Annotated in this window: 53 protein-coding genes and 2 tRNA genes; 31 read left to right on the plus strand and 24 right to left on the minus strand. The window is 35.3% G+C overall.

All coding sequences use genetic code 11. From position 1 onward, the window contains the following. The 7 genes from IKS50_RS05170 to IKS50_RS05200 all read left to right on the plus strand — a co-directional run. A partial coding sequence (locus IKS50_RS05170) for a 2-oxoacid:acceptor oxidoreductase family protein (RefSeq protein ID WP_292846447.1) occupies positions 1-289 on the plus strand: 289 nt, incomplete at its 5' end. Between the two features lie 12 nt (positions 290-301). After that, complete coding sequence (gene porD / locus IKS50_RS05175) at positions 302-544, plus strand: pyruvate synthase subunit PorD (RefSeq protein ID WP_292846450.1); 243 nt, start codon at positions 302-304, stop codon at positions 542-544. 14 nt (positions 545-558) lie between these two features. After that, positions 559-1,707, plus strand: coding sequence for a pyruvate synthase subunit PorA (gene porA, locus IKS50_RS05180; protein WP_292846453.1), 1,149 nt, complete (start codon positions 559-561; stop codon positions 1,705-1,707). Positions 1,708-1,709: 2 nt separating this feature from the next. Beyond that, the gene (porB, locus tag IKS50_RS05185) at positions 1,710-2,579 is read left to right on the plus strand and encodes a pyruvate synthase subunit PorB (protein WP_394357525.1); all 870 of its coding nucleotides are present in this window, start codon (positions 1,710-1,712) and stop codon (positions 2,577-2,579) included. A gap of 9 nt (positions 2,580-2,588) precedes the next feature. Next, positions 2,589-3,089, plus strand: a complete 501-nt coding sequence (locus IKS50_RS05190; RefSeq protein WP_292846456.1) for a 4Fe-4S dicluster domain-containing protein — start codon at positions 2,589-2,591, stop codon at positions 3,087-3,089. 7 nt (positions 3,090-3,096) lie between these two features. Next, a complete protein-coding gene (locus IKS50_RS05195; RefSeq protein ID WP_292846459.1) occupies positions 3,097-3,336 on the plus strand; it encodes a 4Fe-4S binding protein in 240 nt (79 codons plus the stop codon). A 50-nt stretch (positions 3,337-3,386) separates the two neighbouring features. After that, the gene (locus IKS50_RS05200; protein WP_292846462.1) at positions 3,387-4,229 is read left to right on the plus strand and encodes a fumarate hydratase; all 843 of its coding nucleotides are present in this window, start codon (positions 3,387-3,389) and stop codon (positions 4,227-4,229) included. Positions 4,230-4,254: 25 nt separating this feature from the next. On the opposite strand, the gene IKS50_RS05205 is transcribed toward IKS50_RS05200, so the two are convergent. The 3 genes from IKS50_RS05205 to hmdC form a co-directional block, all read right to left on the minus strand. After that, positions 4,255-5,139 (minus strand): PhoU domain-containing protein, encoded by an 885-nt coding sequence (locus tag IKS50_RS05205; protein ID WP_292846465.1) that lies wholly within the window; start codon positions 5,137-5,139, stop codon positions 4,255-4,257. Positions 5,140-5,147: 8 nt separating this feature from the next. Further along, on the minus strand, positions 5,148-6,017 hold the full coding sequence (locus IKS50_RS05210; RefSeq protein WP_292846468.1) for a hypothetical protein: 870 nt from the start codon (positions 6,015-6,017) through the stop codon (positions 5,148-5,150). Between the two features lie 157 nt (positions 6,018-6,174). Then, positions 6,175-7,671, minus strand: a complete 1,497-nt coding sequence (gene hmdC, locus IKS50_RS05215; protein ID WP_292846471.1) for a 5,10-methenyltetrahydromethanopterin hydrogenase cofactor biosynthesis protein HmdC — start codon at positions 7,669-7,671, stop codon at positions 6,175-6,177. Between the two features lie 440 nt (positions 7,672-8,111). On the opposite strand from hmdC, the gene hmd reads away from it, so the two are divergent. From hmd to IKS50_RS05250, 7 genes are all read left to right on the plus strand, one after another. Next, on the plus strand, positions 8,112-9,125 hold the full coding sequence (gene hmd / locus IKS50_RS05220) for a 5,10-methenyltetrahydromethanopterin hydrogenase (RefSeq protein ID WP_292846596.1): 1,014 nt from the start codon (positions 8,112-8,114) through the stop codon (positions 9,123-9,125). 122 nt (positions 9,126-9,247) lie between these two features. Next, entirely contained in the window at positions 9,248-10,246 is a 999-nt protein-coding gene (gene hmdB, locus IKS50_RS05225; RefSeq protein WP_292846599.1) for a 5,10-methenyltetrahydromethanopterin hydrogenase cofactor biosynthesis protein HmdB, read from the plus strand. A 20-nt stretch (positions 10,247-10,266) separates the two neighbouring features. Further along, complete coding sequence (locus IKS50_RS05230) at positions 10,267-10,746, plus strand: DUF3236 domain-containing protein (RefSeq protein ID WP_292846474.1); 480 nt, start codon at positions 10,267-10,269, stop codon at positions 10,744-10,746. A gap of 3 nt (positions 10,747-10,749) precedes the next feature. After that, the gene (locus IKS50_RS05235; RefSeq protein WP_292846477.1) at positions 10,750-11,541 is read left to right on the plus strand and encodes an SAM-dependent methyltransferase HcgC family protein; all 792 of its coding nucleotides are present in this window, start codon (positions 10,750-10,752) and stop codon (positions 11,539-11,541) included. Continuing rightward, entirely contained in the window at positions 11,531-12,226 is a 696-nt protein-coding gene (locus IKS50_RS05240; RefSeq protein WP_292846480.1) for a Nif3-like dinuclear metal center hexameric protein, read from the plus strand. Before IKS50_RS05235 ends, IKS50_RS05240 begins: the two co-directional genes overlap by 11 nt. Before the next feature lie 19 nt (positions 12,227-12,245). After that, positions 12,246-12,899, plus strand: coding sequence for a hypothetical protein (locus IKS50_RS05245; protein ID WP_292846483.1), 654 nt, complete (start codon positions 12,246-12,248; stop codon positions 12,897-12,899). Further along, positions 12,892-13,452, plus strand: a complete 561-nt coding sequence (locus IKS50_RS05250) for a UPF0254 family protein (protein WP_292846486.1) — start codon at positions 12,892-12,894, stop codon at positions 13,450-13,452. Before IKS50_RS05245 ends, IKS50_RS05250 begins: the two co-directional genes overlap by 8 nt. 6 nt (positions 13,453-13,458) lie before the next feature. On the opposite strand, the gene IKS50_RS05255 is transcribed toward IKS50_RS05250, so the two are convergent. The 3 genes from IKS50_RS05255 to IKS50_RS05265 form a co-directional block, all read right to left on the minus strand. Further along, positions 13,459-13,531: transfer RNA gene (locus IKS50_RS05255), tRNA-Thr, on the minus strand. Positions 13,532-13,560: 29 nt separating this feature from the next. Beyond that, positions 13,561-13,643, minus strand: a tRNA-Leu gene (locus IKS50_RS05260). Positions 13,644-13,710: 67 nt separating this feature from the next. Beyond that, entirely contained in the window at positions 13,711-14,133 is a 423-nt protein-coding gene (locus IKS50_RS05265; protein ID WP_292846489.1) for a hypothetical protein, read from the minus strand. A gap of 72 nt (positions 14,134-14,205) precedes the next feature. Between IKS50_RS05265 and IKS50_RS05270 the strand changes: the two genes are divergently transcribed. The 7 genes from IKS50_RS05270 to IKS50_RS05300 all read left to right on the plus strand — a co-directional run bounded on the left by IKS50_RS05270 (position 14,206) and on the right by IKS50_RS05300 (position 19,384). Next, on the plus strand, positions 14,206-14,373 hold the full coding sequence (locus IKS50_RS05270) for a 4Fe-4S binding protein (protein WP_292846492.1): 168 nt from the start codon (positions 14,206-14,208) through the stop codon (positions 14,371-14,373). A gap of 8 nt (positions 14,374-14,381) precedes the next feature. Further along, positions 14,382-15,158: a TrmB family transcriptional regulator sugar-binding domain-containing protein gene (locus IKS50_RS05275; RefSeq protein WP_292846495.1), complete on the plus strand. Its 777-nt coding sequence runs from the start codon at positions 14,382-14,384 to the stop codon at positions 15,156-15,158. 10 nt (positions 15,159-15,168) lie between these two features. Then, entirely contained in the window at positions 15,169-16,449 is a 1,281-nt protein-coding gene (locus tag IKS50_RS05280) for an oligosaccharide repeat unit polymerase family protein (protein WP_292846499.1), read from the plus strand. 261 nt (positions 16,450-16,710) lie between these two features. Further along, positions 16,711-17,343: a cobalt transporter CbiM gene (cbiM, locus tag IKS50_RS05285; protein WP_292846502.1), complete on the plus strand. Its 633-nt coding sequence runs from the start codon at positions 16,711-16,713 to the stop codon at positions 17,341-17,343. Position 17,344: 1 nt separating this feature from the next. Further along, positions 17,345-17,641 (plus strand): PDGLE domain-containing protein, encoded by a 297-nt coding sequence (locus IKS50_RS05290; protein ID WP_394357526.1) that lies wholly within the window; start codon positions 17,345-17,347, stop codon positions 17,639-17,641. 63 nt (positions 17,642-17,704) lie between these two features. Further along, positions 17,705-18,535: a cobalt ECF transporter T component CbiQ gene (gene cbiQ / locus IKS50_RS05295; protein WP_292846508.1), complete on the plus strand. Its 831-nt coding sequence runs from the start codon at positions 17,705-17,707 to the stop codon at positions 18,533-18,535. A gap of 9 nt (positions 18,536-18,544) precedes the next feature. After that, a complete protein-coding gene (locus IKS50_RS05300) occupies positions 18,545-19,384 on the plus strand; it encodes an ATP-binding cassette domain-containing protein (RefSeq protein WP_292846511.1) in 840 nt (279 codons plus the stop codon). Here IKS50_RS05300 and IKS50_RS05305 read toward each other — a convergent pair. The 4 genes from IKS50_RS05305 to feoB (IKS50_RS05320) form a co-directional block, all read right to left on the minus strand. Next, positions 19,381-19,578 (minus strand): hypothetical protein, encoded by a 198-nt coding sequence (locus IKS50_RS05305; RefSeq protein ID WP_292846514.1) that lies wholly within the window; start codon positions 19,576-19,578, stop codon positions 19,381-19,383. The genes IKS50_RS05300 and IKS50_RS05305 overlap by 4 nt on opposite strands. A gap of 49 nt (positions 19,579-19,627) precedes the next feature. After that, on the minus strand, positions 19,628-19,855 hold the full coding sequence (locus tag IKS50_RS05310) for a FeoA family protein (RefSeq protein WP_292846517.1): 228 nt from the start codon (positions 19,853-19,855) through the stop codon (positions 19,628-19,630). Between the two features lie 141 nt (positions 19,856-19,996). Further along, positions 19,997-22,015: a ferrous iron transport protein B gene (gene feoB / locus IKS50_RS05315; protein ID WP_292846520.1), complete on the minus strand. Its 2,019-nt coding sequence runs from the start codon at positions 22,013-22,015 to the stop codon at positions 19,997-19,999. 240 nt (positions 22,016-22,255) lie between these two features. Continuing rightward, complete coding sequence (feoB, locus tag IKS50_RS05320; protein WP_292846525.1) at positions 22,256-24,271, minus strand: ferrous iron transport protein B; 2,016 nt, start codon at positions 24,269-24,271, stop codon at positions 22,256-22,258. Between the two features lie 175 nt (positions 24,272-24,446). Between feoB (IKS50_RS05320) and IKS50_RS05325 the strand changes: the two genes are divergently transcribed. After that, on the plus strand, positions 24,447-25,454 hold the full coding sequence (locus IKS50_RS05325) for a lipopolysaccharide assembly protein LapB (protein WP_292846528.1): 1,008 nt from the start codon (positions 24,447-24,449) through the stop codon (positions 25,452-25,454). Here IKS50_RS05325 and IKS50_RS05330 read toward each other — a convergent pair. Then, on the minus strand, positions 25,451-25,948 hold the full coding sequence (locus IKS50_RS05330; protein ID WP_292846531.1) for a hypothetical protein: 498 nt from the start codon (positions 25,946-25,948) through the stop codon (positions 25,451-25,453). The two genes, IKS50_RS05325 and IKS50_RS05330, sit on opposite strands and share 4 nt — an antisense overlap. Before the next feature lie 62 nt (positions 25,949-26,010). On the opposite strand from IKS50_RS05330, the gene IKS50_RS05335 reads away from it, so the two are divergent. Together IKS50_RS05335 and IKS50_RS05340 are read left to right on the plus strand one after the other, a co-directional pair. Next, a complete protein-coding gene (locus IKS50_RS05335) occupies positions 26,011-26,472 on the plus strand; it encodes a MarR family winged helix-turn-helix transcriptional regulator (RefSeq protein WP_292846534.1) in 462 nt (153 codons plus the stop codon). 109 nt (positions 26,473-26,581) lie between these two features. Next, positions 26,582-27,832 (plus strand): tripartite tricarboxylate transporter permease, encoded by a 1,251-nt coding sequence (locus IKS50_RS05340; protein ID WP_292846537.1) that lies wholly within the window; start codon positions 26,582-26,584, stop codon positions 27,830-27,832. Between the two features lie 56 nt (positions 27,833-27,888). On the opposite strand, the gene IKS50_RS05345 is transcribed toward IKS50_RS05340, so the two are convergent. Continuing rightward, complete coding sequence (locus tag IKS50_RS05345) at positions 27,889-28,662, minus strand: SAM-dependent methyltransferase (RefSeq protein ID WP_292846540.1); 774 nt, start codon at positions 28,660-28,662, stop codon at positions 27,889-27,891. Between the two features lie 233 nt (positions 28,663-28,895). Here IKS50_RS05345 and IKS50_RS05350 point away from each other — a divergent pair, with 233 nt between their 5' ends. Continuing rightward, a complete protein-coding gene (locus IKS50_RS05350) occupies positions 28,896-30,320 on the plus strand; it encodes a CpaF family protein (protein WP_292846543.1) in 1,425 nt (474 codons plus the stop codon). A 5-nt stretch (positions 30,321-30,325) separates the two neighbouring features. Then, positions 30,326-31,231 carry a type II secretion system F family protein gene (locus tag IKS50_RS05355; RefSeq protein ID WP_292846546.1) on the plus strand — a complete coding sequence of 302 codons (906 nt, stop codon included), beginning with the start codon at positions 30,326-30,328 and terminating at the stop codon, positions 31,229-31,231. Positions 31,232-31,242: 11 nt separating this feature from the next. Here the strand turns inward: IKS50_RS05355 and IKS50_RS05360 are convergent, their stop codons facing one another. From IKS50_RS05360 to IKS50_RS05385, 6 genes are all read right to left on the minus strand, one after another. After that, positions 31,243-31,962 carry a DUF4012 domain-containing protein gene (locus IKS50_RS05360; protein WP_292846549.1) on the minus strand — a complete coding sequence of 240 codons (720 nt, stop codon included), beginning with the start codon at positions 31,960-31,962 and terminating at the stop codon, positions 31,243-31,245. A 603-nt stretch (positions 31,963-32,565) separates the two neighbouring features. Further along, positions 32,566-32,835 carry an elongation factor 1-beta gene (locus IKS50_RS05365; RefSeq protein ID WP_292846552.1) on the minus strand — a complete coding sequence of 90 codons (270 nt, stop codon included), beginning with the start codon at positions 32,833-32,835 and terminating at the stop codon, positions 32,566-32,568. A gap of 20 nt (positions 32,836-32,855) precedes the next feature. Then, entirely contained in the window at positions 32,856-33,017 is a 162-nt protein-coding gene (locus IKS50_RS05370; protein ID WP_292602964.1) for a zinc finger domain-containing protein, read from the minus strand. Position 33,018: 1 nt separating this feature from the next. After that, complete coding sequence (locus tag IKS50_RS05375) at positions 33,019-33,675, minus strand: delta 1-pyrroline-5-carboxylate synthetase (RefSeq protein WP_292846602.1); 657 nt, start codon at positions 33,673-33,675, stop codon at positions 33,019-33,021. Between the two features lie 57 nt (positions 33,676-33,732). Next, a complete protein-coding gene (gene pth2 / locus IKS50_RS05380; RefSeq protein WP_292846555.1) occupies positions 33,733-34,071 on the minus strand; it encodes an aminoacyl-tRNA hydrolase in 339 nt (112 codons plus the stop codon). Between the two features lie 193 nt (positions 34,072-34,264). After that, entirely contained in the window at positions 34,265-34,822 is a 558-nt protein-coding gene (locus IKS50_RS05385; protein ID WP_292846558.1) for a hypothetical protein, read from the minus strand. A gap of 177 nt (positions 34,823-34,999) precedes the next feature. Here IKS50_RS05385 and IKS50_RS05390 point away from each other — a divergent pair, with 177 nt between their 5' ends. Next, positions 35,000-36,778, plus strand: a complete 1,779-nt coding sequence (locus tag IKS50_RS05390; protein ID WP_292846561.1) for a ribosome biogenesis/translation initiation ATPase RLI — start codon at positions 35,000-35,002, stop codon at positions 36,776-36,778. 868 nt (positions 36,779-37,646) lie between these two features. Here the strand turns inward: IKS50_RS05390 and IKS50_RS05395 are convergent. Genes IKS50_RS05395 through radB form a run of 4 tightly spaced genes read right to left on the minus strand, consistent with a single transcriptional unit; the run spans position 37,647 to position 40,690 of the window. Next, a complete protein-coding gene (locus IKS50_RS05395; RefSeq protein WP_292846564.1) occupies positions 37,647-38,024 on the minus strand; it encodes a putative zinc-binding protein in 378 nt (125 codons plus the stop codon). Next, positions 38,021-38,740, minus strand: a complete 720-nt coding sequence (locus tag IKS50_RS05400; protein WP_292846567.1) for a 4Fe-4S binding protein — start codon at positions 38,738-38,740, stop codon at positions 38,021-38,023. Before IKS50_RS05400 ends, IKS50_RS05395 begins: the two co-directional genes overlap by 4 nt. A 10-nt stretch (positions 38,741-38,750) precedes the next feature. Beyond that, positions 38,751-39,926, minus strand: coding sequence for a pyridoxal phosphate-dependent aminotransferase (locus IKS50_RS05405; RefSeq protein WP_292846570.1), 1,176 nt, complete (start codon positions 39,924-39,926; stop codon positions 38,751-38,753). Between the two features lie 59 nt (positions 39,927-39,985). Continuing rightward, positions 39,986-40,690, minus strand: coding sequence for a DNA repair and recombination protein RadB (radB, locus tag IKS50_RS05410; protein ID WP_292846573.1), 705 nt, complete (start codon positions 40,688-40,690; stop codon positions 39,986-39,988). Positions 40,691-40,907: 217 nt separating this feature from the next. Here radB and IKS50_RS05415 point away from each other — a divergent pair, with 217 nt between their 5' ends. Beyond that, positions 40,908-41,843, plus strand: a complete 936-nt coding sequence (locus IKS50_RS05415; protein ID WP_292846576.1) for a hypothetical protein — start codon at positions 40,908-40,910, stop codon at positions 41,841-41,843. 4 nt (positions 41,844-41,847) lie between these two features. Here IKS50_RS05415 and IKS50_RS05420 read toward each other — a convergent pair whose 3' ends face one another. Next, the gene (locus tag IKS50_RS05420; protein WP_292846579.1) at positions 41,848-42,429 is read right to left on the minus strand and encodes an L-threonylcarbamoyladenylate synthase; all 582 of its coding nucleotides are present in this window, start codon (positions 42,427-42,429) and stop codon (positions 41,848-41,850) included. Between the two features lie 36 nt (positions 42,430-42,465). On the opposite strand from IKS50_RS05420, the gene pgsA reads away from it, so the two are divergent. Genes pgsA through IKS50_RS05435 form a run of 3 tightly spaced genes read left to right on the plus strand, consistent with a single transcriptional unit; the run spans position 42,466 to position 43,525 of the window. After that, positions 42,466-43,032: an archaetidylinositol phosphate synthase gene (pgsA, locus tag IKS50_RS05425; protein ID WP_292846582.1), complete on the plus strand. Its 567-nt coding sequence runs from the start codon at positions 42,466-42,468 to the stop codon at positions 43,030-43,032. Beyond that, on the plus strand, positions 43,029-43,271 hold the full coding sequence (locus IKS50_RS05430) for a DUF357 domain-containing protein (RefSeq protein WP_292846585.1): 243 nt from the start codon (positions 43,029-43,031) through the stop codon (positions 43,269-43,271). Before pgsA ends, IKS50_RS05430 begins: the two co-directional genes overlap by 4 nt. A gap of 11 nt (positions 43,272-43,282) precedes the next feature. After that, complete coding sequence (locus IKS50_RS05435; RefSeq protein WP_292846588.1) at positions 43,283-43,525, plus strand: DUF3781 domain-containing protein; 243 nt, start codon at positions 43,283-43,285, stop codon at positions 43,523-43,525. A 171-nt stretch (positions 43,526-43,696) separates the two neighbouring features. On the opposite strand, the gene IKS50_RS05440 is transcribed toward IKS50_RS05435, so the two are convergent. Next, positions 43,697-46,145, minus strand: a 2,449-nt coding sequence (locus IKS50_RS05440) for a DUF11 domain-containing protein (RefSeq protein ID WP_292846591.1), incomplete at its 5' end; no start/stop codon positions are given.

The following is a 46,145-nucleotide window of genomic DNA, read 5'->3' on the forward strand; positions in this document are numbered from 1 at the left end:
AAATGTAGTAGACGTGTTTTCAGGAATTAAGGACAATACTGAAGTAATTATTAACACTGAAACTTTTGAAGGTAGTGGAGAACATACAGTTCACAAAATCGATGCAACAGGCATTGCACTCGATATGTTAGGACGCAATATTGTCAACACTATTATCTTAGGATACTTTGCTAAAAAGACAAATGTAGTAAGTATTGATTCACTTCTTGAAGTTATTAAGGAAACTTTCCCTGGAAAAGTCGGAGAGTTAAATGCTGAAGCTACTAAAAAAGCTTACGATATAGGATAGATGGTGAGAATAATGGTAAGTATAGGATGTGTAATTAAAACACCGGGAAATACTAAAAATAATAAAACTGGAAGCTGGAGAACTTTCAAACCTATTTTAGATAAAGAATCATGTATCGATTGTGATAATTGTATTTTATTCTGTCCAGATTCCTGTATAAACAAACAACATGATATTGATTACGATTACTGTAAAGGATGCGGAATTTGTGCAAACGAATGTCCTTCAGATTCAATCGAAATGGTGAAAGAATAAGGAGAGGATGATAAATGGTAAAAGAAGTAATGACCTCAAACAAAGCAGTTGCAGAAGCTGTAAGATTAGCTAAACCACAAGTTATTCCTGTTTACCCAATTACTCCGCAAACTACAATTTCAGAATACTTAGCACAATATGTTGCTGATGAAAAAATTGATGCTAAATATGTTAAAGTAGAATCAGAACACAGTGCAATAAGTGCAGCTGTCGGAGCAAGTGGTGCTGGAGTAAGAGTATTTACAGCAACATCTTCACAAGGATTAATGTTAATGCACGAAATTTTATATGCCGCAGCAGGTATGAGAACACCATTCGTTTTAGCTGATGCAAACAGGGCAATTTCAGCTCCATTAAACATTTGGAATGACCAACAAGATTCCATTGCACAAAAAGATGCAGGATGGTTACAAATTTATGTTGAAAATGCACAAGAAGCATTGGATACAACATTAATGGCATACAAAGTTTCAGAAAATCCTGAAGTATTACTTCCATCAATGGTATGTTTAGATGGATTTATTTTAACTCACACAGTTGAACCTGTTGAAATTCCAGATCAAGAAAGTGTAGACAAGTTTTTACCTCCATATGTTCCAGAACATGCGTATCTTGATCCGAAAGACCCAATGTCTATCGGTAACTTTGCTGACCCTAACTATTACATGGAAGCAAGATACGCTATGGATGTTGCAATGAAAAAATCCCTTGACGTAATCCAAAATACCTGTGATGAATTTGCAGAAATATTTGGAAGGCAATACGGTCTTGTTGAAGGATACAAAACAGACGATGCTGAAATCATTTATGTTGCTATGGGATCACTTTGTAGTAGTATAAGAGTTATCGTAGACCAATTAAGAGACAAAGGCGAAAAAGTCGGTTTGCTTAAAATCAGATCATACAGACCGTTCCCTGTTGATGCCATTAACGAAGTTGTAAAAGACTGTGCTAAACTAGCTGTTGTTGATAAAAACTTCGCAATTGGAATGAGCGGAGCATTATATGCTGATATGAAACTTAAAATCGACAAAGAAATGTATGGATTCATTACTGGTTTAGGTGGAAGAGATATTACTCCTGAATCATTAATTGAAATTTATGAAAAAACCAAAAATGGTCCTGAAAAAGATGTCACATGGATTGGACTTAAGGAGGAATAAAAATGGTGGACATTCCTGATAAAAATTTATTAGCACCAGGACACAGAGGTTGTGCTGGTTGTGGAGCATCTATCGCAGTTAAATTAGCTTTAAATGCACTAGGTGAAAATACCGTGGCCATTTCTGCTACCGGTTGTCTTGAAGTTATGACTACCCCATATCCGGAAACTGCATGGGAAATTCCATTCATTCACGTCGCATTTGAAAACTCAGGTGCAGTCGCATCTGGTGTGGAAAGTGCACTTAGAATTCAAGGAAAAGATGACGTTAATGTAGTTGCTTTCGGTGGTGACGGAGGAACTGTAGATATCGGTTTACAATCCTTATCCGGAGCTATGGAAAGAGGCCATAACATGACTTACATCTGTTATGATAACGAAGCATACATGAACACCGGTATTCAAAGAAGTGGGGCAACCCCATATGGTGCAAGCACTACAACTTCACCAAGCGGAAGTGCAAGTTTCGGAGAAGACAGACCTAAGAAAAACATGCCGATGATTATGGCCGCACATGGAATACCTTACGTTGCAACAGCTTCAATAGCATATCCTGAAGATTATGTTAACAAAGTCAAAAAAGCTGCAGAAACTAAAGGCCCTGCATATATCCACTTACAACAACCATGTACTACTGGTTGGGGATATCCTTCTGAAAAAACAATTGAAATGGGTAGATTAGCTGTAGAAACTGGATCTTGGATTTTATATGAAATCGTGGACGGCAAATTTGAAATTACTTACAGGCCTGAAGAAAGAAAACCTGTAAAAGATTATTTAGCTCCACAAAAAAGATTCAGACACTTAAATGAAGAACTCATTGAAAAAATCCAAAAATATGTTGACGCAGAGTGTAAAGAACTAGGTTTATAAGGTGATACAATGGAAAGTATTGTTGTAAATAGCAATTTATGTGACGGATGTCTCAACTGTTCAAACATGTGTGCATCAATCCATAATGCTAGCAGAATAAAAATAATAGAATATGATTCTTCCTTTTATTCCATTGTATGCCAACATTGTGAAAGTGCACCATGTATAAAAATCTGTCCAACCGATGCAATAACTGACGAAGGAGTCAATGCAGAAAAATGTATCGGATGCGGATTGTGTGTTATGGTTTGCCCATTTGGTGCAATGACTTTCCAATCAAAAGTTGCTGAAAAATGTGACCTCTGTGCTGACAGAGAAGAAGGACCTGCATGTATCAAAGCATGTACCAAAAGAGCTATTAGTGTTGCTGATCCTGAAAAAATTAGAGCCAAAAATCAAGAAAAATACTTGGCTAAAATGGCGGGATTATATGAGCCTGATAGCGGAAAAAGTAGCTTTGTCCATGTGATTACAAGTCAAGCAAGAGCAAGACTTGTTTTAGATGAATAATAAAATTATGTTTAAATCAGGAAATTGTGCAGAATGTACAACCTGTGGAAGTTGTCAACAAACACCAAATGTTGACACTCCAACTTTATTTTGTATGCATTGCCAACCATCAGAAGCGCCATGTTTATTAATTTGCAGTGAAAATGCCGTTGAAGTATTAGGCGGAGCCATCACAATCAACAGTGAAAAATGCAACCAATGCGGGGATTGTGTTGAAGTCTGCCCCATAAACGTGATAAAAATATAAATATTTTTAAAATCAAAAATAACATTAATTAATTTTACAAGGTTTTTATTTTGATTACTAAAGATACTATTAAAGATGCGGTTTATGAACTCTACAAAGAGGCGGTTATCGTTCTTGGTGATGATGTAAAAAAATCACTTGAAAATGCTCTTGAAATTGAAGAACATGAACTTGCAATATTGAATATTGAAGCTATTTTAAAAAATATTGAACTTGCTGAAGAAAAAGGAATTCCGATGTGTCAGGATACAGGATTGCCAGTCGTTTTCGTTAAATTAGGCAATGTTGAGGTTGAAGATTTGCGTGAAGGAATCGAAGAAGGAATAAAGAAAGCAACAACTGATGTCCCAATCAGACCGAATATCGTAGATCCAATCACTCGTGAAAACACTAACATTAATGTTGGGGAATACATCCCTCCAATTGATATTGAATTAATTGATGAAGATTATTTAGAGATAACTATTTTGCCAAAAGGATTTGGTTCAGAAAACAATAATGCTTTAAAAATGGCTCTCCCTGCTGATGGAATTGAGGGAATAAAAGAGTTTGTTGTTGAATCAGTTCTTAAAGCAAAAGGAAAACCCTGCCCTCCAACAGTTGTGGGTGTTGGAATTGGAGGAACCTCCGATTTATGTTTGAAACTTGGTAAAAAAGCCTTGCTTGGAAAAGTTGGCGAAAGAAACCCTGATCCGGTATTGGCCAAACTCGAAGAAGAAATTCTTGAAGAAATCAATGCTTCAGGAATCGGACCAATGGGACTCGGCGGCAAAACTACAACATTAGATGTGAAAATCCTAAAAGCCCATACCCATACTGCAGGACTTCCAGTCGGCGTTTGTATTCAATGTTGGGCCAACAGACATGCCACAACAAGAATATACGATGAATAGGAGCAACCTCCTTAAAATACATTTTTTATCTGAAAGACCTTGGAGTGGTTGGTCTTGGAATATTGTCATGGAACTCAACAGCAACATCCATCATTTCAACAGAAATGTCTCCAATTCTTTTAAATGCTTTAATAAGTCTGAACAAGTAAATAAAATAGTTTGAACGCTCTTTCTCATCAAATGAACTTTCTGCCATTTGAGTTGCAATTAAATTTATAGCTTTAGACTGCATGATGTGAATTGTTTCTTCCAGTTCCATTAAATCATCTTTTAACTCTGTTTTTCCTTCAATGAAGGCAGTCATAGCTAAACGAATCATTGCCTGAGCGGTTTTATACATTTTTTTCAATTTCTTTAAAACGTTATCGTCCACTTCATAAACATCATTAATTACAAATTTTGCAATATGGCCGCAGTAATCTCCGATACGTTCCAAATCATAAGCTATTTCATTGTAAAGTATGGATTTTGAAATCTCAGAATGTTTATTGATGCTAACAATTGTTTCAACAGAAGTTCTGATTTTCTCAACCATATTGTTAGTAGCATAATCCATTTCTAAAGCCTTATTGGCTTTAACTTCATCATATTCTAAAACGGCATCAAAAGATAATTCAAGTTGTGAGTGAACATGTTTCGCCATATTTGCCAACATGTCATTAATTAAAACATTGCCAGTGCTGTTTTTAGTGGTTACATAATCCCCTATAGATTCCATTACCTCTTCATAACTTTTTAAGTCAATCATATAAGCTCGTTTAACGGTTCCATCTTTTACAAGAGGTTGTAAAAGTTGAGTAACATATCTCCGGGTGATTCCTAATTTTTCAGCTATTTCATCTTGAGTTGATGGATTTTCATATAAAATAACGTCCAATACATCTTTTAATGTTTTATCTCGTTTACTCATTTAACTCACTATTTTTTATAATCATCTAACAAATCATTAGATTCAAAATGGATTTTGCCAGTGGATTCATTTATTCCGGATTTATGTTTCTCGTCAACAAGTGTGTCATTAAAGTTAACTTGAGGCTCGAATTTTGATTGATTGATGCGCTTTTTATTTTCACGGATGCTTTTCATTTTTTCCTCATAATTAAAAGCATTGTCTTTTTTTGGAGGATTATCCTTTTTATCCTTTTCCTTATTAGAGTTTTCTTCAGAACTTTCACGTTTAATTCTTGAAAATTCATCCTGATACTCTCTAGCAGACTTTAAAATATGGTATATTACAAATAAAATCAATATTAATGCAATGACAGCTATTGGAAAGTCAAAATATGCAAATACGACATCATACATATTTGTTATTGCATTGTCCATATCTACAAAACCCCTAGCTAAAAATATTAAACCTACAAATCCTATAATGGCTCCATGAGATTTTTTAATAATATCCGGTTTTAGTATAAGCGGATAGACACTTATAACCAACATTGCAATTCCTAAAATCCTGTATAGGCTGTTGTTTGCAAATTCCTGTAATGACAAATATGCAGTAAGGAATGTTTGAGGCAAATATCCCCATCCGGACAATAAAGCGAGAATTAATAATAATTGAATCAAAGCAATGACTATAAGTGGAAATATATATGCGATTTCCCATTCAAAATCTGTACTGAATGTTGCGGAAGAAACAGGTTTTTCCAAAGCTTCCGAAAGCATATTATAAAGCATTGATGAAATTACTGAACCTATAACTGTACCTGCAACTCCTAAAATAGAAGTTAGAACAGCAACAAATGCTGAAATAAATCCCACTAGTATAATCTTTTTATAGTTCACAATTTCACCTTACAAATCAATTTAAAAAAACAAAAATAATAACATAAATATTATTTAATTTAATGTTATTATACTTTAAGTACTTTATGTAAAATATTTTTTACATTATTGAACTGCAGGCGGTTAAATAAAAAAAGATTCCCATTAAATAATGGGATTATACAATTGTTAAGGCATTTGGCACTTTTCTTAGAACATTTTCTTTGACTGGAATCATTGTTGATGATGCAATAGAAAAGTCTGCTTGATTGGCTGCTGTTTTATCGTCAAGTTCACCGATGATTGTTACATCCAGACAATTTTGTAGGTTTTCTACCGTATTATCCAATACCCATTTATCGACATCAGAAATAATAATCTCGTCAGCCTGTTTAGATAATTTTTCGGCAAGAACCCAAGAGATGAACCTTCCACCATGCAATGCAATAGTATTGCCTTCAGCCAAATTAACAATTTCGTCTAAAGTATGCTTTAATTGAATATTTTGATACATTCTAGAATTTACAAGAGTTGCCCAATGAGCATCACCGATATGATAATCTCCAATTTTATGAGGATAAATATTTTCAGGACCTGCTATTTTTACTGCGGTAGCAATTGCAAGCAAATCATGTTTTTGAGCAGGTAAACCCCTATTTGGGAATTCCTCATTGATGATTTGAAGTATTCTTGGAAGTCCGAATTTTCCTCTCCTTGCAGTTCCAGGTTCATATCCGCACATATATCCATGATGATTTTTAGGAAAACCAGTGATTACCATATTTAAACCAGATCTAAGCCCCGCTCTAACTTCATGCTCATATGCTCCATTGGTCGCCACTACTTTTCCGGGAGATAAAATCCTGGCAGCAGCAATAGTTTTCGCATAAGCTTCGGTTGCATTTTCACATCTGTTAAATGGTCCTCCTTCAACTACTATAACATCTGCACCAATTTCTATTGATTTTTCAAAACCAATGATGACCTCATCATAACCATCACCTACAAACATGATTGACTCCAAACCTTTACCATATTTTTTAGCAAGGTTTGCGATGTCAATAGCTTCTTTTAGAGGAGCCGCGTGGCCGTCTCCAGTTTGTTCTGAAGTTACATTGACCGCAACAGATGAGGATAGCTTAACCCATCCTTCCTTATCGTCTTTTTGTTCTAATTCCTTATCGATTAATCTTTCATGGATTCTTCCGCGTGGACATTCTGTAAATGCAGGCCCCTTATTATAACATTCCCCACCGCATCCGGAAATGTTTTTAGGAAGCCTCATCGCACCATTTTCTCCAAAATGATCAAGGTCTAAGGGCACATCAACTATCTCATGAACTTTTTGCATTACTTCAAGACCGGTCATTCCAAATTTTTCACCAATGTCTGAAAATGCATATGCGCAAATGTGAATTGGTGCTCCAATAAAATCAGATAAACGGCAATTACCCAACAAATCCATTAGTTCTAAATCGGATGCGCATGTTCCTGAAACTACTTCGGTTAAATCGCATCCTAATGGAAATCTTTTAAACTGCATTCCTAATTTCATTGTTTCTTCAAGTGAAAGTTCAGATATTGCATCCACCACTTCACCCACATCTTTATTCATTTTTGAAATTTCAATTGCTGCGTCATCATCATGAACTGCTTTTTTTATTAAATCATACATGAATTTTACCTCAGAGTTATAGTAATCAATATACTTTCAGTAGCATATCTAATAAAAAACTTTCTATTTTTTGATTTTTTGAATTTTGATTAAAATCTATTATATTAAAAAATAAAAAGTAATACTAACTTATTATATATAATGAAAAAGTATTACCAGTATTACTAATAATAAGAAAATAATAGAAAAAATAATACTGAATAAAGACATTACATAAAGATTTAAATATAATAAAAATTTAAATAAATATATTACTGCATGTATTAAAAATTATAATTTTTATCATACTATTAAAGATTAACATGTAGTAAAAACTTTTCATTTTGCTAAAAAAGTGAAAAGTAAAATTAAAATATATATGTTTTAAAGGAGACAAAAAAATGGTACTTTCTAAATTAAAAGAGAAATTTGGAAGCCATGAAAGCAAAGGAGACAAAAAAATGAAAGTAGCAATTTTAGGTGCAGGATGTTACAGAACACACGCTGCAAGTGGAATTACCAACTTCTCAAGAGCTTGTGAAGTTGCAGAAGCAACCGGAAAAGAAAACATTTCTATGACCCACTCAACTATTGAAATGGGTGCAGAATTATTAGAATTAGCTGGAGTAGATGAAGTAGTTGTATCCGACCCAATATTTGACGGCGACTTTGTTGTAGTAGATGACTTCGACTACGCAGAAGTAATTGCAGCTCACAAAGCAGGAACTCCAGAAGAAGTAATGCCTGCAATCAGAGCAAAAGTAAATGAATTAGCTGAAACCGTACCAAAACCATCTAAAGGTGCAATTCACTTTACTCACCCAGAAGACTTAGGTATGAAATGTATTAACGATGATTCCGAAGCTGTTGCTGATGCTGACTGGGTTATGACCTGGTTACCAGAAGGAGGTATGCAACCTGACATCATCAAAAACTTCGCTGAAGATATTAAAGACGGTGCAATCGTAACTCACGCATGTACTATTCCAACTCCTGGATTAAACAAAATCTTCGAAGATTTAGGTAAAAATGTGAACGTAGCTTCCTACCACCCGGGTGCTGTACCTGAAATGAAAGGACAAGTTTACATTGCAGAAGGTTTCGCTGACCAAGCTTCCATCGACACCTTAATGGACTTAGGTCAAAAAGCAAGAGGATCTGCTTTCACCTTACCTGCAAACATGGTCGGTCCTGTATGTGACATGTGTTCCGCAGTAACCGCAATTACCTACGCAGGTATCTTAGCTTACAGAGACACTGTTACCCAAATTTTAGGCGCTCCTGCTGGATTTGCTCAAATGATGGCAAACGAAGCTTTAACTAACGTAACCGCATTAATGCAAGATGAAGGTATCGACAAAATGGACGATGCTTTAAACCCAGCTGCATTATTAGGTACTGCTGACTCAATGAACTTCGGTTCCTTAGCAGAAATCGTACCTACAGTACTCGATTACTTAGGAAAACAAGAATAAACACGATAAGTTAAATTGTTGGTTAATTCCAACAATTTTAACTTATTTTTTAATCGTTGAGAGAATTAGCTATTAAAAAATAAGTTAATCTAATTTTAAAAAAAATGAGAGATAGATGTTATATGATTGATGAGATTTTAAATAAAGCAAAACAAGGAAAAGAATTAAGTGATGATGAATTTTTAGAATTGTTAAATATCGAGGATGATGAAGATTTAGAAAAATTATTCGAGATAGCGTGCGATATTAGAGATAATCAATCAAAAGTAATTAAATTAACATCTACAGTGCATCTTACAAACAAATGTCAAATTCAACCTAGATGTGAATATTGTGGATTTGCAGAAGAAACTTCTGAAAAAGGATATTATAATGCCTTTTATAAATCTAATGATGAGATATTAACTGCAGTGAAATCCATTCAAAAAGCACATATCCCTCGTGTAAGTTGCTCCGGAGGATATGGATACAAAGGAAAACAAGCGGTAAATGCATGTAGAATTGTAAAAGAAAACTCAGATTTGGAAATTCTAGTGAATGTTGGTGGAGACCTAACTGAAAAATCCGTGCAGGATTTAGCTAACTTGGGTGCTGACACTATTTGCTGCAATTTGGAAACCATCAATGAAGATGTGTTCTATCAAAGAAAGCCTGGAGACTCCCTGGACCAAAGAATATTGACCTGCAAAAGGGTAAGCGATGCTGGAGTGGGATTATCATCAGGATTGCTTTTGGGACTTGGTGAAAGCAAGGAAGATAGAATCAAACATTTACGTTACCTATCTAATTTTGAAACATTGGAAGAAATTCCAATTATGGGCTTTAATCCATATGAAGGCACTCCAATGGCAGATTGGCCTGCATTCCCACTGAAAGAACAGTTAAAAATGGTTGCAATTACAAGAATAATGTATCCGGAAATTACAATCACCATGCCGACACCAACTGTTGGTCCTGAAAATGTGGAATTTTCACTTAAAGCAGGTGCAAATAATCTAGCCACTGTTATTGCTGATAATTATCCTCATGAAGTGAAAGGCGTAGGTTCTCCGGAATATGGTAATTACACAGAAGTAGTTAATGTTATTGAAAAATTAGATTTAATACCTCAAACTATTTAATCTCTTTTAGATATGATACTATGGCATTTGAAAAAATGATTAAAAATGCATTTGAAGAATCTCGGAACAACTGCAGATTCGGCGATACCCTTGAAGAAATCACTGAAATTCAAGAGTATATTAAAAATGCTCAAAAAATTTATATTCCAAACAAAAATGGCATTAAAGTAGAAGTTTTAAATCAAGTTTTAAGAGAATACAATCTGCCACCTGCAGAAATTCTCCATATTAACACCAATACCGCAGATACCAGTAGAATACCTGCTCTTGCAAAAGCTTACATGGCACTTGACCAAAGTGATGCTGATTTAATTATTGCAAGAGGTCGTCTTGGTATTCCAGGATCTGGCTCGCTTTTAATTTTCATTGATAATAAAGGAAGGATATTGACTTGCGGAACTTCCCCTTCACATTTGATTCATCAGAAATCCATTGAAGAGGCAGTTTATAGTGAAGCTTGTGAAGCGCTTGAAAAAATTGGATTTAAAAAAGAAGGGTAAACCATGAATGTTGATACTGGAATTACATCTGAAGTATTTACAATAAAATCTGAAACTAAGTTACTTGATATTTTCAATGAGATAATCAATGAGAAATCACAAGCCGTTTTTGATTATATTGAAAGCTTAAAACTTGACATCGACACAAAAATAATTGTTATTGGAACTTATTTTACAGGCGTGGGAATTGTTAAAAAGTTAAGTGAAAAATACACAAATATCCTATTAATTGATATTTATCCTCATTTAGAAGAGTTATTAAAAACTGAAATTGGCGGCGAGTTTAAAAATAACATTGACTTTACATCAGATTTGAACTTAATTTATAGTGGAGATGTTGTTATTGACACCACAGGTTTTGGTGGAATAAATGTTGAACAATCCTCAAAAATTAATGTGAATACATTTATTATAGAAGATCCCATTGCTGAAGAAAATGACAGGTTATTAGAAGAGAAGAATAATATCTATGACAGATTAAATGCAGTTACCGCTGAAAATAAAGCAATTATTAAAACAAAAGGGATTAACACTAAAACGTCAGGAACAATGACATTGACTATCGGTGTTTTGACAAATGTGTTGAACAAATGCCTTGAAAGGGAAGGTGTGCTTTATAGCGCATGTGAAATGGGCTTTTTCGAAGAAGTTATTTTTAAAGAACAAAATATTGATAAATTCATGTCACTAGTTGACAAACCTGCTTTAAAAGTATCCGCCATTAATCCGTTTAGCTGTGATGAACTTGTCAAAAAAGAAATTGATAAAATAAACTGCGATTTAAATGAAGCTTAAAGAGATAATTGATTTTTTAGACGAAAAAATTCCTGAAAATTTAGCATTAGACTTTGATACTGTTGGATTGATGGGAAACTATAATCCGGATTTGGATATCAGTTCAATTAGGATTTTTATGGATTTATGGCCTGAATATGATGATTTTAGTGAAGATACATTAATCATTACACATCATCCGCCATTATTTAATCCGAAAACACCAACATACACAATTCATTCAAATTGGGACATTGTCGATGGGGGCGCTAATGAAGCATTAGCTGAATGCCTGAAGTTGGAAGTGATTGATTATTTTGATGACAGAACAAATATCGGAAGAATTTGTAAATCAGATTACTCCTTCAATGAGTTGAAAGATATTATCTTGGATAATTTTGAAAATGTAAGAATCGTAAACAACATGAACGGCGAAAAGATAATTGAAAACATTGGAATTATCTCAGGTTTCGGTTTGAAAAACCCTGATTATATCAAATTAGCTAATGAAAAAGATTTAGAAATGTTGATTTCAGGAGACCTTACTCAAGAAACTGCAATCCTTGCAAAAAATTTAGGAATCACATTAATTGATTTAGGCCATCATGAAAGTGAAGTCCCTGGATTGTATGCCCTAAAATCTCTTTTAGAAGAAATTAACCTGAATACTGAAGTTATTGATAAAAAACCTATTGGAAAACTATAATATTTAAAGATGTGATATGATGAGTGTTGATAAAATCCAAGAAATGGAAAATAAACAAGTCCCTAAAGGCAGAATTGACCTAATTGGATGCGGAAGATTAGGTCTAAGAATCGGAATAAACCTAATGCAAGTACATCGTGGCGGCCCAAAAGTCATTGGCGCCTTCGATGGTCAGAAGATTGACGGCGGGGATGTGATATTTACACTTTTAGGTGCTGAAGTAGGCGAAAACAAACCTGATTTTTTAAAAAGAATCTGTACCCATGATGAAAGTTTTAGAAATGTAGAAAGTCATCCCGAATACATTGATGACGATAATTTAGATTTGATTGAAGGTGATGTGGTAATTATTGTAATTGCTGGCGGAAATACAATACCAACAGCCGCAAAAATTATTAAACATGCTCATGAAAAGGGAGCTGTAACAATTGGAACAGCAGGAATCTTTGGTTTTGGAAATGAAAACATTGAAATAAAAGATATTTCTGAATATGATAATAACAACCCTGCTGTTGAAGAATTGAGAGCTCAGGGAATTACTGAAAATCATTTAGTTTTAACAACTAATAAATTAATCCGAGACAATGAGCCAGTTACTCCTTATACATTAGATGAAGTTGCAAAAATTCTTACCATGACCGCATTAAAAAAATTAAGAGATAAAAATGATTAAAATAGCTACTGCAGAGTGTTTTACTCACGGAGAAATAGGAAGAGAACTGCATGCACTAGCCCAAAATTATGATGGGAACTTTGGATGCAAATATATTGAGAATCCTAAAGAATATGGGGACTTTGATTATAATGAGTTAAGTGTTACATGTAGTTTATTTATTCCAACAATTGAAGCTGTGCAGAAAATATTGAATGTTTCCAATCCTCCGAAGCCCGATACTTTAATTAAAGGAATTAAGGTTTATGATGAAAAAGGAGATAAGGAAGTTTCAAAAATCATGGCGGATGCTGTAAAAAAAATGAGCGGCTGCGATATAGCGATTGGAACTACTGCAGGTGTTGGACGTGGAGCAATTAGCATTATCACCGATGATTATGAAATTACAACCCTCACTGATATTTACGCTGACTTAAACGAATTAAATAGTGAAGACTTATTTAAAAGATCCCAGGCAGGAATTAAAAAAACACTAGAAATTATATTGCTTTTTTTAAACAATAATTTTGACAAAATAGAATCTTTAGAAAATGTTGAAATTATAAAAAAATAGTTTAAAAGCCTTAGGGGGGATTCGAACCCCCGACTTCTACCTTACCAAGGTAGCGCTCTACCACCTGAGCCACTAAGGCAAAAACAGAAATCGTAAAAAATTAATGAGTGCATGGGAAGGGATTCGAACCCTCGAAGGCCTATGCCAAAGGATCTTAAGTCCTTCCCCTTTGGCCGCTCGGGCACCCATGCATATAATAAATACTTTATTTCAACATACTATATAAAGATTATGGTTATATTGAAATTTTTAAATATTTCAGACTAAACCATTATTAAAAGAATATAACCATAATGAAGTTGCAGTTAAGACTAAAATCACCATTAACCAAATAACAACGAATAGTTTCTTAGAATCGGAACTTCCTTTTGTAAAATATTTCTCACCGGGCATGTCGCTTGATATTTGACGATTGTTTTTGTATTGATCGTCATTTCTTAAATAATTATAAAATACCCTTGTAACAAAATAAAAGAATACGAACAGGACAACTCCAATAAAGGGAACCAATCCCCTATTAAAAAACATTATTGAGATAATTGAAAACAATAACATTAATAACAGCAAAAATAATCCGGATAAAATTATTGAAATTGTCTTGTTGAAAATCATCACTACACCCATTAATATATTTGAGAGACATAATATTAAAACTTTAGGTATGCCTAATAATTTTTGCATTTAATAAAATATATAAACATTAAAATAATTAAATTAAATTATATTTTTCTAAAATTTTTAATGGTGGATTAATTGAAAGTAGATATGGAAGAATGCGGAGTTTGTGAAGATTGTATTGATGTCTGTTTAGAAGAAGCAATCGAAAGAAGAGGATATACAATCATTATTGACGAAAGTAAATGCAATAATTGTGGTGAATGCGTTGATGTTTGCCCAGTTGGCGCATTATACGAAGAATAGGTTTAATTATGAAAAGTAAATTCACTTTAATTGATTATATAATAATTATACTGGTAATATGTGCAATTTTGTTTGCATTTATCCACATCACTACTGATGATTCATCTGATTTACAAAAAACCGCTTTTGATGAATCAACAATAAACAAAATACCTGATACTTATTCAAAATACTATAAAGACGGCTATATCGTAAAAGCAACTGTAGAAGGTTTTAATGCAACTGACGGGAATAAAACAACATTAGAAGGCAATGTTATATGGGAAGATGAAAACAGTGGGAATGCAATTAAATTGTTAATTGAATCCGATAATCAAAGTTATCTGGTGGGACCGTATAGAACCGTACCAAATGCCGACATTTACATTGACCAGATTGTTTTGGAATGCACCGGTGAGAAATATAAAAACTTATGTGAGATAAAAGTCAAACCTGAAGAAATCACTTCAATGAAAGACATAACCGGAAAGATTCCGGATAATACCAATTATGAACTCACCACAATCATGTCACTCGACTCTCTTAATTCAGAAGATGCTCAAAAAATCCTAAATAAGATTTCAAGTCATGACAAACGAGAATCCTTAAAAACTGAAAACAGTATGGAAGACAACAAAATAATCATTAAAAGAGCGACAGATGAAAACCTTAATGATATAGATTCCGTTTTAGGTAGTTTTAACGGAGTAACAGATGAAATCACCATTAGAATATATGATTCAAGCGAAAGTCAAATTAATGAAATTAGTAAAAACTTTGATGTCATAAACATAAGAAATTTCTAGTTGGTAGGCTATGAGCGTTATTTATTCTACTTTAACTTCAGCGATAAATAAGATCAGTGACGAATTTCATGAATCTTTTTTATTTACTTCTATTTTCGCCATTTTGGAATTTATTGAAAATCAATGGATAAACAGTTATTTCAAAAAATTATACCCTGACGATACATTTTTAGGTTTTTTGAATAATAATGTTATTTTAAAAAACCATATTTTCAATCCATTGATTGTGCTGTTATTATTTGCATTATTTTTACTTTTGTCCATGAACAAGCCATCCACTAGCTTGGTCATCACATTGATTATTGCATTTGTTGGATTTTTCATCGGATCTGCAATATTGCCAAGGTATTTTTTTAATGATACTTTAAACAACCTCATCCAATTTGAAAGGAAAGATATCTATTCAATTGGTTTCTGTTTAATGCTAATAAGCATCGTATTTTTCTTTATTAGCATTGCTTCAGTTGGAGGAATCCCTCTTTTAAGACCTTCAATTAGATATCTATTAAAGCCTGCCCTTACAATGCCTGTGTTTTTAATTATTCCTGCGACTTGCCTAATTGCAAGTGTTTATCTAAAAGATTTTCAAGACAAAAAAATTACCCGTTCACAAGCAAGATTTAGATTCCTATTTTTACTGGTGATTGACTGTGCATTTTTATTGCTTCTAGGTTATAGGACACCACTACTTGCAGCATTTCTCATCATAATAATCATAGGTTTCTATGGAAATATTGTTTCTCTATGGGAAGTCATTGTTGGTGCATTAATTGGTATAGGTGCAATAATTGGAATCGGTTATTTTAGATCATTAGGCGAGATGACAATAACCTCATCAACAAGCCCCTTATATACCCTCCAATCAAGAGCGGATTTTACATTGCACGTGTTGAATTTGCTAGATTTCATTGGCGGGAATTTTGGCCTTACTCACGGACATATGTTGGCCAGCTCAATTCCAGGAAGCGATTTGGGGCCAAGAATGATGGTTGGAAAACTTATCGCATGGAGAACCGAAGTGACTGTCACCCCCACTTTAATTGGACAGATGGTGGTTGATTTTGGAAAAGTGGGAGTGTTTGTTGGGATGCTAATTTTAGGTTTCACATTAGGAATTGGATTTAAAATAATGAGAATCACCAAAGATTACTTTTATATTGGAATTTACTCTTTAATTTTAACATATTCCATTTTAGGCATAGAAACTGGGATTTTAGACATTCAAGTCTTATTATATTTTGCAATAGCAATTCTTATTTATTTAATTAATATAATAAAATGCAAAAATTAAGCTCATTTTTAACATGAAAGTATTACTAAATATATTAAATAATACTAATTTGTATTACTTTAATAACCTTTATATATATAAATAAGATTAAAATATTAAATGTCAAGCCAGTATATGTTTTATTATACTATTATGCTTAATAAAACACAAAATAAACTTGATAAACCTTAATAAACAAAAAAAATAATACTTTTTAGTAATACTTGCTTTATAAATAAAGACGAAAAAAGTATTACTAATTAATAAAATGGAGGAATAAATTTGCATATACCTGATGGATTTATACCTATCTCACAATGTTTAATATATTATGTAATTTTAATTGTTGCATTATATTTCTCAGTTAAATGGGCAAAATCCAACTTAGATGAAAAACATATACCTCTTTTAGCAGTCCTTGCAGCAGGTATTTTTGCAATCATGTCTATGAACATGCCAATTCCATTTGGTACTAGTGGACACATGGTTGGGGGCGCACTAGTTGCTATTGTATTCTTAGCACCAGAAGCTGCCGTACTTGTATTTACTGTAGTACTTCTTATCCAAGCATTAATATTTGGTGATGGAGGAATTACTGCTTTAGGAGCAAACGTATTGAACATGGCAATCGTTGGAGGTTGTGTAGGATTATACACCTTCAAAGCATTGAACGGAACTATAGGAAAATACCCAGCAGCAGGAGTTGCAGCATGGTTAGCAACCGTTATTGCAGCACTTGCATGTGCTATTGAAATGGGTATTGCAGGAACATTCCCAATGAACATTGGTATCCCATCCATGGTTTTATACCACTTCTTTATTGGAATAATCGAAGCAGTATTAACTGTAATTGTTCTTGTAGCATTAGATAAATTTAGACCTGACTTACTCGCATGGAACGAAGGAGATGCATAATATGGATAAAAATATGGCTTTAATTGCAGTTGCAGTTATCATATGTGTTGTAATTTGTGTTCTTTCACCATACATTGCATCTGGTGACCCAGACGGATTAGAAAAATCAGCAGAAGATTCCGGACTCGCTGAAGACTTTGCTGTAGAAGAAATTAACGGAATTCCGGATGCTCCGTTCCCAGATTATGCATTCGCAGATAATCCTGATAGCCAACCGTTACAAATAGTCGCGCTGCTAATTGGTGCAATCATAACCTTAGCTTTAGGATACGGCGTTGCATACGTATTGAAAAAGTAGAAATTAATTTTTAATTTCTCTTTTTTTTCTTTTTTTAAAATTGTATAAAATTAGAGAATATTTATGGCTGATATAACACAATTAATGCGGTTTGATGATTTAGCATCAAAAGATAGCCCTATTCATAATTTAGAAGGGCGAATTAAACTAATTTCAACTATTTTTATAATTCTAGTATGTGTTATCTCAAAAGAAATCTTTATACCAATAATATTAGAGATAATGTTATTGATAATACTGAAAATAGCTAATTTATCCTATTTGGATTCGGCAAGAAGATTATTAATGTTACTGCCCTTCGGTGGAGCAGTCATAATTTTTCAACCATTTATTCAACCGGGAAATATCATCTGGAGTTACTCCTGGTTACATATTACAGATGTTGGCCTAAATTGGGCAATTTTACTTTTAGTTCGTATGATTGTATGTCTAACAGCGATCATCATATATTCATCAACAACTCCCCTTCAGGAGATGGCAAGTTCCTTTAGAAAATTAAAGATGCCAAGAGATTTGGCAATGATTTTATCAATTATGGTCAGATTTTTATTTTTATTTGTTGATGAACTTGCAGCTATTAGAAAAAGTCAAAAAGCAAGAAATTTCAGCATCCACAGTAAAACTACTCCATACAAATGGAGAGTGAAACAGGTCGGATATACAATCGGCATGATGTTTTTAAAAGCATATGAACAAGGGGAACGTGTCCATAAAAGTATGGTGAGCCGTGGTTTTTCAGACGCATCTGAAATGTTTGATGAAAAAAAATCTCCAGAAAAAAGCGATTACATTTATTTACTTACGATTATAATAGTTGTCATTATACTGGAAATCATTTTATTTAAATATTCCGGACAACTAGGTTACTTTGGTCAAAACTTAGCAATTAATTAGGTGGCAAATATGGAACATATTCATTTAGAGACAAAAAATTTATCTTTTACATATCCTGATGGAACACAGGCTTTGAAAAATGTTAATCTTAAAATTAAAAAAGGAGAAAAAATTGCAATTATGGGACCTAACGGTGCTGGAAAATCAACCCTATTCTCTCATTTTAATGGATTAACAGAACCTACTTCAGGACATGTTGAAATAGATGGTGAAAAAATAATTTATGAACGTGACGAATTGCTTAAAGTAAGACAAAAAGTTGGAATCGTGTTCCAAGATCCAAATGACCAATTATTTGCCCCAACTGTTAAAGAGGATGTTGCTTTTGGACCTATGAATTTAGGTCTTGATTATGATGAAGTGAACAATAGAATCAAGGAATCATTAGAAATGGTGGGTATGGCAGGTTTTGAAGAAAAGACTCCTCATCATTTAAGTGGCGGTCAGCAAAAAAGAGTGGCTATTGCAGGTATTGTTGCAATGAGGCCTGAAATAATGATTCTTGATGAACCAACAGCAGGACTTGACCCGGAAGGTGTTGATAAAGTCTTGGACATATTAAATAATTTGAATAAAGAGGGAATAAGTATTGTTATTTCATCACATGACATAGAAATGGTAAATCAGTTCGCGGATAAAATATTTGTTTTATATAGTGGAGAAATAATTGCTGAAGGAGATAAACACCAAATATTTTCCGATAAGGAATTATTAAAAAAAGCTCACTTAAAGGCGCCTGTGACAACTGAAATTTTATATAAATTAAAAGAAAATGGATTAAATGTTGATACTGAAAAAATCGATATTGACGAAGCTGTCGAAGAAATATTGAATGCCAAAAACATTTAATTTGTAGCTTTTCTATTTTTTAATTTATCTTTTAATTTTGAAATGAATTCAAATTCTTGATCCAGTTCTGGAGAGTTGGCAAACCCGCAATTGGGACAGTGAATACTGTTGCACCCATGCTTGCCGCAACCAGAGCATCCGCGGTTTTCTAACTGATTTTCATCAAACTCAAAACCACACATTCTACATTTCATAATAATGACCCAAAATAAAATTATTAAAAAAATAAATGAAAAATTGAAGCTATTCCACTTCAATATTTTCAGCTTCTTCTTTACGAAGACAAACATCGTATCCTTTTACAGACATTTCAATAGGATCCCCTAAAGTAGCTACTTTTTTAACAGTGATTTTAGCTCCTTTAACAAAACCCATACCTAATAAATGTCTTTTCAAATCCACATCCCCGGTGTCATGATATTTAACTAATGTTACAGTTTCACCAGGTTTTGTATCTTTTAAGGTTTTCATTTTATCACCCGATTAAAATCTAAAAAATAAATTTTTAGGCATGCTAAAAATTTTCGTAATAATAGTATATCCTATCGACTATATAAATTTTTAGTCATGACTAAAAATTAAAATGAAAATTAAAAAAAATCTAATTTTCACTTATCCAAATCCTGCTAATCCTCCGATTTGGAAAATCAGGAATGCTACGACATATGCAGTTACTAAAGTAATTGCGCACATGGTTAATGCCCATTTGTAACTGTTGGTTTCTTGTTTGATTGCTCCAATAGCTGCAAAACATGGTGTATAAAGCAATGTAAATGCCATGAAAGAGAATGCAGACAATGGAGTGAAAGTATCATGAACCAAATTAGTGATTCCTTCTTCGTCATCTTCTTCCATGCCCGCTAAGGTGCCAAATGTTGCAACTACAACTTCTTTAGCCGCCAAACCTGCAATAATAGCAACAGCCGCTTGCCAAGTTCCAAATCCTAATGGTGCAAAAATCGGAGCGATTACACTACCAATCATTCCCAATAAACTGTCAGCAGATCCGTATTCTACTCCTAACGGGAATATGCTTAATGCCCATAATACGATAGAACATGCAAGAATAATGGTTCCTGCTTTTCTTAAAAATCCTTTTACTTTTTCCCAGGTATGCAATAAAACACCTTTTACGGAAGGTATTTTGTAAGTTGGCAATTCCATTACGAATGGAGTTGATAATCCTTTAAACATGGTTCTTTTAAGGATGGCTGCAACAATAAGTGCCACAACAATGCCTAATAAATAAATGGCAAGCAATACATTACCTTGATTTTCGGCGAAAAACGCTGCAATAAATATTGCATAAATCGGCAGCCTAGCAGTACAGGACATGAATGGTACCAGCATCATGGCCAGCATACGGTCTCCTTCATTTTCCATTGTCCTGGTTGCCATAATGGCCGGTACTCCACAACCGAATCCTAAAATCATAGGAATGAATGCCTTACCGTGAAGCCCAACAAGTTTATGCATGAGTTTATCTAAAGTGAATGCTGCCCTTGCCAAATAGCCGCAGTCTTCCAATATGCTGAGGAACAAAAACATCAGTATGATAATCGGCAGGAAAGTGAGAACACCACCCACTCCTCCAATGATACCGTCACAGATGAATGAGGACAAATATTCATTTGCAATAAATCCTGCAACAAATTCCCCCAATGCTCCAAAGGCTTCGTCGATCATATCCTGGAAAGGAGCGCCTATTGTAAATGTTAACTGGAACATTGCCCACATTATAATGATAAATATGAATGGTGCTAAAATCCTGTTTGTTATGACCTTATCTATCTTATCGGTAACAGATTCCTTTTCAACATCTGGTTTCTTAACGGATTCGGCCATCAAACCATCGATGAATGCATATCTTGCATTTGCAATCACCTCTTCAGGACCTTCGTTGTAAACATCATACAAATGTTTGCTTACCTTATCAACCTCTACCATGATTTTAGAACCTTCAGGAGAGTGTTGAACCTTATCTATAACGATTGTGTCCCTTTCCAATAATTTTACAGCAGTCCAAACTGAAGGAACATCCAATAAATTCTTATCCTTTTCAATGACTTCCTGAATTTCGGACAAGTGCCCCTTAATGTCATTACCATAGGACAATTTTGCGCTGGAGTCTATAGGGTTTGCGGACTGTTTTTCGACGGTTGTCAATAATTCCTCAAATCCGTCACCGGTTTTAGCGTTTACTTCAATAACCGGGAACCCCAAAAGTTCACTCATCAATTCAATATCAATTATATGCTCTTTTTTCTTTGCAAAGTCATTCATATTAAGTGCCATTACTAAATTTGCACCCAGTTCCATCATTTGAACTGTTAAGTATAAGTTACGTTCCAGATTAGCAGCATCGACTATGTTAATTATCACATCAGAGTCGTCATCCACAATGAAATCTCTTGAAACGATTTCCTCCATAGAATGAGCGCTTAATGCATAATTACCCGGCAAATCGATAACTTCGTATTCATAGCTTCCATGCTTGAAATGACCTTCCGCCCTTTCAACGGTTTTTCCAGGCCAGTTACCTACATGTTGGCGCATACCTGTCAATCGATTGAAAACAGTAGTCTTGCCCACATTAGGGTTTCCTGCTAATCCTACAATTAATTCTGTCATTAACTATTCTCCAATATTTAATTATTCCATGAACAATATCTCCTGAAAGATATCATCCACTTTTAAAAAAAAATTTTATTTAGACTTACCTTAGAAATTTAGGTAAACCTAAACTTATGTAAATATCTGATTACATAATATTTAAATATTTAGGTATTCCTAAAAAAAATATTGAAAAATTGAAATTGAAACAAATAAGTTTGAGATAATTTAAAAGAAAAAAAATAAGCATTTGAACTATCAAAAGCCCATCAAGGTTCCAATTTGGAAAACCAAAAATGAAACAACGAATGCACTTATTAAAGTAATGGCACACATTATTAAAGGCCATTTGTAACTGTTGGTCTCCTGTTTGATTGCACCAAGGGCTGCAACACATGGAGTATACAATAAGGTGAATACCATGAATGACAAGGCTGACAATGGGGTGAAAGTATCATGAATCAGGTTGGTGATTCCCTCTTCGTCATTGGATTCCATACCTGCCAGGGTACCGAATGTTGCAACCACAACTTCCTTGGAAGCCAAACCCGCAATAATTGCCACTGCCGCTTGCCAGGTCCCAAATCCTAATGGAGCAAAAATTGGTGCGAAAAATGAACCAATAATGCCTAAAAGACTCATTTGAGGATCTGTTCCTCCCCAAGGGAAGATATTCTGCAGCAACCATAATATGACGGAACAAACAAGAATGACTGTACCTGCCTTTTTCAGGAACCCCTTAACCTTTTCTGAAGTGTGCAATATTATCCCCTTTAGAGAAGGCAGCTTATAGGTTGGCAGTTCCATAACAAATGGGGTGGACAATCCCTTAAACATGGTTCTTTTAAGGACAGCCGCAACAACAAGCGCAACAGCAATACCCAACAAATATATTCCAAGCAAGGCAATGCCATGATATTCGGAAAAGAACGCTCCTATAAAAATTATGTAAATAGGCAATCTGGAAGTACAGGACATGAACGGAACAAGCATCATTGCAAGTATACGGTCTCCCTCGTTTTCCATGGTCCTGGTTGCCATAATGGCCGGCACTCCACAACCGAATCCTAAAATCATAGGAATGAATGCCTTACCGTGAAGACCTACAATCTTATGCATGACCAAATCCAAAGTGAAAGCTGCCCTTGCCAAGTACCCGCAGTCCTCCAATACGCTTAAAAACAAAAACATCAGAATTATCATCGGCAGAAACTGAACAACAACACCTACACCCCCGATTATGCCGTCACAAATCAAGGAGGTTATAATGCCCGGAGGCAAATATGAAGTGATTGTGTGAGTCAGCAAATCGAAAAATGACTTGATTAGATGTTCAAAAGGAGTGCCTATGGTGAATGTAAGCTGGAACATCATCCACATTACAATGACAAATATGAAAGGGGCCAAAATCCTATTGGTAACAATCTTATCGATTTTATCCGTGGTGGTTTCCTTTTCAACGGCAGGCTTGTCTACCGCTTCGGCAATCAAACCGTCAATGAATGCATATCTTGAATTTGCAATGACTTCCTCCGGACCTTCGTTGTAAACATCATACAAATGTTTGCTTACCTTATCGACCTCAACCATGATTTTAGAACCTTCAGGAGAGTGTTGAACCTTATCTATTACGATTGTGTCCCTTTCCAATAATTTGACGGCAGTCCATATTGAAGGGACATCCATCAAACCCTTGTCCTGTTCTATTAACTCCTGCAGATCCATCAGGTGTCCCTTAATGTCATTGCCGTAGGACAGTTTTTCACTTGTATCCTTTGGGTTTGCGGATACCCTTTCGACAGTTGTCAATAATTCCTCGAAACCGTCGGCATTTTTTGCATTTATCTCAATGACCGGGAACCCCAGAAGTTCCTCCATCAATTTCAAATCAATTATGTAATCCTTTTTCCTTGCAAAATCGTTCATGTTGACCGCCAATACCAGATTGGCACCCAATTCCATCATCTGAACTGTAAGATATAGGTTGCGCTCCAAATTAGCCGCATCAACGACATTGATGATTGCATCTGAATTGTCGTCCACGATAAAATCTCTTGAAACTATTTCCTCAATAGAATGAGCGCTTAATGCATAATTACCGGGCAAATCTATGATTTCATACCTGTAGTCGCCATGTGTGAAAGTGCCTTCTGCCCTTTCAACCGTTTTTCCAGGCCAATTACCTACATGCTGGTGCATCCCGGTCAATTCATTGAAGACCGTGGTCTTGCCCACATTAGGATTGCCTGCCAAACCTACTACTAATTCCCTCATTATGCATTCTCCATCTTTCATTAACTTAATAGCACAACATTCGCCGCTTAAAAAATAGTCAATCCATATGCTAAAAATAGCTAATATCAGTATATTTTATATAAGATTTAATATTATATAAATATTTAGGCATGCCAAAAGAAAATGAATTCATATGGCAAAAAAGGAGATTATGATGAGCGAATCTGTTGAAACAGCAAAAAAATACATTGAAGATGGAAATTACGAAGAGGCCCTTAAATTGGCTCGAAAAAGACATGGGAAAGATGATGTTGAAGATTATTTAGCTATACTTGACTTATTGATTGATGCTGATTACATGATTGCAATCGAAGAGAAGGGTATGTATTACCAATATTATGATGAAACACATGACAATGGAGATTACGGGGACAAATATTTTGATGAATACCTGGAAAAGCAACCCCGTTCTGTCAATGTATTGTGCGACAAGGCAATGTCACAATTCAACAAAGGCAATGTCGACGAAGCGATAGAATACATGGACAAGGCATATGACAGATATAAATCTTACTCCCCAATAGAAAAGCCTCGTATAAGCAAAAAAGAGGTTTTAATGGGCAAAATCGAATTGCTGATTAAGTCAAAAAGATATGATGAGGCACTGAAAAGCCTCGATATCTATGAAAAGAATTACGGAATGTCCGAAAAATTCGATTTATACAAAGGCCAGATGCTTCAAAAGACCGGAAAAAACGAAGAGGCGCTCAAATATCTTGACAAATCCCTGCAAAACGAAGACACAATAATCGGATTCAATGCAAAGGGAGATGCATTGTATGAGCTTAAAAGATACAAAGAGGCTTTAAGATCATATGAAAACTGCCTTCAATATGAAAGCAAGGTTGGCGATGACCTGGAATTGGTTACCAACTTCAATTATAAGGCCGCATTCTGTTGTGTGAATCTGGGCGATGATGCCGACGCCATCAAATACCTGAATAAAACAATTAACATGTTGAATGAACATGGCAGACTTCCAAAAAACATTGAAGCCATTTATCAAAAGTGTTCCTTTGAAAAGGAAAGGATATTGAAAAAAGGGGAAGTTAAGGATGAGGAATTCAAGAAGACAAGATTCTTCTCCGCCAGAACCTCAATTATCCTATTAATTATAATATTGATTTTATATGCGATTCTGAGATATCTGGGATATCGCTAAAGGTCCCATGCCTCGTTTTCAGGATCATCAACGTCATCATAAATCTCTTCAGTCCAATAGTTATAGTCAAAATAGTCATCGGCTTCCTGATTCAGGCCCCAATTGTGATTCTCATAATAGGTATACGGATCAAAATTGTTTTTGACATTGATGTTTTTAGTCTTTTTAGCTTTTTTATACTTTGAATCGCCAAAGAACTTAACTTTAACTTTATATTTGCCCACATCATATTTTACCCGAATTCCACTGTTATATGATTTGTAAACCCATTTATAATTACCGTTTTTATCTGTGATGGTGTAGTTAATCATTCCATTTGATTTAATTTCCCTGCCATTTTTATTAACTAATTTAATTACAATGTATCCTTTATTATTAAATATGCTGTCGTCAGTTGAGATTTTAACCTTAACTTTATCTTTGGCAAAGACGGGACCTGCAATTAAGATACACACTGCAAGAATTGCTAAGATGATGATGATTTTTCTGTTCATGTTATTAACTTGTTACAAATACTATTTAAAGATTAAGACTTAATATATTAATTAGTGATTTTATGATTGAATACGACGATATAATTAAAGACTCACCATTTATTGTGAATCATTTGATTACCCTAAGTAAGACCCATGACTTTTACATTAACAAACACATCAAAAGCGGAACCGTCATTCAACCTAGCCAATATTACATGTTACTCTTTTTATATTATGAAATGGGCATAAACCAATCAGATATTGCAAAAGCTTGTCTGATGGATAGGAGCGGAGTTTCAAGAGCATTTAAGGAATTTGAAGAAAAAGGATTAATCATAAGGGAAATTGATGAGTCAAATAAAAGGGCATATAAAATCACTTTAACTAAAAAAGGAATTGAAACCGCTGAATTCCTAATTAAAAAAGAAAAAGAATGGGATGAAATGATTTGTGAAGAATTAAATATCTCCCATGACGAATTGCTTAAATTATTATCTAAGACCTCAATGAAATCCTTGCAATTCAATCGAGAAAAATTCTGAATATCATTGGCCCATTGAATAATCTGCCAACTGCAATTTTATCAAACTAAAACAATAGTTCGAAATAACTTCAACAAGCTTTAAATTATTGGCCGTGCAATTAATAGCCATGATAGAATTAGTTATAGCTTGTTTTATAGGAATAGCAATAGGAACCACAACAGGAATGACACCTGGCATACATGTGAATACCGCCGGAGCGACACTGTTTGCATCCTCAACATTTTTACTGACAATCGTATCACCGGAATTTTTATGCGTACTTATGGTATCAATGTCAATTGCCCATGCACTGATTGAATTTGTCCCCTCAATGCTTTTGGGAGTCCCGCAGGAAGGCACTGCAACATCAATCCTTCCGGGACATAGAATGGTATTGCAAGGGAGATCAAAAGAAGTAATCAGAATCGTATCCGTCGGAGGTTTTGGAGCAATTATAGTAACTATCCTGATGCTTCCGATCTTTGCGATTGCCCTGCCCGTCCTGCATGACCTGACAAAACCGTTTACCTGGATAATATTGCTTGTTGCATCAATTTATTTAACTTATAGCTTAACAGCAAATTTTAGAGACTTTTTATGGGCGATTTTATTATTTATCCTTTCAGGAATTCTTGGTTGGGTGATTTTTCAAACGCCAATTTCTTCAGGAACTACATTAATGTGTACATTTTCCGGGCTTTTCGGAATAAGCACGATACTTTTCAGTTTGAATGATTCGTCAATACTTCCCCATCAAAATCCGTTTTACGAGCTCAACATTGACTATGGCAAATTCAAAAGCATTTTTGCAGGAGGAATTACCGGTGCGATACTCGGCTTTCTGCCGGGCTTTGGACCTGCACAGGGAACGGTAATCGCCCAAGCGGTTAGCGGTACAAACGACAATAATGATGACGACACAGTGAACTTCTTATTGGCCACTTCCGGACTGAATATTTCTGATTGCCTGTTTTCATTGATTGCAATCTACATTATAGGAAACCCAAGAAGCGGAATAGCCGTTTACATGTCCTATTTAATCTTTGAAATGGGTTTGAACCATTTGGCAATCTTTATATTTGCATCCCTAATAGCGGTTTCCGTTTCACTGGTGCTTTCATTAAAATTAGGGGATTCCTTTTCAAGATTGATGAATATGGTCGACTATAGGAAATTATCGGTTGGGGTGATTTTGCTTCAGATCGCGATTTTATACATTTTTATTTTCTACTATAAAGCCCCAGTTTTCTATATGACATTGGCTTTGATTACTTCAACCGCAATGGGGATGTTGCCCCATTATATCGGAATCGGAAAATCTCATTTGATGGGAGTTTTGATTATTCCTGCAATTGTGATTTATTTTCAGATGTTTTAAAAAGAAATTCAATTGCTTAAAACTACATTAATAAGTCTGAGAATCAAATAATATGGCTAGATAACCACAACATCATCTGCCATTTCTTCTGCTTTTTTAACAATCTCCCCTATGTCCACTCCGGGAAACGCATCGATTACACACAAATCCGCATTGCCAACTTCCAAATCCTCAAATCCCAGGTTAAATATTTCATAACCCTCCGAAATGCCATTTATTTCAAGATTATTTTTTAAAGCTTCAATCATTTCAGGGTTTATGTCGTTGAAGATTACCTTTTCAAATCCGCATTTCAACAAGTAGATTCCCAATGCTCCAAGACCGCACATTCCGTCAATAGCTACTCCTTTTTTAATATTGTTATTGTTCAGATAGTTATGCAGCCGGACTAGCTTATCTTCAGTGGTCATTGCAACTTCTATGTGGTGCTTGGATTGATTTTTAACCAAAACGATTTTTTCGCCAAGCAATGTTCTCATAACGTTTATCTGCGTGTCATCGCCTTCAAGGATTTCAAAGTGATTGATTCCGGATGCCTTGTCCAATTGGCCAACTGTGCTCTGCGGACTTCCCTTCAAGACGCATTTCACTTCAGGAACCTCATCAGCCAGCCTTGATGCGACTTCGCCTGTGAAATCAGGGTGAAGCAATATCAAAGTCTGCTCTCCTATGAACTGAGGATTCAAGCTGCTGTAGTAAAAGCCTGACAGCGGCACCGGAGAGTTGCGCCTCAATGTTGCCTTTTCAGGGACTATGCCCTCTTCAATCATGACTTTTAATATGTGGCTCATGACAATATCCAAAGGTCTTTTTCCACACTCACATCTCATATGGCCCCCATCGAGAGTTTCAAAATCAACTAATTCTTTTAATGGAGAAAACTTTTTAATTTGAACGTCATGGCATTTTTCACATGGCTCAAGCGCTTTAATTTTATCGTCAATATTTAAGATAAAACCACCTCTTCATTTTAATATTGTTTTTTAGATGTAATAATTCTTTCAAAAGTAATAAAAACTATATTAATTAGTATTACTAATCAGTAACTATAACCTAAATCACCATGGTGAAAATTATGAATGATGAGATATTACCGCAATATGATGTAGCAAGACAAGACTATTCCCAAAAGGAAAAAATTCTTTTGGGGGAAATGCGTGAAAACCTGGTTGATCTGGCAATGTCTGCCGGCGAAAATTACCATATCAGCGAAGAGAAATTACTGAACGACATTAAAAACTTCTTATTTTTAAGATTGAATGAAAATCACGTTTCAGACGAATATTTGAACAGTCTATCGGGAAAATTCCTAAGAGACATTATAGGATATGGGGAAATTGATTCATTAATACAGGACGATGAGCTGGAGGAAATCATGATAATCGGAACCGGAAAGCCGATTTTTGTCTACCACAGAAAATACGGAATGATGAAGACAAACATTCAGTTTAGCGACGAACAGGAAATACGAAATCTGATAGATTCCATTGCAAGACAAATAAACCGCAGAATAGACCAGGAATCCCCAATCCTTGATGGAAGATTGGTTGACGGTTCGAGAATAAACGCCACAATACCTCCAGTTTCGCCTGACGGACCTTCACTTACCATCCGTAAATTCAAAAGAGACCCGTTGACGATAATCGATTTAATCAACTCAAAAACAATATCACTTGATCTTGCAGGATTCTTCTGGCTGTGCATCGACGGGCTTGGGGTAAAGTCCGCTAATGCAATCATCTCAGGAGGGACAAGCTCCGGGAAAACGACAACGTTGAATGCACTATCGGCGTTCATCAACCCAAATGAAAGGATAATCACGATTGAAGATACATTGGAGCTTCAGATTCCCCATGAGCATGTAATCCGCATGGAAACCAGACCCGCAAACGTTGAAAACAAAGGGGAACTTACCATGAATGACCTTGTCAAGAACTCACTCAGGCAGCGTCCGGACAAAATAATCGTTGGCGAAGTTAGAGGCGAAGAGGCAATAACTCTCTTTACAGCCTTAAATACCGGCCATTCAGGTTTCGGAACACTGCATTCCAATGACGCCCGAGAGACTATAACCCGCCTAACAAACCGGCCGATGTCTGTTCCAAAAATCATGATACATGCAATTGATTTCATCATCATGCAGAACCGGATTTATACCCCCTCAGGGGTTTCATTCAGAAGAATCAGCGAGGTTGCCGAAGTGGTCGGAATAGAGGAAGGGACAGTGCAGCTGAATACAATCTTTAAATGGAATCCTGAAAGGGATACGATTGACAATATCGGCATAACCAGCAATACCTTAACGCAAATCGCCAATTTAAGTGGAAAGGCAATAAATGAGCTATATTATGAAATCGAGAATCGGAAACTGGTTTTGAAACACATGATTAATCATAATATTCGCTCGGTTGAGGAAGTGAACAATGTTATTGAGTTGTATTATAAAAAACCCCAGAAAGTTTTAAACAATATTATCCTAAACAGGTGAGAGGAATGACAAATGACTTCTTTATTTTAATTGGAGAGATTGCACTATCCATCATTAGTATCTTAAAGAGCTTATCCTTTAAAAATATTAAAATTGACACCTCCAAATCAGCTGAAATCAATTCTGCAATATTTTCAAAATTGGACCTGAGCACTCAACCTGTTAGGAGAAGTGAAACAAGGGCGGACAGCATAAGGGACGAATTATTGGAGTACATGTTAAATAAGTATGTTTTGATACTATTTCCAATTAGTTTAGTCCTATTAACCTTACTAACAAGTTTGGAGATTGGCGGAATGTATTTTGTTGGCGTAATAATGTTCTATTTGTTTTTGTTATATTATCCCCAAATGAAAGAGCAAAGAGGCTACGCTGATTTGAATCAGGAACTTCCCTATGCATTAAGACATATGGGGATTGAATTGAAAGCCGGAAGAGGTCTGCATGATGCATTAGCTACAATCAGCAACGCCGATTATGGATCTCTTTCAAAGGAATTTACCCGAGTCTTGGAAGAGATTAAATTCGGCAAATCAACAGAAGATTCATTGCTTGAAATGAGCCACAGGGTAAAATCGGATGGTTTATCACGTGCCATCCATCAGATTATCGGCACCTTAAGAGTTGGAGGAAATCTTGCAGGAAGTTTAGAAATTATAGCTGGCGATATTTCATTTGATATGCAAATAAAATTAAAAGAATATTCCCAAAAGCTCAATTCCTTTATTTTAATCTATACATTCATAGCCATCTTGGCTCCGGTAATCAGCCTGATTATGCTGATGGCAGGTTCGACAGTGATGGGGGACATAATTTCTTCTAAGCTATTGTTTGTAATCTATGCAGTATTTTTCCCGCTGGTCGTGATGTTTATGGGTTTGTTTATTAAAAAATTAGAACCGAAAATTTAAAAAATAAGGGTTTAAAAGATTGTGTTAAACCCTTTGGATGCCAATAATCCTACGAAATCGCCTTGTGTATCCATGACAATATTTCCTTTGGAATATTGGTCAAGTGCCGCATTAACCATTGATGATTTAATTGAATCATCTTTTGAAGCCGCATTGGCTGCTGCCTTGACAATTTCAAGGACCGCATCTCCTCTTGATACGCCGTTACCCCAATCTTCTTCACGTATGATGTCGATACCGCTCGCAGTTGTTAGTTCGCCATTCACATCTAATGGTCCGGCAGCTGAGAGTATTGCATCCAATGCCTGACTATTGATAGCCACAACGGAATCGATTTGAGTGCCGGTACGATATTCAACTATTTCTTTTGCATACTGCATTCCTACAGAATTATCTGCATCCCAGAATGCATCGTGAAGTAATAACGCTGATCCTGCACCTTGATTTTGCGCTTCTTGCGGTTCGGCTGCGGTTGGGTGAGTCATACCTCCAGGGTAGACAGCAGAATAATTTTGGATAGTACCATTTTCTAAATTAATAATGAATGCCATGTCACAAGCACCCATTCCCGGCCTTTGTTCGCTTTCATCTATTGCACATACCAATATGTTTTTATTTCCCTGAACAAGGTCACTGTCATGACTCATGTACAATGCACCGCCGATTACCGCCAGCAGTCCAATGAAAACAACAATCAATATGGCAATAATAAGTCTTTTTGTTCTAGTCATAAAATTACCTACATTTAGTTAATTAATCTAAAACCATATTATTATTTTAGTTTCATTATAAATATATTTAGGTATAAATTACTAAAAAAATGAAAAAATAAGGATAGGTGAAATTAAATATGGCGAACATATTTAATTTCTGAGAGTAGTTATGTATTTTTTAAAAGAATTGGTGTTTAAAATCTGAGGAGAGCAACACCAATCGTGTTTTCGGAAAATTATTGGCAGATAAATTTCCAAGTATCAAATTAGAAAATTGTGAAAAGCTAATTCAATACCCAATATCTATATTTTGGAGATTGTATTATTATTGACTAATAATATGTTTTGTTAAGTGAAAATTTAGGCATGCCTAAATTTATGTCTCACTTGTATAAAAGTAGAACTTCATAGTATATAAATGTTTCGAAATTTTTAGGTGCACCTAAATTTTAGGACATTTATACTATAACAATAGTTATATCTATTTATTGCAGCTCAGGTATATAAATGTTTTGAAAATATAAAATCAGACAAGCAGTACATTCAACTTAAAACTAAATTATAACAAAAAATAGAATAAATAAGAGTCATTTTAAGAAAATGACCCGAAAAACATAGTCCTTACATTAATCTTCCAACACCAGTAATTTCAAAACTGGCAACGCCGTCAATAGCTTGAACCATTTCTTCAACAGGTTCGGATCCGCCTTCACCATCTTCGGTGATGAACTGTAAAACGATAGCTACTAAACCGAAAGCGATTGGTTCTTCAGTCATTTCATGAAGTTTAGCGCCTTCTGGCATTGAACTTTCGATAGTAGATTTGATAGCTTCTAAATCTACATCAGGACTGTCTGGCATTATTTTCATTGTTGTTAACACTTCACCCATTCTAATTCCTCCTTTTAAATTTATGGTCCTTCAAAACCACATTCACATTTGTAACCGTGACCAAAAGTACGGCATTTTTCACATCTTGCAATTTTTGCTCCACATTCTGGGCATTCGAATTCGACGAATGTGCCAGTTAATGGAATTTCTTGTTTACATGAAATACATTCAACTTTTTTCATTCTATTCACCTATTATTTGTGTGTAATCGAAGTTATAATCATTTATATTATCGTCTATTAAAGACATTACCCTTTCTGGGAACTTCCCATTCACAACATAACAATCAGTCCCATACCTCAATAAAAGAGTCGGTAACATTACATCAATCGATGACTCTTGAAAAGTCAGTAATGTTGTTGCATCGATTTTACTTATGAATGTTGAACCTGGCTCTTTCGGTTCTTGGGTATATATACCATTTACATTTGTTACTATTAAAAGGTTTGCATTTAGAAGGTGCGCCACATAGGCTGCAATCGAATCTGAAGTAACATCCCAACTGCATTCGAATGGATCTTCTTTTCTTAAAAAGTCTGAAACGATGAAAATTGGAGTATATCCTTCATCAGATATCTCATTAACTTCTTCCAGCGTGTAGGCCAGCTTTGCAGATTCGACCTTGTCATTTACAAGCTTGGCTATGATGTCCATACAATCTATAGCTGTCCAGTGGTTGGTTTCCTCGGAAAAGTTGATTTGTGAGTTGTATTTTCTAATAAGATTGGCAAATTCCCCTCCTCCTAAAACAATGGCAGAATCTGTGCCTTCAAGTTGTTCTGCCAAATCTATTGCATAATCCGGAAACAAACTGCCCCCTATTTTTACAACCTGTTTTATGATGATAATCACGACCCTGTTTAATTAAAAATATGATTCATTAAATTAATAGTTAAGCTATAAAAGTTTTAAATCCCCAGTCAATTCATCGATTATTTCATCTTCATCCGGACCGAGTGCCAAAACTGTAACGCTTGAGGTAGGTATCTGAGTCCTTCCTGCATCAACTACCAAATAATTGGCAATGCCTTTAGCATCCGCTAACTTTTTAAGTTCAGTCAGTTCTTCTAAAGTCTGAACTTTCAAAATAACTTTGCCATAAGCTTCATTTTCCCATTTCCTAATTTTATCTGCAGGGGATTTCTTATATGCTCCAATGGAGCCATGGCAACACTGTGCAGCGATTTTCCCTTTTCGCATTTTTAAATCTGTTCTTACAATCATTACCTGTTTCATCTTATCATTATTAGATATTTAATTATGAATAAAAAAACTTTTTCATAAATCCAATTTAAACTAAAAAAATAAAAAAAGCATGGAAAACATTAATATCAGTTTTCCAATCCGCCATGGAGATGCAAAAAATGCCTCCAGTATAATGCTTCTAAATATTTGATTGTTGGGATTGGTCCCAACAAACATTGCCTTACTATAATTTAAAGTACACAAACACAATAGCTAGAATAACTATTATAACTGCAATAATTTGTAGCAATAAGTAGAAATTGAAACTAGGACCTTCGTCTTCAGGAAGATCTGTAAGATTTGTAGTATTTGTGACATTTTTTGTAATATTAGTAGTATTGGCTAAATCGTCAGTCGCATCAGTTGAGTAATCAGCTGAACTGTAAGTTGGTTGGGAAGTAGTGTAAGAATAAGAACCTTGGCTACTGTAACTAGGAGTATTTGAACTACTCTGACTGTTAGAGTCCTGACTTGCCTGATTACCTGAATCCTGACTGCCCTGATTGCCCGAATCCTGACTGCCCTGATTACCTGAATCCTGACTGCCCTGATTACCTGAATCCTGACTACCTTGATTACCTGAATCTGAACTGCCTTGATCGCCTGAATCGGAAGCGTCTGAAGAAGAACCGTCTCCAGAATCTGAACTACCTTCCTGAGCAGCATCCGCAAATGCCACACCACAGGCAGACATTAATATTACTAATGCCAAAAGCACACTAAGAATTTTTTTAATATCCATTTAACCACCTATATCTTCAATATAAAATTGACTTATATATTAATAATTTTTAATTCATCATATTAAAACTTTTATTAAATTATGCGATAAACAATCCCGACAAATCCAAAATTTTACAATAATTTAATTAAATAGAATCAACAAAATAATTTACATTATATTTATAAGGAGATTATAATGAGTCGTATTTCAATTTTAGACAAAGACAGATGTCAACCTAAAAAATGTGATTATCTTTGTATTCATTACTGTCCGGGCGTTAGAATGGATGAGGACACCATAGTAATTGATGAAGATTCCAAAAAACCTTTGATATCTGAAGAATTATGTGAAGGGTGCGGTATCTGTACTAACCGTTGCCCATTTGATGCTATTACAATTATTAACTTGCCTGAAGCCGCAGGCGAACCTATTCATAGATTTGGACAGAACCAATTTGAACTGTTCGGATTGCCGACCCTAGAAGAGGGAACCGTTTTGGGGCTTTTGGGTCCGAACGGTATCGGTAAATCCACAATCATGAATATCCTGTCAGGAAGTCTGATTCCGAACTTCGGAGACTATGAAAACAAGCCTGAAAACTGGGATGCCGTGATTGACTTTTACAGAGGGTCATCCCTGCAAAAATACTTCCAGGATTTGTCCGAAGGCAATATCAAAACAATATTGAAGCCACAGATGGTTGATAAGCTTCCGAAAGTTGTAAAAGGCAAAGTGATAGACCTGCTCAGCAATGTTGATGAAAGGAACAAGCTTGAATATGTAACAGAAGAACTGCAGCTTGAAAATGTTCTTGAAAGAAAAATGGAAAACCTGAGTGGAGGGGAGCTTCAAAGAGTTGCAATAGCTGCAACAGTCTTAAGAGAAGGCGACTTCTACTACTTCGACGAACCGACATCATGGCTGGACGTGTCTCAAAGATTAAATGCCGTTAAAGTTATTCGCTCTTTGGCGGATGAGGGCAAAAGCGTGCTTGTCATTGAACACGACCTTGCAACTTTAGATGCATTATCAGACAATATCCATATTTTATACGGATCCCCTGGAGGATATGGTGTAGTGTCCGGCAAAAAGGGCGTTCGTTTAGGGATTAATGCATATATCAATGGATTTCTTGCAGAAGAAAATGTTAGAATTAGAAGAAATCCTATAGAATTTACAATAAGGCCACCGACTCCTGAGGATGAAGGGGATGCGCTAGCTTCATATACCGACCTTGCAAAAGATTATGACGGATTCAGTTTAACTGCCGATGCCGGCGAAATCTTTTACGATGAGATTGTGACCGCATTCGGATCAAACGGTATAGGTAAAACCACCTTTGCAAAAATCCTGGCAGGTGTTGAAGAGCCGACAAGCGGGGAAGTTGATGAAGAAGTTACAATAGCTTATAAGCCGCAATATATCGTTTCCAATTTTGAAGGAACCGTCAGCGATTTCCTGTTCATGAACGCTCCAAGTTACGGCAGCAAAATCTTTGAAAGTGAAATTATGAAACCTCTGACATTAGATGAAATGTTGGATAAGCCGGTTAAAGGCTTGAGTGGCGGTGAACTCCAGAGATTAGCAATAGCTGCAACTTTATCAAAAGATGCTGAAATATACCTTTTCGACGAACCGACAGCATTTTTAGATGTTGAACAGAGACTAATAGCTGCAAGGGTTATTCGTAAGATGATTGAAAGTAGAAATGCCGCTTCACTTATTGTAGACCACGATATCGTATTCATTGACTACATCTCCGACAGAGCCATGGTATTTGACGGAACTCCGGGTTTAAACGGCCACGCATCAAAGCCGACCGACCTTAGAAATGCAATGAATGAGTTTTTAGGAAACTTAAACATTACATTTAGAAGAGATAAAGAAACAAAAAGACCGAGAGTAAACAAACTCAACAGTTTCAAAGATCGTGAACAAAAAGAAAAAGGAGAATACTATTATCTGTCAGATTAGATATCTCCTAAATTTCCATCACCAAAAAAAAATAGTTATTAAAGCGAGAGAGGAGCTTTAATAACATCCAATCAAAATAATTCAAATATTAGACGAGAAGTGAATTATTTATATGCAAATGACTGATAATGTAAAAAAAAACTTATTTTTAACATAATATAGAAAGATAGAGTGTAAATAGCTGAGATAGCTATTTACGGGTTATATGCATTTATAATTGAGGTTTAGCATATTTAATTATCGATAATTAAAGAGACTAATTATGATAATTAATTATTTGTCAGTAGTAATAACATATATAAAGATTGCGAAAGTAATACTTCTCAATTTAGAAAAAAACGTCAATATTCCTAACTGAATTAAATTATATTAAATCTGACAATGTCTTTAAATCAGTGCAGTTGAAAATAATAGTAAAAATAAGATTGGATAAGTTTAAACCGGAATTACTATTATAACTGACAATATAACCATCAAAATAAAAATCCTTTTAATTGCAAATTATCAAAATAAAAGCTAAAAAAATTAGTTTGATATATAATTAAACAAATATTATGCTTTAATTTAATAAAAAAATGTCACATCTTTAATTAAATTAAAAATAAAAATTACTGAGGATTTTTTTGGAAACAAATAATAATCGGAAATTATTTTTTAACAATGGGAAAGGATTTATTTAACATAAATATGTCGCGTAAATCAATTATATCATAAAAAAAGAGAAATAATTGAGAAAATTAAAAAACAAACTAGTTTTAACATTAATTAGAAAAAATAATTGAAGAAATGATTATGTAATACTTTTTTATAAAATAATACTACGACAATTATGATTAAATAAAAAATAAGTATTACTGAAAGATGAAAATCATATATTTTCAAGCTCTTTAACAATATATTTTTTCAAAATTGTCACCGCTTTTTCCCCATCTTCGTCTAAGCGAACAGCATCCAAAGGGTTTAAACCGTAGGTTTTAACAACAGCATCGGCAGAAATATTTTTAACAGCCTCTACATCCTTTTCGTTTAAAATCACACCTGCGCAATCATCCCCGCAACCTGTTATTGTAACAATTTTTGCATCATCCAAAATTGGTGAACAGTTATTGGGCTGGGCAGAATACTCAGTAATGCATGCTGCAACAATGTTTTCGTTTTCCAATGCCAATTCCACACTAGCGGCCCTTACAACCAGGCCCAATGGACTTAATCCACTGCAAGACACTAAAGCTATTTTATCACTCATTTTTTCACCATTCTCTCATATCTTTTTTTAACTTTGTCATAACCTCGTTTGTAAAAAGGACAGAACAATATGCATTGGCTGCAGCCTTCCCTATGGGCAGTGCAAGCCTTTCTTATGAATTTCCCGTCGACGTCAAAAGCATTTTCAGGGCACCTGTCGATGCAAACTCCGCAAGTTGAACAGTAATCCTTAACCCATAACATCTCATTTTCGCTTTTGAAGGGCAAATTTTCAATTGATGTTTCAATCATGAACAATCCTAGGTTCAGGCCTTCTTTAAACATGCACATGTTGCTTCCGGTTATTATTGCATCATTTGACTGCATTGCAATTGCCCTAAGGCTTACCCGGTCATCGAGAGGATTTAATAAGTCTGCTCTAAATCCGTTTTCCCTTAAAATATCTGCAAGCGCAAATGTCTTTTGGCCGAATTCCTGAAATTCCGCATCTTCAAGAATGCATTTTTCCTTGGAAGGCTCCATCCTTAAGATATCATCGGACATAAAGTATTTCAGAATAATTATATTGTCCCAATCAATATTCCATTCTCTTTTAAACTCCTCGCTCAGTTTGGAATAGCTTATTCCCGCAAATTGCGAAGCTATTGCGATATCTCTGAATTCATCAAGCAACTCGTCAGAAATATGATTATCCGGATTTCTGGGGTTATCTATATTGTAAAAATTAGGAACAGGTTGATGATATATGAATCTCATATCATTAACCTTATTTTGTCCTTAAAGCTTCAACAGCTTTAGGGAATTCTTCACAGAATACTTTGATTTCTTCTGTTGGAATTGAAAAGCTGATACGCAAGTACCTGTCTCCGAATTCTTCAGAAGTGTATTCCCCTTCTCTTGTAAATAATTTTTTATCAATTAGGTAATTTGACATTACTTTCGGATTGATTCCGGCGCCGGACAGGTCTATTACCATCATGTTTGCATCAGACGGATAAACCGGCAGGAACACCCCTTCAATAGGTTCAATCATTTCATTGATCAGTCTCTGGTTTTCAAAGCAGGTTTCCCTCATGTCTTCAAACCATTCCTGTTTTGATTTGAGGCCTGCGATTGCACCATACTGTGAAATAATGTTTACTCCCAAGTCGTTGATTACAGCATTCTTGATGGCATCGATGATAGGTTTTGAGGAAAGCACCCCTCCGATTCTTAAACCTGCCATTCCGAATATTTTGGAAAAGCTGTAGATTGTTAATGTCTGGCCGGGAGCGTAATTTTCAACGAGGAAATGTTCGCGTGCGAAATCTTTGTAGGTTATGTCATGCAATAAGTATAAGTCATTTTCTTTGGCAATTTCTGCAAATTCCTTCAATTCATCTTCAGTGTATGAAGAACCTAATGGATTTAAAGGATCAATCAATATCACCATACGGGTATTCTCATCCATGTTTTTCCTTAAAAGATCAGGAGTCAACTTATAATTGTTTTCTTCAAAATAGATTGGAACATACCTTACTTCGCCGGCAAAACGATTTGCAAAGTCCCCTATGATGAAATAACCCGGATCGGATAAGACCACATTGTCTTCAGGTTCTAAAAGAGCTTGCATAACCAAATATAAGGATTCTGTTGCACCTGAAGTTAGCAACACTTCTATGTCGTCGAATCCCAAGTCATCTAAGATTAATTGTTTAAGTTCGCTGAATCCTTCAGGGGCAGGGTATTTACAGTAAGTTTTCAATTTAATGGCTTCAATCATAGCGTCGGCTATGGTATCATCATGCAAATGGTTGGTATTCTGGCCCATCCATATCATGTCTTCGTCCATGTACATGTCTTCAAAAAAGTCATTTGCACAATCGTATCCTTCAGGAGGTACTCTTTCGGTTTTGTGAAACTTCTTTTTTGGCTTTTTAATATCGTAATCCTTTTCCCTCATAATATCACTTAAACAAATTCCAGCTTAATTATTTATTTTTAATTGTTAATAAAATTATCTTAAATTATTCCATTTGAAGTTATTGAAAAAGTAACTTGCCTTCCTTCCGGCAAGCTCCTATGGCGTTTTAAAGTGGCAACCCTTTGATTTACCTCTTCGCCACGCTCCAATTGGATTATTACTTTACTTATATATGACAATATATCCCCGCCAACTGCTCTAACTTCATTGCCTCCATCGTCGTCAAAAGCGGCGTAAATCTGATTTGTTATTATTACCGCGATATCATACTTGCGTGCGATGTTGGACAATAGCTGAATCTGCTTTCTCAGCTCTTTACTCAACTTATATGATTTCATATCATCCACTCTGTAAAGTGCAACAGCCGAATCAAGGATAATCAGGTCAACTTCCTCATGATGTTTTCTAAGCCAAACATCAATTGACCTTAAATTTTCACTTTGCTGTAAAAAATCAGTCGGTTCCAAAACCATTATGTTGTTAGCCACATTTGAAAAATCAGGTCCTGAAATTTGCTTGATTCTATCGATTGAAATTCCGCCCTCGGTATCTATATAGATTACTTTTCTATTGTTTTTAGCAACATTGACTGCCAATGTCAGTGCCACATTACTTTTGCCTGAGCTGGGAGACCCGAACAATTGAGTTACGCATCCTTTTTCAAAACCTCCCTCCAACAGGTCATCAAGTGATGAATTTGATGGGATCTTATGATTGTCTTCAAAATTAGCTAACACTTTCATGATAAATTATTGATTTTTATATGATATAAAAATTTTTAATTGCTATCAAAAACAAAGCGGAACGGGTTAAAACAGGGAAAATACCCTCCGGATTTTTGCATTTCCATTATTTCCATATGAACCTTTTTGTTGTCCTTGTGGTGAGTTAACGGTTACTTAAACTTTATATATGTCCTCTTACAACGAGTTTAATACCAACTTTTAAGAGGTGAATACATTGAAAAGAACATTATTTACAATTTTAATCTTATTGATTGCAGTAACGTCGTGCCTGAATTTTGCAAGTGCGCAAAATGAAACGGAAATGATGCTGGCTGATAGCGAAGAAGAAATTGAAAGCAGAATTGATGAAGAAGTAAAATCATCCGAAAACGGACACGTCAACATCAGATTTGATGATGACTACAACGGATACTGCATCAATTACGGAAGTCATGAAGCAGCTGCCGGCGACACTTTTACAGTGAAAAATACGTCCTATGCGGTTAACCGATACAGTGGAGAGGATGTCGGAAATTGCCTGAAGGTATATTTTGTCGATTATTATGAAAATGCGATGAAAGACGATATTGTAACCCAGCATACCATTTGGCATTTCACAGATGACTTCAACGGTTGGAGGCTGGATTATGACCTGATTGAAAACATTAAAAATACGGCTTTGACAAAAACAATCCCCGACCACGGAGCTGTTAGGCAAATCAACAATACTACCGAAGCGGTCTTTGACTTTGAGGTATTGTCTTCCGGCAGAAGCGATTATCAAAATTTCTTTGGATACAAAATTACCTACAGAGATATCACCAATGATGATAAAAGCAACCTTGAAAACACATCATTGGATAATTCCAGTGCCAACAATCTTTCAAACGAAAATCTGACAGTGCAGGAATCTAACTCCACCAATGAAAGTGGGGAAAGCAAATCTGACAACTTAACCTATGAGAACGAATCCGATCAAATGACCAATGCAAGCGGAAATGGCCTTGCTAAACTAAATCAGACCGAAGACAAGAAAAATTCTACAGGTAAAGATAATCATGAAGAAAGCATGAGATTATCTAAACACACAACAGGAAAAAGAAGTATCGGAATACTGCTGCTGTTAATTTTATTAACAGTTATGGCAATCAAATTTATTTACAGAGATTAATCCTTTAATCTCTTACTACTTTTGGTTTTAAACCTGTCAAATCGATGACGGATGATGATTTTGTTGATTTTAACTCGCCTACATCAATCACCAAATCAACTTCGCGGCCAAGCTGTTCTATAATCTCCTGAGGATTTGACAATATTTCATCATCGGATAAATTGGCGCTGGTTGTTGTGATTGGAAAAACACTTGCTAATCTGCAGGCCAGTTCATTATCCGGAACTCTGACCCCGACATTGCGCAATCCACCGGTGATGTGTCTTGAGACTATTTCCCGCTTATTTAAAATAAATGTGTAAGGACCAGGCAAACAGTTGTTGATGATTTCCTTCTGGGAGGTGGACAGCTTTGCAACCAGGTTAATTGACTCGACATCGCTGACAAGTATGGAAAGAGGCTTCAGATAACTTCTGTTTTTTATTTCGAATATTCTCTTGACTGCCCTGTTATCGAAAATATTCGCCCCCAAACCATACACCGTATCGGTAGGGTACAATACGATTCCTCCATCTGCCAGGACATTAATTGCCTGTGAAACGATGTCTTCATCAACCTTATCAATGCTTGTTTTTAATACTTTCATTCACCTTTATATTAGATGAAATCTTTATATATAATTATGCTTCAAAGTCTAAGACCCCTTTTAACAAAAATATTAAACCCGCTCGCTCGAAATTTAAACATAAATCCGAATATAGTGACAATCGTCTCGCCATTTGTCGCTGTGCTTGCAGCTTATGGATTTGCGAATCATGACCTGATTTTGGGGTGCGTGGCAATATTGTTTTCAGGGTTTTTAGATGTTCTTGACGGTGCCGTTGCCAGATATCATGGCAGATCATCCCGATTTGGGGCGTTTCTTGATTCAACAATGGATCGTTTTGCAGATGCGATAATCTATATTGGAATAATCTTTGGAGGATATTGCGACTGGTTTGTCGGAATCCTGGCAATTCACTCAGCGATTACCGTAAGCTATGTCAGGGCAAGGGCTGAATCCCAGGGTGCAGAATGCAATATCGGAATAGCCGAAAGGGCCGTCCGCATGATTATCCTAATGATTGGTGCGATTATCGGCTATCTTTTGGGAGACATCTACTTTACCTATATTATTTATATCCTGGTTATCCTATCCTACTTTACCGTTGGACAGAGAATCATGTACGTTAGGAGGCAATTGAAATGACTGAACTTGAGAGTCCGGAAAAAATAGCAAAGGACATTGCAAAACTTGAGAGAAACCTGAACCAGGTGGCCCACATCGAGTTTGTCGGCAAGGAAAAAGAGGTTTACGACAGGGCCATTGATTACTGGAACGATTCCAAATATTATCTTGAAAAGGGAGATATGAGGACTGCATTCGGCTGCATTGAATACAGCCATGGGTTGTTGGATGCGTTAAGAATGATTCATGGAATAATATGAGGAATGTTAAAATGAAAGAAGTTTTGCTTGAAAACATTGACAGGATTCACACCACCGAAATGGGCGTTGGAAGAATACAGAAAAATTTGGGAATAACAGACGAACCCGTGAGCTATTGCATTTCCAAGCTTAAACAGGAAAACTCCACCGTCGCCAAAGAGGGCAAGAACTATTACGTTGACGTTGACGACTGCATAATAACCATTAATTCAAGCAGCTTCACAATTATCACCGCCCACAAAAAAAGAAATTGAAATCAGCCATCCTATTGACTTTTTTTCATATCCAAGAATGAGATATTTTAGATATTTGTCTAAAAAAATGATTCTGATTAAATTTGCGTAAAAAATTGATTTAAAAAAATAAAAAAAAAGAAAAAAGGTGTTAACTAGTTAAATTAAACTAGTTAACGAAGTGTTTTTGACTTATTCTTCCCTATTTCTTGACCAAAAACAGCCAAAAATACCCATAATAGCAATCACAAGGTATACTATTGGGTTTCCGGTTGGGTGCATTGTCGGAGGAGTTTCAGGTTCGCCAGGTTCGGTAACGTTGATTGTTTCATTATCATAATTATTTGATAAATCCATATCAGTTTCGTTACAGGTTACGTTTACCTCATTGGTAATTAAACCTGCCTTGGTCACTTTGCAGAATATATCCAAAATGACTGTTTCACCTTTGCCCAATTCTCCAACAGTCCACATACCAGTTTTTTGATCAAATGTTCCTTTAGTTGCACTGTAACTAATAAATTTACAATTTAGAGGTAAAGTATCGAATGCAACAACGTCATGAGCAACGCTAGGACCTTTGTTTGTAATCTTAATGATCCAGTGCATTTTCTCATTTACGCTGTAAACCTTGTTTTCTGCTGATTTGTCAACTACTAAATCAACGATAGGTTTAGCGTAGGTTGTATTGTTCGCTTTATTATTGGAATAATCAGTTTCAGTAGTTTTGGTACTTACGACAACAGGGTTAGTGATGTAACCATCATCAGTAACCTTAGTCACAAGGGTTAAAACCTCGGTTGAACCTTTTCCTAATACTGAAATACTCCATTTACCTGTTTTTGAGTTAAATGTTCCTTTAGTTACTTTGTAAGATACAACTTTTAAAGATTTAGGTAATTTATCAATAACAACAACACCTTTAGCATCACTTGGTCCGTTATTTGAAACAATAATTTTCCAAGTTACTTTATCACCAACATAAACTACACTATCGCTAACAAGTTTACTTATTGATACGTCACAAATCGGTTTAACAACAGTAGTGTTGTTAGCAATATTGTTTGTTTTATTACTGTCTGGTGTAGAAGAGTTAACTGTTACAATGTTTGTTATAGCACCTACAGTCAAGACCTGAGTCACTAAAACAAGAGAAACCGGATTATTCACATTGACTTCTCCAATATCCCACATCTTAGCACTTTTATCAAAACTGCCCGCAGATGAAGCCGCAGTAATTACCTTCATACCAGCTGGGAAAATATCTCTTACCACAACATCCACAGCAGTGCTTGGGCCATAATTAACAACAGTGATAGTCCATTCAACCAAATCATTAATAAATACACTGGAAGCATTTACAGACTTACTGATTGCCAAATCGCAAATCGGTTTAACATCTGTAGTATTGTTTGCCTCATTATTAGTTTTATTAGTCTCATTAGTAGTTGTGTTTACTACTACGATGTTTGTCAGATTACCTAATAGTTCTGCTTTGGTAACCAATTCAAGGGATATAGGTGAATTTGCTTTTAAATCACCGATATTCCAGATAATGGTGTTACCATCAACAGTACAAACCCTGGAAGTGCTCATAAGTTTAAGCCCTTCAGGTAAAGTATCATTAACAATTACATTACGAGCAATACTAGGACCATTATTTACAACAGTGATAGTCCATTTAACCAAATCGTTTAAGAATACGCTTGTAGCATTAACTTTTTTGCTAATTTCTAAGTCGCAAATAGGATCAACAGTAATATTGACAGTACTGTTTTTAACTGTTCTGTTTTCATCACATGTCACGTTAGCAGTGTTATTTAAATTACCTTCCAATAAAGCAATGGCGGTAATTGTGAACACATAAGATTTGCCTACAACCATCAATGGAATAGTTACGGTATTGGTTTTGATGTCATAACCTTCATCATAGGCAACTATTCTGAACTGTCCAGGCACCACATCGGTAATTACTACATTGGTAGCGTTACATGGGCCTTCGTTAGTTACATTAATGGTAAAGATAACTGATTCGTTGACAAATATTCTTTCATGATCAGCAGTCTTGTTAATGGTTAAATTAACAACCGGTAACACTTCAACAGTTGCGTTATCCTCTATAACAGTCTTGTTCTCGTTACAGGTTACATTAGCGATGTTAGTCCAATTACCAGCAGTTAAAGCAATTGCTGTAATAGTGAACGCATAAGATGCGCCAGCAGCCAACTTAGGAATGACTAAAACATTATTCTTATAGTTGGAATCGCTAGAACCGGTTACATTGAACTGTTTAGGAACAACATCCTTAATGGTAACGTTTGTAGCGTTGGAAGGACCGTTATTGGTAACGTTGATAGTGAATGTTACAGTATCATCAACGTAAACAACTGAATTGTCAGCAACTTTGCTAATAGTCAAGTTAACCCTAGGATCAACACGAATTACAACTGTATCGTTTTTAACAGTTCTGTTTTCGTTACATGTTACGTTAGCGGTGTTATTTAATGTACCGTTTACCAAAGCAACTGCAGTAATAGTGAAGGAATAATATTGTCCTACAACCATTAACGGAATAACGACTGTATTGGTTTTATTATCGTAACCTTCATCATATGCGATTACTTTGAACTCTTTAGGCACA

This window comes from Methanobrevibacter sp. (assembly GCF_017539065.1).
Classification (GTDB): Archaea; Methanobacteriota; Methanobacteria; order Methanobacteriales; family Methanobacteriaceae; genus Methanocatella.

What these genes read in the sequence shown, in the direction of transcription:
- porD (WP_292846450.1), top strand. Translation starts at nt 302, where the DNA reads ATGGTAAGTATAGGATGTGTAATTAAAACACCGGGAAATACTAAAAAT.
- porA (WP_292846453.1), top strand. Translation starts at nt 559, where the DNA reads ATGGTAAAAGAAGTAATGACCTCAAACAAAGCAGTTGCAGAAGCTGTA.
- porB (WP_394357525.1), top strand. Translation starts at nt 1,710, where the DNA reads ATGGTGGACATTCCTGATAAAAATTTATTAGCACCAGGACACAGAGGT.
- IKS50_RS05190 (WP_292846456.1), top strand. Translation starts at nt 2,589, where the DNA reads ATGGAAAGTATTGTTGTAAATAGCAATTTATGTGACGGATGTCTCAAC.
- IKS50_RS05195 (WP_292846459.1), top strand. Translation starts at nt 3,097, where the DNA reads ATGTTTAAATCAGGAAATTGTGCAGAATGTACAACCTGTGGAAGTTGT.
- IKS50_RS05205 (WP_292846465.1), bottom strand. Translation starts at nt 5,139, where the DNA reads ATGAGTAAACGAGATAAAACATTAAAAGATGTATTGGACGTTATTTTA.
- hmdC (WP_292846471.1), bottom strand. Translation starts at nt 7,671, where the DNA reads ATGTATGATTTAATAAAAAAAGCAGTTCATGATGATGACGCAGCAATT.
- hmd (WP_292846596.1), top strand. Translation starts at nt 8,112, where the DNA reads ATGAAAGTAGCAATTTTAGGTGCAGGATGTTACAGAACACACGCTGCA.
- hmdB (WP_292846599.1), top strand. Translation starts at nt 9,248, where the DNA reads ATGATTGATGAGATTTTAAATAAAGCAAAACAAGGAAAAGAATTAAGT.
- IKS50_RS05230 (WP_292846474.1), top strand. Translation starts at nt 10,267, where the DNA reads ATGGCATTTGAAAAAATGATTAAAAATGCATTTGAAGAATCTCGGAAC.
- IKS50_RS05235 (WP_292846477.1), top strand. Translation starts at nt 10,750, where the DNA reads ATGAATGTTGATACTGGAATTACATCTGAAGTATTTACAATAAAATCT.
- IKS50_RS05240 (WP_292846480.1), top strand. Translation starts at nt 11,531, where the DNA reads ATGAAGCTTAAAGAGATAATTGATTTTTTAGACGAAAAAATTCCTGAA.
- IKS50_RS05245 (WP_292846483.1), top strand. Translation starts at nt 12,246, where the DNA reads ATGAGTGTTGATAAAATCCAAGAAATGGAAAATAAACAAGTCCCTAAA.
- IKS50_RS05250 (WP_292846486.1), top strand. Translation starts at nt 12,892, where the DNA reads ATGATTAAAATAGCTACTGCAGAGTGTTTTACTCACGGAGAAATAGGA.
- IKS50_RS05265 (WP_292846489.1), bottom strand. Translation starts at nt 14,133, where the DNA reads ATGCAAAAATTATTAGGCATACCTAAAGTTTTAATATTATGTCTCTCA.
- IKS50_RS05275 (WP_292846495.1), top strand. Translation starts at nt 14,382, where the DNA reads ATGAAAAGTAAATTCACTTTAATTGATTATATAATAATTATACTGGTA.
- IKS50_RS05280 (WP_292846499.1), top strand. Translation starts at nt 15,169, where the DNA reads ATGAGCGTTATTTATTCTACTTTAACTTCAGCGATAAATAAGATCAGT.
- IKS50_RS05290 (WP_394357526.1), top strand. Translation starts at nt 17,345, where the DNA reads ATGGATAAAAATATGGCTTTAATTGCAGTTGCAGTTATCATATGTGTT.
- cbiQ (WP_292846508.1), top strand. Translation starts at nt 17,705, where the DNA reads ATGGCTGATATAACACAATTAATGCGGTTTGATGATTTAGCATCAAAA.
- IKS50_RS05300 (WP_292846511.1), top strand. Translation starts at nt 18,545, where the DNA reads ATGGAACATATTCATTTAGAGACAAAAAATTTATCTTTTACATATCCT.
- IKS50_RS05305 (WP_292846514.1), bottom strand. Translation starts at nt 19,578, where the DNA reads ATGAAATGTAGAATGTGTGGTTTTGAGTTTGATGAAAATCAGTTAGAA.
- IKS50_RS05310 (WP_292846517.1), bottom strand. Translation starts at nt 19,855, where the DNA reads ATGAAAACCTTAAAAGATACAAAACCTGGTGAAACTGTAACATTAGTT.
- feoB (WP_292846520.1), bottom strand. Translation starts at nt 22,015, where the DNA reads ATGACAGAATTAATTGTAGGATTAGCAGGAAACCCTAATGTGGGCAAG.
- feoB (WP_292846525.1), bottom strand. Translation starts at nt 24,271, where the DNA reads ATGAGGGAATTAGTAGTAGGTTTGGCAGGCAATCCTAATGTGGGCAAG.
- IKS50_RS05325 (WP_292846528.1), top strand. Translation starts at nt 24,447, where the DNA reads ATGAGCGAATCTGTTGAAACAGCAAAAAAATACATTGAAGATGGAAAT.
- IKS50_RS05330 (WP_292846531.1), bottom strand. Translation starts at nt 25,948, where the DNA reads ATGAACAGAAAAATCATCATCATCTTAGCAATTCTTGCAGTGTGTATC.
- IKS50_RS05335 (WP_292846534.1), top strand. Translation starts at nt 26,011, where the DNA reads ATGATTGAATACGACGATATAATTAAAGACTCACCATTTATTGTGAAT.
- IKS50_RS05340 (WP_292846537.1), top strand. Translation starts at nt 26,582, where the DNA reads ATGATAGAATTAGTTATAGCTTGTTTTATAGGAATAGCAATAGGAACC.
- IKS50_RS05345 (WP_292846540.1), bottom strand. Translation starts at nt 28,662, where the DNA reads ATGAGATGTGAGTGTGGAAAAAGACCTTTGGATATTGTCATGAGCCAC.
- IKS50_RS05350 (WP_292846543.1), top strand. Translation starts at nt 28,896, where the DNA reads ATGGTGAAAATTATGAATGATGAGATATTACCGCAATATGATGTAGCA.
- IKS50_RS05355 (WP_292846546.1), top strand. Translation starts at nt 30,326, where the DNA reads ATGACAAATGACTTCTTTATTTTAATTGGAGAGATTGCACTATCCATC.
- IKS50_RS05360 (WP_292846549.1), bottom strand. Translation starts at nt 31,962, where the DNA reads ATGACTAGAACAAAAAGACTTATTATTGCCATATTGATTGTTGTTTTC.
- IKS50_RS05365 (WP_292846552.1), bottom strand. Translation starts at nt 32,835, where the DNA reads ATGGGTGAAGTGTTAACAACAATGAAAATAATGCCAGACAGTCCTGAT.
- IKS50_RS05370 (WP_292602964.1), bottom strand. Translation starts at nt 33,017, where the DNA reads ATGAAAAAAGTTGAATGTATTTCATGTAAACAAGAAATTCCATTAACT.
- pth2 (WP_292846555.1), bottom strand. Translation starts at nt 34,071, where the DNA reads ATGAAACAGGTAATGATTGTAAGAACAGATTTAAAAATGCGAAAAGGG.
- IKS50_RS05385 (WP_292846558.1), bottom strand. Translation starts at nt 34,822, where the DNA reads ATGGATATTAAAAAAATTCTTAGTGTGCTTTTGGCATTAGTAATATTA.
- IKS50_RS05390 (WP_292846561.1), top strand. Translation starts at nt 35,000, where the DNA reads ATGAGTCGTATTTCAATTTTAGACAAAGACAGATGTCAACCTAAAAAA.
- IKS50_RS05395 (WP_292846564.1), bottom strand. Translation starts at nt 38,024, where the DNA reads ATGAGTGATAAAATAGCTTTAGTGTCTTGCAGTGGATTAAGTCCATTG.
- IKS50_RS05400 (WP_292846567.1), bottom strand. Translation starts at nt 38,740, where the DNA reads ATGAGATTCATATATCATCAACCTGTTCCTAATTTTTACAATATAGAT.
- IKS50_RS05405 (WP_292846570.1), bottom strand. Translation starts at nt 39,926, where the DNA reads ATGAGGGAAAAGGATTACGATATTAAAAAGCCAAAAAAGAAGTTTCAC.
- radB (WP_292846573.1), bottom strand. Translation starts at nt 40,690, where the DNA reads ATGAAAGTGTTAGCTAATTTTGAAGACAATCATAAGATCCCATCAAAT.
- IKS50_RS05420 (WP_292846579.1), bottom strand. Translation starts at nt 42,429, where the DNA reads ATGAAAGTATTAAAAACAAGCATTGATAAGGTTGATGAAGACATCGTT.
- pgsA (WP_292846582.1), top strand. Translation starts at nt 42,466, where the DNA reads ATGCTTCAAAGTCTAAGACCCCTTTTAACAAAAATATTAAACCCGCTC.
- IKS50_RS05430 (WP_292846585.1), top strand. Translation starts at nt 43,029, where the DNA reads ATGACTGAACTTGAGAGTCCGGAAAAAATAGCAAAGGACATTGCAAAA.
- IKS50_RS05435 (WP_292846588.1), top strand. Translation starts at nt 43,283, where the DNA reads ATGAAAGAAGTTTTGCTTGAAAACATTGACAGGATTCACACCACCGAA.